This window comes from Undibacterium sp. YM2 (assembly GCF_009937975.1).
Taxonomy (GTDB): Bacteria; Pseudomonadota; Gammaproteobacteria; order Burkholderiales; family Burkholderiaceae_D; genus Undibacterium.
Window position 1 is genome coordinate 6151726 of sequence record NZ_AP018441.1, and the last position, 57671, is coordinate 6209396.

51 protein-coding genes (1 of these 51 running past the window's edge) are annotated in these 57671 nt (G+C 51.6%); 21 read left to right on the forward strand and 30 right to left on the reverse strand.

Features of this window, described 5'->3' with window-relative positions:
- The first annotated feature begins 192 nt into the window (after positions 1–192).
- The 5 genes from UNDYM_RS28315 (at position 193) to UNDYM_RS28335 (ending at position 8265) form a co-directional block, all read left to right on the forward strand.
- A complete protein-coding gene (locus UNDYM_RS28315; RefSeq protein ID WP_162044141.1) occupies positions 193–1950 on the forward strand; it encodes an allantoate amidohydrolase in 1758 nt (585 codons plus the stop codon).
- 645 nt (positions 1951–2595) lie between these two features.
- Positions 2596–3984 (forward strand): nucleobase:cation symporter-2 family protein, encoded by a 1389-nt coding sequence (locus UNDYM_RS28320; RefSeq protein WP_162044142.1) that lies wholly within the window; start codon positions 2596–2598, stop codon positions 3982–3984.
- 24 nt (positions 3985–4008) lie between these two features.
- Positions 4009–5370, forward strand: coding sequence for an 8-oxoguanine deaminase (locus UNDYM_RS28325; protein ID WP_162044143.1), 1362 nt, complete (start codon positions 4009–4011; stop codon positions 5368–5370).
- A 413-nt stretch (positions 5371–5783) separates the two neighbouring features.
- Positions 5784–6833 carry a hypothetical protein gene (locus UNDYM_RS28330; RefSeq protein WP_162044144.1) on the forward strand — a complete coding sequence of 350 codons (1050 nt, stop codon included), beginning with the start codon at positions 5784–5786 and terminating at the stop codon, positions 6831–6833.
- 79 nt (positions 6834–6912) lie between these two features.
- Positions 6913–8265, forward strand: coding sequence for a hypothetical protein (locus UNDYM_RS28335; protein WP_162044145.1), 1353 nt, complete (start codon positions 6913–6915; stop codon positions 8263–8265).
- A 76-nt stretch (positions 8266–8341) separates the two neighbouring features.
- On the opposite strand, the gene UNDYM_RS28340 is transcribed toward UNDYM_RS28335, so the two are convergent.
- The 11 genes from UNDYM_RS28340 to UNDYM_RS28390 form a co-directional block, all read right to left on the reverse strand.
- The gene (locus tag UNDYM_RS28340) at positions 8342–9175 is read right to left on the reverse strand and encodes a hypothetical protein (RefSeq protein ID WP_162044146.1); all 834 of its coding nucleotides are present in this window, start codon (positions 9173–9175) and stop codon (positions 8342–8344) included.
- Positions 9176–9466: 291 nt separating this feature from the next.
- Positions 9467–9643 carry a hypothetical protein gene (locus UNDYM_RS28345; RefSeq protein WP_162044147.1) on the reverse strand — a complete coding sequence of 59 codons (177 nt, stop codon included), beginning with the start codon at positions 9641–9643 and terminating at the stop codon, positions 9467–9469.
- 2 nt (positions 9644–9645) lie between these two features.
- The gene (locus tag UNDYM_RS28350) at positions 9646–12180 is read right to left on the reverse strand and encodes a bpX6 domain-containing protein (protein WP_162044148.1); all 2535 of its coding nucleotides are present in this window, start codon (positions 12178–12180) and stop codon (positions 9646–9648) included.
- Complete coding sequence (locus UNDYM_RS28355; protein WP_162044149.1) at positions 12177–14105, reverse strand: hypothetical protein; 1929 nt, start codon at positions 14103–14105, stop codon at positions 12177–12179. The genes UNDYM_RS28350 and UNDYM_RS28355 overlap by 4 nt, the downstream gene beginning before the upstream one ends.
- On the reverse strand, positions 14102–14518 hold the full coding sequence (locus tag UNDYM_RS28360) for a hypothetical protein (RefSeq protein WP_162044150.1): 417 nt from the start codon (positions 14516–14518) through the stop codon (positions 14102–14104). The genes UNDYM_RS28355 and UNDYM_RS28360 overlap by 4 nt, the downstream gene beginning before the upstream one ends.
- Positions 14518–15672 carry an AAA family ATPase gene (locus UNDYM_RS28365; RefSeq protein ID WP_162044151.1) on the reverse strand — a complete coding sequence of 385 codons (1155 nt, stop codon included), beginning with the start codon at positions 15670–15672 and terminating at the stop codon, positions 14518–14520. The genes UNDYM_RS28360 and UNDYM_RS28365 overlap by 1 nt, the downstream gene beginning before the upstream one ends.
- 107 nt (positions 15673–15779) lie before the next feature.
- Positions 15780–16604 (reverse strand): LytTR family DNA-binding domain-containing protein, encoded by an 825-nt coding sequence (locus UNDYM_RS28370; RefSeq protein ID WP_162044152.1) that lies wholly within the window; start codon positions 16602–16604, stop codon positions 15780–15782.
- A gap of 48 nt (positions 16605–16652) precedes the next feature.
- Entirely contained in the window at positions 16653–17537 is an 885-nt protein-coding gene (locus tag UNDYM_RS28375) for a sensor histidine kinase (RefSeq protein WP_162044153.1), read from the reverse strand.
- A gap of 35 nt (positions 17538–17572) precedes the next feature.
- Positions 17573–17830 carry a hypothetical protein gene (locus tag UNDYM_RS28380; RefSeq protein WP_162044154.1) on the reverse strand — a complete coding sequence of 86 codons (258 nt, stop codon included), beginning with the start codon at positions 17828–17830 and terminating at the stop codon, positions 17573–17575.
- 259 nt (positions 17831–18089) lie between these two features.
- On the reverse strand, positions 18090–18545 hold the full coding sequence (locus UNDYM_RS28385) for an ATP phosphoribosyltransferase regulatory subunit (RefSeq protein ID WP_162044155.1): 456 nt from the start codon (positions 18543–18545) through the stop codon (positions 18090–18092).
- Entirely contained in the window at positions 18546–18725 is a 180-nt protein-coding gene (locus UNDYM_RS28390) for a hypothetical protein (RefSeq protein WP_162044156.1), read from the reverse strand.
- Positions 18726–19530: 805 nt separating this feature from the next.
- Between UNDYM_RS28390 and UNDYM_RS28395 the strand changes: the two genes are divergently transcribed.
- Together UNDYM_RS28395 and UNDYM_RS28400 are read left to right on the forward strand one after the other, a co-directional pair.
- Positions 19531–21774: a M9 family metallopeptidase gene (locus UNDYM_RS28395; protein ID WP_232063625.1), complete on the forward strand. Its 2244-nt coding sequence runs from the start codon at positions 19531–19533 to the stop codon at positions 21772–21774.
- Positions 21775–21995: 221 nt separating this feature from the next.
- On the forward strand, positions 21996–22370 hold the full coding sequence (locus tag UNDYM_RS28400) for a VOC family protein (RefSeq protein WP_162044157.1): 375 nt from the start codon (positions 21996–21998) through the stop codon (positions 22368–22370).
- Positions 22371–22382: 12 nt separating this feature from the next.
- On the opposite strand, the gene pyk is transcribed toward UNDYM_RS28400, so the two are convergent.
- From pyk to gcl, 5 genes are all read right to left on the reverse strand, one after another.
- The gene (gene pyk, locus UNDYM_RS28405) at positions 22383–23807 is read right to left on the reverse strand and encodes a pyruvate kinase (protein WP_162044158.1); all 1425 of its coding nucleotides are present in this window, start codon (positions 23805–23807) and stop codon (positions 22383–22385) included.
- An 85-nt stretch (positions 23808–23892) separates the two neighbouring features.
- On the reverse strand, positions 23893–25161 hold the full coding sequence (locus tag UNDYM_RS28410) for a glycerate kinase (protein ID WP_162044159.1): 1269 nt from the start codon (positions 25159–25161) through the stop codon (positions 23893–23895).
- A 296-nt stretch (positions 25162–25457) separates the two neighbouring features.
- Positions 25458–26345 carry a 2-hydroxy-3-oxopropionate reductase gene (glxR, locus tag UNDYM_RS28415; protein WP_162044160.1) on the reverse strand — a complete coding sequence of 296 codons (888 nt, stop codon included), beginning with the start codon at positions 26343–26345 and terminating at the stop codon, positions 25458–25460.
- Positions 26346–26535: 190 nt separating this feature from the next.
- Entirely contained in the window at positions 26536–27315 is a 780-nt protein-coding gene (hyi, locus tag UNDYM_RS28420) for a hydroxypyruvate isomerase (protein ID WP_162044161.1), read from the reverse strand.
- Positions 27316–27423: 108 nt separating this feature from the next.
- The gene (gene gcl, locus UNDYM_RS28425; RefSeq protein WP_162044162.1) at positions 27424–29199 is read right to left on the reverse strand and encodes a glyoxylate carboligase; all 1776 of its coding nucleotides are present in this window, start codon (positions 29197–29199) and stop codon (positions 27424–27426) included.
- Between the two features lie 281 nt (positions 29200–29480).
- Between gcl and UNDYM_RS28430 the strand changes: the two genes are divergently transcribed.
- The 5 genes from UNDYM_RS28430 (at position 29481) to UNDYM_RS28450 (ending at position 34280) form a co-directional block, all read left to right on the forward strand.
- Positions 29481–30389, forward strand: coding sequence for a LysR family transcriptional regulator (locus UNDYM_RS28430; protein WP_162044163.1), 909 nt, complete (start codon positions 29481–29483; stop codon positions 30387–30389).
- A gap of 182 nt (positions 30390–30571) precedes the next feature.
- Complete coding sequence (locus UNDYM_RS28435) at positions 30572–31894, forward strand: NCS2 family permease (protein ID WP_174245005.1); 1323 nt, start codon at positions 30572–30574, stop codon at positions 31892–31894.
- Positions 31895–32049: 155 nt separating this feature from the next.
- The gene (locus UNDYM_RS28440; RefSeq protein ID WP_162044164.1) at positions 32050–32517 is read left to right on the forward strand and encodes a GNAT family N-acetyltransferase; all 468 of its coding nucleotides are present in this window, start codon (positions 32050–32052) and stop codon (positions 32515–32517) included.
- A 34-nt stretch (positions 32518–32551) separates the two neighbouring features.
- Positions 32552–32872, forward strand: coding sequence for a hypothetical protein (locus UNDYM_RS28445; RefSeq protein WP_162044165.1), 321 nt, complete (start codon positions 32552–32554; stop codon positions 32870–32872).
- Between the two features lie 7 nt (positions 32873–32879).
- Complete coding sequence (locus UNDYM_RS28450) at positions 32880–34280, forward strand: hypothetical protein (protein WP_162044166.1); 1401 nt, start codon at positions 32880–32882, stop codon at positions 34278–34280.
- On the opposite strand, the gene UNDYM_RS28455 is transcribed toward UNDYM_RS28450, so the two are convergent.
- Positions 34277–35392, reverse strand: a complete 1116-nt coding sequence (locus tag UNDYM_RS28455; protein ID WP_162044167.1) for a hypothetical protein — start codon at positions 35390–35392, stop codon at positions 34277–34279. The genes UNDYM_RS28450 and UNDYM_RS28455 overlap by 4 nt on opposite strands.
- A gap of 89 nt (positions 35393–35481) precedes the next feature.
- Positions 35482–36405, reverse strand: a complete 924-nt coding sequence (locus tag UNDYM_RS28460; RefSeq protein ID WP_162044168.1) for a LysR family transcriptional regulator — start codon at positions 36403–36405, stop codon at positions 35482–35484.
- A 167-nt stretch (positions 36406–36572) separates the two neighbouring features.
- On the opposite strand from UNDYM_RS28460, the gene UNDYM_RS28465 reads away from it, so the two are divergent.
- From UNDYM_RS28465 to UNDYM_RS28475, 3 genes are all read left to right on the forward strand, one after another.
- Positions 36573–37571: an NAD-dependent epimerase/dehydratase family protein gene (locus UNDYM_RS28465; RefSeq protein ID WP_162044169.1), complete on the forward strand. Its 999-nt coding sequence runs from the start codon at positions 36573–36575 to the stop codon at positions 37569–37571.
- Between the two features lie 113 nt (positions 37572–37684).
- Positions 37685–38200, forward strand: coding sequence for a flavodoxin family protein (locus UNDYM_RS28470; protein ID WP_162044170.1), 516 nt, complete (start codon positions 37685–37687; stop codon positions 38198–38200).
- Positions 38190–38993 (forward strand): arylamine N-acetyltransferase, encoded by an 804-nt coding sequence (locus UNDYM_RS28475; protein ID WP_162044171.1) that lies wholly within the window; start codon positions 38190–38192, stop codon positions 38991–38993. The genes UNDYM_RS28470 and UNDYM_RS28475 overlap by 11 nt, the downstream gene beginning before the upstream one ends.
- A gap of 130 nt (positions 38994–39123) precedes the next feature.
- Here UNDYM_RS28475 and UNDYM_RS28480 read toward each other — a convergent pair whose 3' ends face one another.
- From UNDYM_RS28480 to UNDYM_RS28490, 3 genes are all read right to left on the reverse strand, one after another.
- Positions 39124–39336: a hypothetical protein gene (locus UNDYM_RS28480; protein ID WP_162044172.1), complete on the reverse strand. Its 213-nt coding sequence runs from the start codon at positions 39334–39336 to the stop codon at positions 39124–39126.
- Positions 39337–39461: 125 nt separating this feature from the next.
- Positions 39462–40847: an ATP-dependent RNA helicase DbpA gene (gene dbpA, locus UNDYM_RS28485; protein ID WP_162044173.1), complete on the reverse strand. Its 1386-nt coding sequence runs from the start codon at positions 40845–40847 to the stop codon at positions 39462–39464.
- 143 nt (positions 40848–40990) lie between these two features.
- Positions 40991–42631, reverse strand: coding sequence for a DUF4214 domain-containing protein (locus tag UNDYM_RS28490; RefSeq protein ID WP_162044174.1), 1641 nt, complete (start codon positions 42629–42631; stop codon positions 40991–40993).
- A 192-nt stretch (positions 42632–42823) separates the two neighbouring features.
- On the opposite strand from UNDYM_RS28490, the gene UNDYM_RS28495 reads away from it, so the two are divergent.
- The 3 genes from UNDYM_RS28495 to UNDYM_RS28505 all read left to right on the forward strand — a co-directional run bounded on the left by UNDYM_RS28495 (position 42824) and on the right by UNDYM_RS28505 (position 44635).
- The gene (locus UNDYM_RS28495; RefSeq protein ID WP_162044175.1) at positions 42824–43345 is read left to right on the forward strand and encodes an SRPBCC family protein; all 522 of its coding nucleotides are present in this window, start codon (positions 42824–42826) and stop codon (positions 43343–43345) included.
- 41 nt (positions 43346–43386) lie between these two features.
- Positions 43387–43677 carry a hypothetical protein gene (locus UNDYM_RS28500; RefSeq protein WP_162044176.1) on the forward strand — a complete coding sequence of 97 codons (291 nt, stop codon included), beginning with the start codon at positions 43387–43389 and terminating at the stop codon, positions 43675–43677.
- A gap of 82 nt (positions 43678–43759) precedes the next feature.
- Positions 43760–44635, forward strand: a complete 876-nt coding sequence (locus tag UNDYM_RS28505) for a GyrI-like domain-containing protein (RefSeq protein ID WP_232063626.1) — start codon at positions 43760–43762, stop codon at positions 44633–44635.
- A gap of 5 nt (positions 44636–44640) precedes the next feature.
- Here UNDYM_RS28505 and UNDYM_RS28510 read toward each other — a convergent pair whose 3' ends face one another.
- The 3 genes from UNDYM_RS28510 to UNDYM_RS28520 are packed head-to-tail and all read right to left on the reverse strand — an operon-like array spanning position 44641 to position 46791.
- Positions 44641–45210, reverse strand: coding sequence for a flavin reductase family protein (locus tag UNDYM_RS28510; protein WP_162044178.1), 570 nt, complete (start codon positions 45208–45210; stop codon positions 44641–44643).
- A 20-nt stretch (positions 45211–45230) separates the two neighbouring features.
- The gene (locus UNDYM_RS28515; RefSeq protein WP_162044179.1) at positions 45231–46220 is read right to left on the reverse strand and encodes a pyridoxamine 5'-phosphate oxidase family protein; all 990 of its coding nucleotides are present in this window, start codon (positions 46218–46220) and stop codon (positions 45231–45233) included.
- Between the two features lie 37 nt (positions 46221–46257).
- Positions 46258–46791 (reverse strand): carboxymuconolactone decarboxylase family protein, encoded by a 534-nt coding sequence (locus tag UNDYM_RS28520; protein ID WP_162044180.1) that lies wholly within the window; start codon positions 46789–46791, stop codon positions 46258–46260.
- Positions 46792–47119: 328 nt separating this feature from the next.
- Here UNDYM_RS28520 and UNDYM_RS28525 point away from each other — a divergent pair, with 328 nt between their 5' ends.
- A complete protein-coding gene (locus UNDYM_RS28525) occupies positions 47120–49255 on the forward strand; it encodes a S46 family peptidase (protein ID WP_162044181.1) in 2136 nt (711 codons plus the stop codon).
- 57 nt (positions 49256–49312) lie between these two features.
- Here the strand turns inward: UNDYM_RS28525 and UNDYM_RS28530 are convergent, their stop codons facing one another.
- Together UNDYM_RS28530 and UNDYM_RS28535 are read right to left on the reverse strand one after the other, a co-directional pair.
- The gene (locus tag UNDYM_RS28530; protein WP_162044183.1) at positions 49313–49726 is read right to left on the reverse strand and encodes a GFA family protein; all 414 of its coding nucleotides are present in this window, start codon (positions 49724–49726) and stop codon (positions 49313–49315) included.
- Positions 49727–49752: 26 nt separating this feature from the next.
- Positions 49753–52545: an EAL domain-containing protein gene (locus UNDYM_RS28535; protein ID WP_162044184.1), complete on the reverse strand. Its 2793-nt coding sequence runs from the start codon at positions 52543–52545 to the stop codon at positions 49753–49755.
- Between the two features lie 263 nt (positions 52546–52808).
- Between UNDYM_RS28535 and UNDYM_RS28540 the strand changes: the two genes are divergently transcribed.
- Both UNDYM_RS28540 and UNDYM_RS28545 read left to right on the forward strand, forming a co-directional pair.
- Positions 52809–53006, forward strand: coding sequence for a DUF1737 domain-containing protein (locus UNDYM_RS28540; RefSeq protein ID WP_162044186.1), 198 nt, complete (start codon positions 52809–52811; stop codon positions 53004–53006).
- Positions 53007–53034: 28 nt separating this feature from the next.
- Positions 53035–53835, forward strand: a complete 801-nt coding sequence (locus UNDYM_RS28545) for a CPBP family intramembrane glutamic endopeptidase (RefSeq protein ID WP_162044187.1) — start codon at positions 53035–53037, stop codon at positions 53833–53835.
- Between the two features lie 56 nt (positions 53836–53891).
- On the opposite strand, the gene UNDYM_RS28550 is transcribed toward UNDYM_RS28545, so the two are convergent.
- The 4 genes from UNDYM_RS28550 to UNDYM_RS28565 form a co-directional block, all read right to left on the reverse strand.
- The gene (locus UNDYM_RS28550; protein ID WP_162044188.1) at positions 53892–54986 is read right to left on the reverse strand and encodes a DUF342 domain-containing protein; all 1095 of its coding nucleotides are present in this window, start codon (positions 54984–54986) and stop codon (positions 53892–53894) included.
- A 119-nt stretch (positions 54987–55105) separates the two neighbouring features.
- Positions 55106–55588: an SRPBCC family protein gene (locus UNDYM_RS28555; RefSeq protein WP_162044190.1), complete on the reverse strand. Its 483-nt coding sequence runs from the start codon at positions 55586–55588 to the stop codon at positions 55106–55108.
- An 82-nt stretch (positions 55589–55670) separates the two neighbouring features.
- Positions 55671–56036 (reverse strand): response regulator, encoded by a 366-nt coding sequence (locus tag UNDYM_RS28560; RefSeq protein ID WP_162044192.1) that lies wholly within the window; start codon positions 56034–56036, stop codon positions 55671–55673.
- Position 56037: 1 nt separating this feature from the next.
- A protein-coding gene (locus tag UNDYM_RS28565) for a response regulator (RefSeq protein ID WP_162044193.1) crosses the window boundary here: on the reverse strand, positions 56038–57671 show its 3' portion. Its footprint extends 1552 nt past the window's final position; only the last 1634 of its 3186 coding nucleotides appear in the window; its start codon lies beyond the right edge, outside the window; it ends in the stop codon at positions 56038–56040.

Consider the following 57671-nt stretch of genomic DNA (forward strand, 5'->3'; position numbering starts at 1 on the left):
GATGACTTGAAATGCGCTATCAGCCAAATCTTATACTGCCAGCAGTCTATCAATATACTATCGAAGATATACAGATCATGAAGACAGCAGCACATTGCAGGCAGGTTTAGGCTTTAAGCTTCATCATCATGCCGGGATGATACCGGTCACATTAATGAATACGCACAATAACAGGCAAATGCCTGAGCAATCATGACGACAACTCTGGACCACCTGAACCACTGTAGCCCGCAAGACTTTGTGCACATCCTGCACGGTATCTATGAGCATTCGCCCTGGATACCCGAGCGGGCAGCGGCCAGCCGCCCCTTTGCCAGCATCACGGCACTCAAGCTGGCCTTGCAAACCGTAGTCAGCCAGGCGACAGAGGCAGAGCAACTGGGCCTGATCCGTGCCCATCCCGAGCTGGCAGGCAAGGCCGCCATCGCGGGCGAACTGACCCGTGAATCGACTGGTGAGCAAGCCAAGGCAGGCCTGACCAATTGCAGCCCCGAAGAATTCGCGATCCTGCATAAACTCAATGCCGACTACAACAGCAAGTTTGGCTTCCCCTTCATCCTTGCTGTCAAAGGGCCAGATGGCAAGGGTTTTACGCGGGAAGCCATCATCGCCACCTTTCAGCGCCGCTTTAAAAACCAGCGCGCAGACGAATTGGCAGAATGCCTGCGCCAGATAGGTCGCATCGCTGAGCTGCGCCTGAATGATTTGCTCGAACACACCCTGCAATTTGGCAACACCATCATGCAATGGTCAGAAACCCTGGCCGCCTGGAGCGATGATGAAGATGGCCTGACCTGCGCCTACATGACACCCGCGCACCAAAAAACCGCAGAGCAACTGGCGGCCTGGATGCGTGAAGCGGGCATGCATGTGCATATCGACGCAGTCGGCAATGTCGTTGGCCGCTACCTGTCTGATGCGACCGATGCCAAGACCCTGCTGACTGGCTCCCACTATGACACCGTTTGCAATGGCGGCAAATACGATGGCCGTGAAGGCATCCTGTTACCCATCGCCATCGTCAAGCACCTGAACGAAAAAAATGAAAAACTGCCCTTCAATTTCGAGATCATCGGTTTTTCTGAAGAAGAAGGTGTGCGCTTCAAAAGCACTTTCCTGGGCAGTAACGCCATCATCGGCCAGTTTGACCTGGCCTTGCTGGACAAGACAGATGCTGACGGCATCAGCATGCGTGAGGCACTGACTGCCGCCGGGCATGATGTCAAACAAATCGCGGCCATCGCGCGTGACCCTGCACAGATACTGGGCTATGTAGAAGTGCATATAGAGCAAGGGCCGGTCTTGCTGGGCCGTGACCTACCGGTGGGCATAGTTACTTCCATCGCTGGCAGTTGCCGCTATCAGGTGCAACTCAAAGGGGTCGCCAGCCATGCTGGCACCACACCGATGAGCATGCGCAAGGATGCAGCGGCCGCTGCTGCAGAAATCATTTTGTATGTAGAACAGCGCTGTGCCAATGGCACGTCCCTGGTAGGGACAGTTGGCCAGTTACAGGTGCCGCATGGTTCGGTCAATGTGATACCCGGCTCCTGCAATCTGTCGCTCGATATCCGCGCTGCTGACGATGCCACCCGTGACGCTGCGGTGAATGACATCCTCGCAAAGATAGAAGCCATCTGCCAGCGCCGCAATATTGAAGTGAATGTAGTCAAAGCCGTATCCGCCCCGGCAGCGCCTTGTGCCCCATGGCTGATGCAGCAACTGGCAGCAGCAACACAAAGAGCAGGTTTGCCCGCTTTTGAATTGCCATCAGGTGCAGGCCATGATGCCATGGCAATAGCCAAAATGACCGATGTGGCCATGCTGTTCACCCGCTGCGGCAACGGCGGCATCAGCCACAACCCATTGGAAACCATGAGCGCCGACGACGCAGAAGTCTCGGCCCAAATCTTGCTCGATTTTTTAAGGAATTTTAAGAGTAGGGATTAAGACCTAAGAGCTCACCACAGAGACACAGAGGGGGCACAGAGGGACACAGAGGGACACAGAGGAAGGGCAGATTTATTTGTGTATTTTCTCAATAAATGTTCTAAAGATTTTCTCTGTGCCCCTCTGTGTCTCCGTGCCTCTGTGTTGAGAGGTCTAGTTTTTCAGTTCAACAAACCAGGATTTCTGGCGCCACTTTCAGTATTGCCTGCATCAGCTTCGCAATGAAGACCTGATGCAGGACCAAGACTGAGCTTGAGCCTGCTGCCATGTTTGCGCTTGATAACGCTGCATGGTTTGAGGCGACGCAAGAATATGTCTTCACCGGCATTTTTTTACGACGCAGATCAATCCTGACGAGATATCTTCTTCCAGTTCATGGAGGTTGCATTTCGTCAGGCAGCAGTAAAAAGCGCAGTCGGACACTATGTTTCGGCTGTATTTGTAGCCGCTCTTCGTGACGACATCATCGTCATGAAGGCAAACCAGGAGTCTTGCACATGATGCATTTCCCCCTCATTTCGATTACCAGTCGCTTTAGTCTTTAGCATTCCAGTATGTGCAATTTCAGCCATCACTGAGAATAAGTTCCGTCAGAGAACCCAGCAGTGATGTGTCACAACCAAACCATCAAGCAAGGAAGAGACGATGCAAACAGCGATACACCCGGTAGATGAAAAGCTACCAGCAGCAAAATTATTCACTCTGGGCATACAGCACGTGCTGGTGATGTATGCCGGGGCGATAGCCGTGCCTCTCATCATCGGCGGTGCCCTGCACCTACCCAAAGACCAGATAGCTTTCCTCATCAATGCCGATTTATTCTGTTGCGGCCTGGTGACCCTGATACAAGCCCTGGGTATCTGGAAGTTTGGCATACGCATGCCTGTCATGATGGGCGTCACCTTTGCGGCAGTAGGCCCCATGGTGGCAATGGCGGGTAACCCCAGCCTGGGCATACTCAGTATCTATGGGGCGGTCATCGCCTCCGGTATTTTTGGTCTCATCATTACTCCCTTCATGAGCCGGGCTGTCAGGTTTTTCCCGCCTGTGGTCACCGGCACCATCATCACCGTCATAGGCATTACTCTCATGCGCGTGGGTATCAACTGGGCAGCGGGCGGGCAACCGATGATCTTTGATGCGGCCAGCAAATCCATGCAGCCCAATCCCAATTATGGTGCACCTGAAAACCTGGCGATCGCCTTCTTTGTGCTGGTCTCCATCATGCTCATGACACGTTATTTGCGCGGCTTTTTGGGTAATATCTCGGTCTTGCTGGGCATGGTGCTGGGTTTTGTCGTCTCGCTGGCATTGGGCAAGGTCAGTTTTGATGGCCTGGGTGAAGCAGGCTGGTTTGCCTTCATCATGCCCTTCCAGTATGGCATGCCGACCTTTGACCTGGGTGCCATCATAGGTATGTGCCTGGTCATGATAGTCACCATGGTGGAATCAACGGGCATGTTCCTCGCCCTGTCTGAACTTACCGGCAAGCGCATCAGCAATGAAGAACTGGCGAATGGTTTGCGGGCTGACAGCCTTGGCACAGTCATAGGCGGTGTCTTTAATACCTTCCCTTACACCTCGTTTTCACAAAACATAGGCCTGGTGGGTGTCACTGGAGTGCGCAGCCGTTACGTCTGTGCGGCTGCAGGTGTGATCCTGGTGGCGTTTGGCATGTTCCCCAAAATGGCGCATGTGGCGGCATCGATACCCGTGTATGTACTTGGCGGTGCAGGCATAGTCATGTTTGGCATGGTGGCGGCCACCGGTATCAAGATACTCGGCAATGCGGGTCTTAATCACCAGCGTCATAACCTGTTCATCGTTGCCGTCAGCATAGGGGCGGGCATGATCCCTCTGGTGGCACCGCAGTTCTTTTCACACTTGCCACACTGGCTGGGCACGATAGTCGATAGCGGCATCTTGCTGGCCACCATTGCGGCAGTGACGCTCAATCTGTTTTTCAACGGTCAGGGTGCTGAGTCTGAAGCCAAGGCATTTGCCATGGCTGCGGCCCACAGCTCCGACCATTAATTTTTATTTGCTATTTTATTTTTTATGACCAGCAGCTTACTTATCAAAAATGCCCGCGTTGTCGTCACCATGGACGACACGCGCCGTGAAATCAGCAATGGTGCGGTATACATCATCGACAATGTCATCGCGCAGGTGGGTACAAGTGCAGACTTGCCACAAACTGCGGATGAAGTCATTGATGCGGCTGATCATGTTGTCATGCCCGGCCTCATCAATACCCATCACCATATGTATCAAAGCCTGACGCGTGTCATACCCGCGGCACAAAATGGTGAGCTGTTCAACTGGCTGACCAATCTCTACCCTATCTGGGCCAACCTGACACCAGAAATGGCGCAGGTATCGACTCAGGCCGCCATGGCAGAGCTGATCCTGTCTGGTTGCACCACCAGCAGCGACCATCTCTATATCTATCCAAATGGCTGCCAGCTTGATCACAGCCTGCAGGCAGCGCAAGAGATAGGCATGCGCTTTCATGCGGCGCGTGGCTCCATGAGTGTGGGCCAGTCAAAAGGCGGCCTGCCGCCAGACCGTGTGGTGGAGGACGAGGCCAGCATACTGCGCGACACCCAGCGCCTGATAGAGACTTATCACGACAGCAGCCGCCACGCCATGCAACGCATCGTCGTTGCGCCGTGTTCACCATTTTCTGTCTCACGCGATCTCATGCGTGAATCAGCAACACTGGCACGCAGCTATGGCGTCTCGCTGCATACCCACCTGGCAGAAAATGCCAATGACATCGCCTACAGCCGTGAGAAATTCAATATGACTCCGGCAGAATATGCCGAAGACTGCGGCTGGGTAGGCCATGATGTCTGGCATGCGCACTGCGTGCAACTCGATGATGATGGCATCTACATGTTCGCCCGCACTGGCACTGGCATTGCCCATTGCCCCTGCTCGAATATGCGCCTGGCGTCTGGCATCGCACCCATACGCAAGATGCTTGATGCCGGTGTCAATGTAGGTCTCGGTGTCGATGGCTGTGCTTCGAATGATTCCGGCCACATGCTGGGCGAAGTCAGGCAAGCCATGCTCCTGCAGCGCGTGGGTTTCGGCCCCGATGCCATGACAGCCAGACAGGCGCTGGAAGTCGCTACCTTGGGTGGTGCCAAGGTACTCAACCGCGACGACATAGGTGCACTTAAACCCGGCATGTCGGCAGACATTGTCATGTTCAGCCTGAAGCAAATAGGTTATGCCGGTGCCTGGCATGACCCGGTTGCAGCCCTGGTATTTTGCACACCATCGGATGTGGCTTACAGCATCATCAATGGTCGTGTCGTGGTGCGTGATGGTCAAATAACTTCTATAGATTTACCAGTAGTGATGGAAAGACATAATCGTCTTGCCCATCAATTGGCTGAGGCCGCACGTTGAACTGATCTTGCTCTCTCCAGATGCTGACAGTGGTATAAAAAGTACCGCTGTCAGCATACAATTTTCGTGTATCCAGAACTTGGTGGTATGCTTGAGTCATTGACTTTGATAACTCATGCATGAAAAAACAGATTCCATTAAATCCAGCTGAAATTACAGAGCTGCAAAAACAGTTTTTCCATTCCCTGAAGCTGGGAACAGGCAGGGCGATGTTGCTGATGAAAGCGCATCCGCAAATAGATTTCTCTGCACATATACTCGCTGCCACTGTCAATAACCTCGCCTATGACAGACAATGTGAAGGCAGCAGGGCCGTATATCTGTACAGCCTGATCTGGCGGTCACGGCAAAAAGATGAGCTGATTCGTACTATCATCAAAAAATTCAGCGTCAAAAAAAGCAATGACTATGGCATGGATCAGTTAAGCGATCTCGTCCTGTATTTCCATCAGGCTGGCATAGCCGGAGCGAAAGAGGCTTTGTTAAACAGGTTTGAAAAAACTTTCAGCAATGGCTATGAGCTGTATGCTAGAGATGTGTTGCTGGAAATTGAAGGTATGGCAGGCCTGATCATGGCTGCTGAAAAAGTGGGACAACTCCCAGAACATGAAAGAGCAGATTACGAAGACCGCTGGCGCATCGATGATTTTCAAGAGATGAACAAGTCTGTCGATGTCTATGCAGAATTGGCCAAGGCCGCAGAGAAAAATCCAGCGATCAAAAATTATCTTGATCTGATCTTGTCTGCTGAACCCAGGGAAAAATACAGACGTAGTAAAACTATCCCTTATACAGTGGCAGAAATTGAAAAAATGATTGATGAAGCAGGTCGCTTTCCCCGCTTCTGGGCCTCGCACATTTCAGGAATGACACAGGCAGATATAGAACAAGTCGCCAGGAATTTTCTTGCTGAAAAAGACGGTAACAGAAAATACAAATACCTCCCCTTTTTTTATCAAACAAAATTCCCTTTTGATTACGGGTTCCTGCTGAAGTTGGCAAGCGGCAGGAACGTGAAGAAAAATCGCCGCATAATGCATGCAGTGAATGCCCTCAGTCATTTCAAAGGCGATGATATCCGTGCACTTGCATTAAAAAGATTTGCCAGTGAAAAGACACCCTGGGATTACCTGAAACTGCTGATCAATAATTATCAAGCAGGTGATGCGAAAATTTTACTTGAGATCATACAACGTTCAGACAATGTTCATCACATACATAACCTGGTAGCAGGTATCGTTGACGTTTTTGACGCGAATCCGGATAAGGAATGCAAGGCACCACTGGAAGCGATGTATTACAACATGAATTGTGCAATACATAGATGGAATGTGATAGATCTGTTAAATGGAAATGGGGTCTTGTCTGAGGAAATCGTGGAAGAACTTGCTTATGACACCGATGAGGACTTACGAAAATTATCCCGTAGCATAAAACGTTCTCGCTCCAAAATGAAGAGTTAACGATGCTGATTTATGAGTATTTTATGACTTTAAGATTTTGAAAAAAGTTTACTTAAACCAGAACAAAATTTAATCCTGCATGGTGAAAAATAATTTTCCAGATTTATCTGAAATTACAGAGCTGCAAAAACAGTTTTTCCATTCCCTGAACCTGGGAACAGGTAGAGCGATGTTGCTCATGAAGGCGTATCCGCAGCTGGATTTTTCCAGAGAACTCATTGCCGCATCCGTCAGAAATCTCGCAAATGATGCTCCATCTGAAGGCAGCAGAGCTGATTATTTGTATCCATTGATCAGACGGGCCAAGAACAGGGCCTTGATAGAAAAAGCCTTGCTGCAAAAACTTAAAAATAAAAAATCTGGAGCATGCAATCTGGATCAATTATGCGGTCTCGCCCTGCATTTCTATCAGGATGGGAATCTTGATGCCAGAGAAATTTTTCTTGAACGCTTCGACAAATCTTTTCATGACGATTATGAGTTTTGTGGGGAAGAACAAATTTTGAAGATGGATGGATTACAAGGCTTGTTCAAGCTGGCTGACAAGATAGGCAGACTTCCTGAAGATGAATGGCCATGGTATGAGTATCGCTGGAATATAGATGATTTTCAAAAGGCCAATCCTGCGCTGAATGTATTTACAGAATTCGAGAAGGCAGCTAAAGAGAATACCTACATCCAGAATTATTTCAAATTAATATCTTCAATTACACCCTTCAAGCGTATTCGCAGAAAAATACCTTCAGCTTATACAGTGAAAGATATAGAAGAGCTTGTCAATCGTCCAAGCAAGCGCGTCGGGTTTAATCGCGACCGTACGCTCAGGATGAAGCAGCAGGAGATAATTGCCGTTGCCAGAAATTTTCTCGACGAAAAAGACAAAATCAGAAAATTCAGATACCTGCGATTTTTTTATGCGACCAGATTTCCTTTTGATTATGCGCCTTTGCTAAAAATTGCGAGCGGTAAAAAAAATCATCAGACTATGGCAGTGAATAATGCAGTGCTCGCGCTTAGCCATTTTTCTGGTGCTGACATACGTGCCCTGGCTTTGAAGAAAATACAGGAAGAGCGTATCCCTTGTGAGTACCTGCATCTGCTCGTCAGTAACTATCAGGCCGGAGATGCTGAAATGTTGGTGGAAATAATAGGGCGAGCAAAGAATTTTGATGAAGTGCATTTGCTGATACAAGGCATCATCGCCATATTCAAGGCCAATCCCGTGGCTGATAGCAAGGCACCACTGGAAGCGATGTATTACAACATGAATTGTGGAATACACAGACGGGACTTGGTAGGACTATTGAACGACAATCAAGTGCTGTCCGATGAAATTCTGGAGGAACTGCCCTATGACTCGGATGAGGATGTGCGAAAATTATGTCGAAAAATAAAACGCCAGCGCAGCAGTGCTGCTGCCGTGATGAATTAAGCTCGGCTGATCGCCGTCTGGTTCACATGCATGGAAATGCATGTGAACTCTCGGTCAGCTTGCTAACTCAAGCTGTTCAAGCTGCGATAGCAGCTCTGAGTATATTTTTTTCCTGTTCCGTAAAATCGAGTGTCGTCAGATCATCATTGAGCAGGACGATATGTGGTGAGCCAGTGAGCCTGACTGCCAGTGCCATATCTTCCTGATGCGGCAGGAACAGAGGACTTTCTTTTTTGCGCATGATATGACGGAGTTTTTTCTTCACGCCATCTATATCGCTTTCAAAAAATACCGTGCGTTGGTTTTGTATGTCTTTAACTTTGACCATCACCGGCAGCAAGCCCGGTTTTGTTTGTATCAGGCGATTAAAGAGATGGCTTAACCAGGCCGCGTACAGGCAACCGAAAGTCATGAAACCAAACAGCAGGGCAAAAGTCAGTATCATGAAAAAACGGTTGGTGATATGTTCGGTCGCCATGGTCGTTGTGATCATGCCGGGATTGGATCTGGACCTGACGGCTTCGGTGGACATCGACGGTTGAAAACTGACAAACCAGAAGCTGTGTTTGATCTCTTTTGCTATGGAGTCTTGCGGGGTTGGCAGGTAGCGGATTTTGACATCGCAGTCGATAAAGATGACTTTGCGGCTCTTGCAGCTACCGTGGATTTCTGCGCGTTCATCCACGACAGGGTCTTTGGATACTTTGTAGTCATACAGAAAATCCGGCACCGTCATATAGACGAGGCCGACCAGGAAAAGCAGCCCGGCCAGAGAAAGGCCTATCAGGCTTAAAACCCCCTGTTTTCCGGTAGTGAGTATTTGCATGCGTCGCTTGGGAAAGGCAGCGTTGATGGATGCAAGCTGTGCTTCCGTACCAGTACCGCGTGTTTGAAATTGTGTCTGGGACATGTCTGGTTTTCCTGGCAGTATAAAAGATACTTCTGTATGTATCTTTGACAAGCTGGCAGTATCTGAAAACCAGACAAACGGGGGTAAGATTATTTCAATTTTTTACACTCAGATTATCAGCCTGAAATTGTGACTATCATTCGGCAGCCCCCTTGTTTGCCTGTGGGCAAATGGAAAAGTGTCAGTGTGATCAAGCTGCTCCTGAAAAGGTCGGTTTTTGCCCGAATGTTTTTTGAGGCAATGGAGAAAATTAGCCAGACACCGGTCGCATGCAAGAAAATTTTTCCATTGTTAACTGACCGTCATTGCTCTGACCAGGCCGTTTGAACGGTTGATTTCCACCAGCCGCCCTGCGCGATCAAACAGCATGATGTAATCACGCTGCACATGTACCCCAGGATGATCAGCAGAGGGCAAGGCCAGCTTTAACAGGGTTTTCCCCTGTGCCAGTTGCCTTATCTCCCACATGGTCATCCCTCATTTCTTGATGCAACAAAAATCATGCCCTCTTCGAGGTGAACTTCAGGGGCTTGTGCTGCGGCACCTGTATTCACTTCGAAAGAAGCAACCATGCTGGACTTGGCCAGCAGTACGGCATTGCCGGTTTCATTGCTTTTCAAATAGAGCCTGGCGGGCTCGTCAGCATTCTCGACCGGCAGGATGCGCCAAACATCTGAGTCTGGCAGGGCCCAGGAATCACGCTGGTTGAGGCGGCGGCTGGGCAGCAGGTAGCGCCATTGCTCTATACCGTCGTGTGCACCTATCAACAGGGTTTGTGCCTGGGCGCTTTCTGAATAGGCAAAAATTTGTCCTGGCAGGTCAGCAATTTGCCAGACTACCTGCAATTTATCGACGCTGGTGTCGATGGCCAGCAGGCGGTTATGCATGACTACATTCCAGTGTATGCCATCATAACGGCGTGACCAGAATGAGACTGGCAGGGTCAGCCAGTCAGCAACGCTGCGGCTGGCTAGGTCTATGCGGCTGATGCGCATGGTGTTATCCCTTTTCGCCAGCACCAGTGCCCTTTGACCATTGTCTGACAAGACCAGATGATGTGCCGGTACGGGATAGTGCGCCAGTTGCTTGCCGACCTGGTTGACTATACTGACACCACTCTCACCCAGGGCCAGCAGGTAATGCGCATCTGGCAGGCGACAGGCATCATGGATGCGCATGAGACCACGCTCTTCAAACAACATTTCAAGCGGAGTCGATCTGGCATTGAAAGGCGCGAGATACACATCATGAGGCAGATTCAGTGCAGGCAAATCAGTGCGCATGACGGCGGCATCGGCAAATTCAATCAGGCGGGTGATATCCTGCTTCTGTAATTGGTTCAGGCCTGCCGAACGCTCCACCAGTACATGACGCAATACTTCTGCTGCAAGCCTGGTGCTGGCAGGCGAACGCCGCTTCAGTGTCAGCAATTCCTGCGCCAGCCGGGCGCGCAGTTGTGCTCCCGGTTCACCGGCCATATTCAATATATGTCTGATGCTGGCTTCACTCTGTTTCAAGTCCGAGACTTGTAGCGACAACTTCCTCGTCAATGCGCGTACGCCCAGTATGCCACCCGCACGCTCAGCCTGGGATAGCCAGGACAAGGCTTGCTCACGTTCTTCTTCCAGTGGCCAGAGAATTTCAGCGGCATCCGCCAGGTCACCCCTCGTTGCTACTGCGTGTGCCCAATGCTTGCGTAAGTCCCGGCCTTCTGTCGCGTGCTTCTTTTCCAGTAAATGCACTGCTTCTGCAAAGCTGTTGAACAGGCGTGCAAGCTTTGCTGCCCGTAAAAAGTCACCAGCCAGCCACCATAGCCTTACCCTGATTTCCGGTGATAATTCCAGGGTATCGGCCAGTTCAGCGGCTTGCTTTATCCGGTCTTTGCTTTCCAGATAATTGACCGCTTCTGTGCCTGATTTCAGCAATTCTGCCAGGACAAATACTGCTTCATCGATTTTTCCTTCACGGTCCAGGCGTTCAAAAGTACGGCGATACAATTGCCGCAAATGCTCTTGCACATCGCTGGCAACGTGGATGCTTGATCCCAGTCCGCTACTATTGCTGATGCTGAGATTGTCGCGCCTTCTGGGTGTGCCAAATGCCTGGCGGGTATTCTTTTTTTGCAAGGAATCCAGGGGCACAGCGTGGCGCAATGCCTCGTTCAAATCGCCACGTTCAAACATCTCCATCATTTCGCGCAGGAATCTGGCCTGGCGTTCGCCCAGCAATTTTGACATCCTGGTCATATTCGCAATTTTTGCGGCAAAATTGGCGAGTTTTTGCGCCAGAGGGGAGAGCTTTTCCGGAGCACCTGAGTTACCCCATGCGTGTTCTTTGGCCGGTCTGCGAAAATCAATCAGATTGCTGAGCCAGCTGGCCATCAAACCCAGGGCGCCAAGCGCAACAGGCCCTGCTCTTTGCGACCAGGATTTTTTCTGAGCAGCGTCATCAGGCAGCTTGCCTCCTTCAATGAGCGCTGCAGTTTCATCAAGAAAGGCTTTTTGTTTGTCACTAGCTTGCGGAATGGCGTCGCCCAGTATGTCACGTATATCTTTGCCTGGCGCAGGTTCATCTATTCCGGATATTCCTCCCGCTGTGGGGAACTTCAAGGGCTTGCGCAAGCTGATTGCACTCAGGTCCAGCCATGCCGATGGATCAATTCTGTCAGACTGTGTCAGTCTTGCAGTCAGAATTTGAGCACCGGCTACCAGGCAGAAGCTATTACCGGAAATGGCCGCCAATTCGTCCTCGTGCAAAGGCGCACTGCTCAAGATGCCATTGATTTCTGCTATGGCCAGGCCATCCAGCCCGGCGCAATGCAGGTATTTTTTTTCAGGGAATTCAAGAAAATACCCTTTGAGCACCTGGTACAGGCGTGAACCTGGACGCCAGTGGTGCAGGATGCGTGACCGTGCCTGGTTCTCACCGATGAGCTCAGGGTCGAACCAGATGCCGCGCAATTCGCGCATACCATCAAACAAGGGGCGTCGTACAGTTGGCATCATGCTGACACTCCATCTGCAGTGACTTTAAGTAACAGGGCTTCTTCATCCAGCCCTCTTACCTTGATATCCAGGGTATTTTGCAAGATCCAGGCCAGGCGGCTGCTGACAGAATCCATGCTGATTTTCGCGATGGGTTCTGCTGATCGGTGAATTTCTATCTGTTTTGCCTGCCCTATGAATTGTATGCTGTGCTTGTCTGCACTCAATACGACCAGGCCAAATTCGTCTTCCCCGTATTGCCGCCTGTTGGTAACGCCCAGGACTTTTACAGAAGCAGGGACAGATTTTTTTATATATGACTTTGATGTACCTATCCACCATTCATGCTCACCGATTTGCAATGCCAGCAGCCCGTGCTCAAAATTATTGACATGAGTCCAGGATATTTCATTGCCAAAGAAAATAGCCTGGCCTGCATGGGAAATGTTTGCAACAGCCAGAGGCGCATTTTCGTGTGCATGCCAGCGGAAAATTTTTGTACTAGCATTTTCAGTGACTGCGTATAACAGGCGCTGTCCAAAAAAGTCCGAACCTATGACATTGCTGGCAATAGGTTTAAAGTGTGGTTCTGACGGTTCCGGCCTTGCGCTTGTTGGTTTGCCTGTCGGCTGTGGCAATTCCAGACTTGATTCCCAGCAAACCAGGTGCTGATCTATGTCCTGCACGATGACCCTGGCCAGGCTGCGTGCGTTTTTTCTGACTTCCATGAAGTAAGCCGGCAGCCAGCGCGTACCACCGGTCGGTGCCCTGAAATACTTCATTTCTGGTCTTTGCACGACTACTTTTTTACAAGAAAAATGCTGGCTGGGGAAACCATGAAAACTCAGGTCCGTTCCATCGGCTGAAATATAAGCGAGATTTTTTCCCATCACCGCTGCAGCCAGGATACTGCCTTTTGTTGGCTGCCTGATCGTGCGGAATTTGCCTGGCGCAGCTCGCACGGATTGAGGTACGTTGTAGATGATAATGTTGCCATCCAGTTGTGGTACTGCCAGCCAATAGCCTTTGCTGGCAAAGCGTGGTGCCTGCTTCAGTGAAGGACGGTTTTTTGTATTGCGCACATGGGCCAGGCCATCGATACGTTTGAATTGCTCACGCAAGATGCGTATCGCGACATCTTCCGCAGGCAAATCAAGTATGACATCGCGCTGATTGCTGCGCTGGTTTAATTGCAGGTGCAGACGGCGGTTCTGCTCAGCACTGAATAAATCAACATGGCTGGTAATCAGACTGGTAGCGCGCTGCAGGCGTGCGGTGTGCGTCCCGGCAATTTGCCAGCAGTCACAGGTGTTCTTGTCCTGCTGTTTTAGCAGGGTATCCCAGCTATCCAGCTCAACCGTCGTGGCGTTGCGCAAGCTCTTGCTGTTCAGCAGGGCTTTCATTGCCTCGCGTCCCTGGGTTTCATGCAAGACACCTGGTTGTTGCAATATCCCCCACTTGAAATGGGCACCCGCTTCTTCTGCGCGACGCGATAGCAGGATAAACAGCACGATATGGGCCAGGCGCGGTTCGCCCAATTGCATGGGGCCTGCATCAAACAGGGCGATGCACAATTGCGAACGCAAACGGATGTCTGGCTCTGTGCCCAAAAACAAGAGTTCGTTGCTGGCAGCGCGCCGGATGAATTCATCCGGCTCGGCCTCGGCGTACAGCCACTCTGTCATGAGCAGGCGGTCATAGTTCCCACGTTGCACGATATTGCCTATGCCTACGGGTTCATCATTGGTCCTGTGGGATGCAAATTTCAGGCGGCCAACCAGAGGGTCAAGCCGCAGCAGCATCTGCCCTATGGCATCTGTCAATTCGGGCGGGAACAGGGTCAGCCAGTCACGCCAGGCTTCCAGTGCCTGTGGTAGTGCTCGCGGTGCTGACTGTGCTAATGACTGCGGTACAGGCTGTGTTATTGGCAAACTTTGTGACGTCATTCCAGCTCCTGCAGCAACCAGAGCAATAGATCTGCGGACAGATAAGCAGAGTCAGCGAGCGGGATGATTTGTTCCGGCTCATTCAACAAGAGCAAGGCTTGCGTACCCAGCCGCCGTGCCAGTGCGGCCTGCACCAGATCACAGGAGAGAGCCGGACCAGTATGGGTAGGCAACCAGAGATCACGCGCCTGCGGATGGGGGGCGCAATATTGCATGCCATTCAGCCATGGCAAAAGCTCAGGTGGCCCCATGAGTATCAGCAAGTCACGGCTGGCGACCACGGACAGATGGCTCAGCTCGTCGGCTGCCAAAGTCTGCAGTTTATGCAGCAATTGCCTGGCAATACCGGCGCTGGCAATCAGGCCCGCCGGTGAGGGTGCATGCTCATTGGCCCGCCATTCCAATACGGTCATCAGTCTGTTTCCAGGGCGGCGATCAGTTGCGTGCGGCGTTCTTCCAGCTCGGCTGGCAAATCTGCTTTGACAAAATTGGCATCAATCTCGCGCAACAGGGCTTCTGCTGATTTCTGGAAGTCTTCGCTTTCAGTGTTCGTCAGTAAACTGTCTGCCGTTTCTGCCAGTCGTGTTATTCGGGCCAGCGGTTGTTGTACAGCTTCTTCCACTACGGCCTGTAACAGGGGATGACGGGCCTGCGCCAGCAAGTCGCGCAATACTTCGCGGGCATTGCGCTGGCCAGCTGCGGTGGGAATCACATACACCAGTGGCCATAAGTCTGCCCTGCTCGCGACCTGACGGCCAGCCAGCACGGTTGCAGCGGCGATCAATTGTTGCGCCTTGACGATGCGGCGGTCGGATAATAAGACATTTGCTTGGCGCAATTGGCGTATTGCCTGGGCCAGGTCGCCGCGCACCTCTGCCATATTTACCAGCGGCACTGCACGGTTCAAAATATCCAGGCTGGCCAGGTCTGCCCTGGCTGCCACGGGACGGTGATTGACTTGCCAGCCACCTTCCAGCAAATCTTCCAGGCGCGGGTCTGGTACCGGCTCTACAAATACATGCAGCAAGAAACGGTCGGCAAAAGCTGCCAGGCCCTCATCTTCAGGCAAGCCATTGGCTGCGCCTACACAAATACGCAAGGGGCATTTGACGCGTGTATGGCCGCGCTTGAACTGGCGCTCATTGAGCACACCCAACAGTGTGTTAAGGATGGCAGTTGAACCAAGAAAAACTTCATCCAGAAAAGCAATCTCCGCTTCTGGCAGCATGCCTGCGATATCGGTTTCTACCGTGCCTTCCCGCAGTTTTGTCAGGTTAACAGGGCCAAACAATTCTGAAGGTTCAGTAAAACGGCCCAGCAGGTATTCAAAATACTGCCCGCCCAGACTTTGTGCAACCCGTCGTACAACGGCACTCTTTGCCGTACCTGGTGGCCCAACTACGAGCAAATGTTCTTGTGCCACCGCCCCCAGTATCATGAGTTCTGCAAGTTGGTCGCGGTCTATCAAACCCGTAGTGGCTTCGCGGATGGCATCTCTGATGCGTGACGAAGCCTCCTGCGTTGCTTCACGTATTCTTTCCTTCAGACTTGCTGTTGACTCTTGCATGGATGGATCTACTTTGCTAAGGGATTGGCTAACGCCAGGGATGACAGATTATAAACCTTGGAGTGCTGGCGCTTTGACCGCCAGGTACGCGCTGACGGAGTACCAGCCTACATTTGCTGGAACAAATGCGTGTGATTGCGACTGACTTCGAGTTTTTCTGCATGACCTTTCAGTCCTATCAACTGGCGGCCACGGAAATCACGGGTGACTTCGGCAATCGCAGAAACGCGCACCAGGGTAGAGCGGTGTATGCGCCAGAATTCTTTGGGATCAAGTTCGTCTTCGAGTTCTTTCAGTGATTTGCGTATCAGGTATTCTGCCTGCTCCGTCTGCACCAGCGTATATTTTTCATCAGAGCGGAAAAATAAAACCTCTTTGGTGCTGACCATGCGCAGGCTGCTGCCTACGCTGGCCTGTATCCAGCGCAGGTATTCACGCTTCTGGCTTTGCTGTTGCATTAATTGCGTCAGCATTTGTTCCACCTGTCTGGCCTGGTCGCTGGCGGCGTTGGTGGCATTGATGGTATTGGCGGGTGCGTTTTTTTCCTGCTGGCGCTGTTTTAATCTCTCCTGCAGGCGCTGGCAAGTACTTGCCAGCCTGTCGGCTTCTACCGGTTTCAACAGATAGTCCATGGCACCGCGCTCGAAAGCCTGTATCGCATATTCATCATAGGCAGTGACAAACACCACCAGTGCCTGCTTGGCCAAAATGCTGGCGGCTTCTATGCCGTTCTTGCCCGGCATGCGTATATCGAGAAAGATAATATCGGGGTGCAGTTCTTCTGCCTGTTCTATCGCGACTATGCCATTCGCAGCTTCAGCAATGATGGACAAGTCTGGCCATGCTTGTTGCAGGCGTGCGCGCAGTTGATCGCGCATCGGGCTTTCATCATCGACTATCATTGCCGTTGCTGCAGTTGCTAGTGCTGGCATGCTGTTCCCTGATACGTGATTGTGGAATAAGCAATAAGAATAATGTTCTTATTGTTTTGTGTCTATAGGCACCAGTATGCCAACCACTGCACCACCAGCCTGAGGTGCTTCAATGACCAGCTGTGCCTTGCCTGAATACAGCACTTTCAGACGTTCACGTATATTCGTCAGGCCCATGCCGTCATCTGCATGCATATCAAAACCCATGCCATTGTCGCTGACTTCGACCAGCAATTGCCCATCGACTTTCTTTGCCGTGATGCGGATATGCCCGCCTGTGGTCTTGGGTTCCAGGCCATGCTTGATGGAATTCTCCACCAGGGTTTGTATCATCATCGATGGGAAGGGTAAAAATTCCAGCTCGGATGGCAAGTCTATATCGTAAGTCAAACGCTCTTGCATGCGTGCCTGCATGATATTCAGGTAGGCACGGCACATGTCCATTTGCAGGCCCAGCTTGCCATTGCCCTTGTCACGCATTTGCGGCATGGCCGAGCGCAGGTATTTGATCAGGTGCTGATGCACCACAGTTGCCTGTGCCGGATTGGTTTCTATGAGCTGGCCTATCAGTGCCAGGGTATTGAACAAGAAATGCGGCTCTATCTGTGCCTGCAGTGCTGCCATTTCTGCTTCCAGCAAGCGGCGTTCCAGTGCTTCAACATCGGCACGGGTTGCAGCAGCAGTGGCGGCGATCTCTGCACTACGCTTGCCACCTGCCAGGCTCTTGATAATGAAAGAGGCGAATACCAGCGCGGGCATCAGGCCACCCAGGCCCAGGGCGCCACCTACTATTATGGCGACCAGCGAGATGCCGAGTAAAGATGACCAGGGCACTACTGCCAGCCAGTCAAAGAACTTCCACCAGACCACGGTCACCGTGTCGGTGATATCCATGATCAGGTCGAGTACCTTGTTATCGTCGCGATGTTTCATACCGTTTCCATTCGCCGCCAGTTTTGCCAGGCCGCTTATTCAGTTTGTGGGTTGCTTGCTGTCTTGTCTTTATCAGCAAATATCTTGGCAATGATAGCGCCAAACACCAGGCCATTTGCCAGTGATGATAAGTGCAGTATGCCGCCAGTGATCAAAGTCAGCAAAGCAGTCAGCAAGAGCTTCTTCCATGATGCCTGCAATATCCAGTCAAGAGCATGGCGGCCTGCATAGACCAGCGTGTCTGCCAGGTTTTTGGCAAAGTCCAGAACGGGGTTGTGGTTTGTGTTGTTCATGTTATCGCTCCTGTTAGTTGTTGTTTCAACGGTGACCAAAGTGTTTTCTGTTTGAGTATGCATTTTTCTCTCCTGTCAGCCGGATGATTTTCTTCATCCATGGACGCAGAATAGCAGGCACTTTTACAAGGCCGTAGCCGGTTGCGACTAACAGTAACTTGACAGGGTTCAACGGTTATTTATGGAGATGAATGGGACAAGAAACTTGAAAGAAGCTCGCCGCATCAATGCTCGGCAAGCTTCCTTTTTAGGGTGGATTTTATGTATTACACAACATCAGCCTGTCAAAACCCAGGCCAAAACCTATGCCCTGCTGATAGCTGCCACCGCCTACAACTTGCTTCTGTGCGCCTAGCGCAGGCACAGATATTTCAAAACCAGCTTCAGTGTAATAATCCAGTCCACGTTTGACTGAGCTAGCGACTTCATAAGCACCGGTTTTCAAAGCCACCATCTGTTCAGCCATGGCCAGCAACTCTGCACGACAGGCAGGATTGTCAGGATTGATGATTTCCACACCAAACTGGAAAAATTCGCGGTAGCGTCCTTCCTGTGGTTTTTCATAGCGCCAGCAACGTTCGAAATACCAGAGCTTCAGATTTTTCTTTTGCTTGAAGTGTTTGTCGGCGAGCAGCTGTACCGTAGCCGTAGCCTCGGGACGCAGGCACAGTTGCCTACCCTTTTTATCCGGGAAGACATACATCTGCGAGAGCACTTAAGTACCTGCCTTGTTGACATAGATATTCGCCGGCTCCAGCGATGGCAACATGATTTCGTTAAAACCATTAGCTTCAGCGATACCGATCAGGGCGTTAAGGAGACGGCGTCTTTCCCTGACTTCATCACCCACTAAAATTCTGACACCACGACTTTGTTCTTCTATTTTTAATTCCATATTTCACTCCATCACTGCATTGCAACATAGCTGCAGGGCGAGAGCGCTAAGCCCTGCTGGCTGCAGAAATAAAAAAGCCCTCTGTGCAGGCTGAGAGGGCTTTCTTGGTGATGGGGCTTAACATTCATCCAGGCAATAGCTCTCCCAGCCAGCGATGTGACTGATGTTGCGCTGCATGCAAAACGGATGTGGAAAAGGTATTCATGTTTTGAGCATAGAGTTGCTTGCAGGCTATGTCAACAGCGGCGATGAACAAAAAACAAAAAAAATTTTGCGACTTAAGAAAATTCAATCTTGTTACGTCTAATTACAACTTTTCAAAACATTATTCTTTCCATTTAATCATTCAAAACTTAAAATTCCGCCCTGCTTAACAAATGCCCAATTTTCTGGCTTTGTTAAAAATGATCTAGATATTTATAAAATATATTACTAATATATTTCAACCAAGTCATAAGCAAATTTAGTAAATGCGATTTGGTTAATGCAGTATCCGGCGCTATTGAATAGGGAGTTGACGGATATTGCTAAGAACGTGTTTACGATCTTACTGTGCGAACGTGATCGGGGCTCATGCGCTGCTCTTCAACCCGCTGACGCCCGCTCGCTACAGATCGTGAACACGTTCTAAAGGGAAGCAGAAGCAGCGGCATGCAGATGCATGTCTGCTGCTTCTACATATATGGGGCTGGTAAAGACCTTCTTCGAATTATTCGGGCGACGACAGCTTGCAAGCTGACGGATGAAAAAGCCTGAAGGGGATGGTATTGCCCAAAACTCTACAATCATCAGGGAGACGTATTACATGTTATATCCACATAAAATAGCAAGCATGGCGGGGCTGTTGGCCCTTAGCTTCACAGGTCTGGTTCAGATGGTGCATGCGGCGGATGCCGAAGACCATACACGTCTGAAGCAAGCGCCTATGCCGCATCAAAGGCAAAGTTTGCCGCCAACGGCAGAACAAAAGAAATTCAATCTGCCACCAACCAATGCGACACGCCTGGACTTGGGCATCGTCAACAAGCAAAAAAATCTGATGGCACCACCACCATCAGATGATTGCAAAAACATGGCGACGCTGGCGAATTACAGCGGCGATGCACTGGCGACTTACATCGTCAACCTGCCCAGCTATGAATGCCATTATGGTCTGTTTTCATTGAATGCGTCTGATGCAGCGAAGGTGTATTCTCCAGCCAATTTCACTGCTGTCATCAATCGCTTTGCGCAAGAAGCGACCAACTACAATGCCACCAATATGGCATTGGTCAACCTCATCATTTACCTGCGCGCCGGTTATTACCTGGCAGGCAGCAATACCATACCTGCACCATCAGCAAATTACCTGACCAGCATGCGTGGGCCCATCAAGCAACTGGTCGACGGCAATCAACTGTTCAAGACCAACAACGCTGGCCCAAGCACCGCAGCTGAGACCTTGAAACTGGTGACCAACCTGCATGATGAAGCTTACTACCTGAGCAGCGTCAAAAACATCATCACACGTTACACGAATACTTCATCCAATCCGGCGGCAACAGATGCCTTGAAGTCTTCCACTGTTGCTGACGCTTACACGGCTGCATTGACCATTCTGTTCTACGGCCACTCACGTCCTGATGCCTTGCCAATCTTGCGTAACGATATATCCTACGCAAATGCACTGAACAATTTTGTTGTCAACAACAAGGCGGCATTGCTGGGCACCAGCCTGGAGTATCAACTCAGTGATACCGAGAATGAAGCCTTCCGCTTTATGCAGTATGCCAACCTGCAGCCTACGGTCAAACCCATGGTCAAGTACCAGCTCAGCCATTCCAGTATGACAGGTAATGACAGCATGCTGTGGCTGAATGCCGCGTCAGCAGTCAAGTACTATGACAATGCAAATTGTGCGGAATACGGTACTTGTAATTACGAGACTACGCTGGCCAATACCATCCTCAAAAACAATTATACGTGCAGCCCCAGTCTGAAAATTCGTGCCCAGGACATGACCACGGCACAGTTGCAGGACTCATGCACCATGCTGGCAACCGAGGAAAATTATTTCCATACCATGCTGCAAAGCAAGCGTCAGCCAGTAGCCGGTGACAACAACACCGCGCTCGAAGTAGTCGTGTTTGATGACTATACCAACTACAGCAAATATGCTTCCATACTGTACGGTATCGACACCAATAATGGCGGCATGTATCTGGAAGGTGACCCAAGCTCGACCACCAATCAAGCGCGCTTCATTGCGCATGAAGCATCCTGGTTGCGCCCGACTTTCCAGGTCTGGAATCTGCAACATGAATACGTCCATTACCTTGATGGCCGCTTCGACATGAAAGGTGATTTTGGTGCAGGCACTGCCAAGCCTACCGTCTGGTGGATAGAGGGCATAGCCGAATACCTGTCACTGAAAAACAATAACCAGAAAGCCATAGACGTAGCAAAAAACGGCACCTACAAGTTGAGCCAGATTTTTGGCAACACTTATTCCATGGCTGACTATGTAACACGCGCCTATAGCTGGGGTTACATGGCCACCCGCTTCATGATGGAAAAACACCGCAGTGATGTAGATGCAGTCGTCGCCAAGTTCCGCGTTGGTGATTATGATGGCTACCAAACCTATATGGCCAATATAGGCACACGTTACGACAATGAGTTCACAGCCTGGGTTGCTGCCGCAACTACAGCAGGTGAGCCACCATTGCCAGTCGATAACAGCCTGCCTGATTGCCCTGCTGGTAGCTATCTGGCCAAAAACTGCGTGAAGCGTAATTTTGCTTCCAGCACCCAGACCTACACCTACATCATGGTTCCAGCCGGCGCAAAAAACCTGAAGCTGACAACCAGTGGCGGTACCGGTGATGTAGATCTGTATGTATCCATGGATAAATATCCAAGTACAGGTATCTACGACTACGGTTCAGTCAAGAGCGGCAATGATGAAAGCGTGACCATCGCCAACCCGGTTGCCAACCGCTGGTATTACATCATGCTCAACGCCAGACAGAGTTTCTCCGGCGTGAGTGTGTCAGCGACTTACGACTGATAGCAATCAACTGAAATTACGTAAACAAGGCCTGTAAACACAGATAAGCCACCTATAAATAAGCAATTGAGTGTTGGGGCAGACATGCAAAATGTCTGTCCCTTTTTTATTTGCCAGAAGGTGCAAAAGTACGCCAGGCCAAAATCCTGCTTTTTTGCTATTCTTTATATATGCCTGAACTCGCTCAGGTACACGGAATAAACAAGTCACAGGAGATCAAGATGCATAAAAGTCGATTGGCATGTTTTGTGATTGATTGCCAGGTGGATGATATTGAGCCTGGAACCAATTTCTGGGCCGGGGCCTTGGGTTATCCGGCGGGAGATGCGGATGAGAAATACGCGGTACTGGATGCCACCCCTACCGGCCCGAAAATGCTGGTGCAAAAAGTTGAACACCCTAGCCGCATTCATCTCGATATAGAAACCGACAATAAGGAAGCTGAAGTCCAGCGCCTGGAAAAACTCGGTGCCAAGGTCGTCAAAGTCATGGAGCGCTGGGTCGTCATGGAGGCGCCAACGGGACACCGGTTTTGTGTCGTCAATCCTCAGCGTCCCGATTTTCATACAGCCAGTGATGTCAATGTCTGGGATTGAAGTGTTTATTTGCTAGGGCTGCGGCCAGATTTCGGCAATCCGCAATAGATTGGTGGAGCCGGGCTGGCCAAAAGGTACGCCAGCGGTAATCGCGATCTGTTCACCGACTTGTGCCAGGCCTTCCTGCCAGGCGGTGTTGCAGGCAGTGGCGACCAGCATGTTTTCATCCGGTACAGCATCGCTGACGGTGGAATGCACACCCCAGACCAGGGCCAGACGACGTGCCGTGGCGGGTTTGGGAGTGATACTCAGTATCGGTGCCATCGGCCTTTCGCGCGCGGCGCGCAGGCTGGTGTGGCCGGAACTGGTATAAGTGACCGTGGCAACCGCGCCGACTATTTGCGTGACTTCACGCAGCGCAGCGCAAATGGCATCGCCCTTATTGTTTTGCGGTGTCTCATGCTGGGCCGCAATCATGTTTTTGTACAGCGGATCACGTTCCACTTCGCTGATAATGCGGTTCATGATCTCCACCGCAGCGACCGGGTAGGCACCACTGGCAGATTCTGCCGACAACATGACCGCATCGGCTCCATCATAAATCGCACTGGCGACATCCGAAGCTTCGGCGCGTGTGGGCACTGGTGCGGCGATCATGGATTCCAGCATCTGGGTCGCAATGACGATGGGTTTGCCATGGCTGCGGCAAACGCGCAAGATGCGTTTTTGTACACCGGGCACGCGTTCTGGCGGCAACTCCACACCAAGATCACCACGTGCCACCATGATGGCATCTGAGACGGCAACGATTTCTTCCAGCCTGTCCAGCGCTGCCGGTTTTTCGAGTTTGGATAATACTCCTGCACGCCCTGCTACCAGTGCCTTTGCTTCCACCACGTCTTCCGGCCTTTGTACAAAAGACAGGGCGATCCAGTCTGCGCCCATGTCGAGCGCAAATGAGAGGTCGCGCCGGTCTTTGTCTGTCAGCGCCGGGATGGGTAATACCGCATCTGGCACATTCACGCCCTTGCGGTCAGACAGACTGCCACCGACTATCACGCGTGTGCGTATGCTGTGGCCATCACTGTCGAGGACTTGCAGGCGCAGCTTGCCATCGTCCAGCAGTAGCGATTGGCCCGCAGTGATGACGGCAAACAATTCGGGGTGAGGCAGGCAGACGCGCTTGACGTCGCCAGGAGTAATGTCACTATCAAGTATAAATTCTTGCCCCGCAGTCAGTATCACTCTGCCATTGCTGAACTGGCCTACCCGTAGTTTGGGCCCTTGCAGATCGGCCAGTATGGCGATAGGGCGGCCCAGTTCAGTTTCGATTTCACGCACGATATTGCAACGCAACTGGTGGTCAGCATGGCTACCGTGGCTGAAGTTGAAACGGAATACATCGGCACCGGTTTCAAACAATGCCTTGATGACTTCTTTGCTATTGCTGGCAGGGCCCAGGGTCGCGACAATTTTGGCTTTGCGGCTGCGTTTCATGGCTTGCTTTCATTTGTTATAGACGACAGCCGTCGCGGCGCGCTGCGCCGTGGTGCTTGCTGCCTTTGAATGTTGAGAGAGTGCCTTACAAAATCAGTATGGCTCTGAAGTCGTTGACATTGGTGCGCGTAGGGCCACTGACGACCAGATCATCGAGTGCGCTGAAAAAACCATAGCCATCATTGTTTTCCAGCAGGCTGCGCGCACGTAACTGTTTTGCTGCGGCGCGTGCGATGGAGTCTGGTGCATACAGTGCTCCGGCATTGTCTTCCGAGCCATCTATGCCGTCGGTATCACAGGCGATGGCATGGATATCTTTATGGCCATCAAGTGCCACCGCCAGGCTCAGCAAAAATTCTGCATTGCGGCCACCACGTCCTTTACCACGCACGGTGACGGTGGTTTCACCGCCTGAAATCAATACGCAAGGCTTCTGGAATGGCTGGCCATGCTTTGCCACCTGCCTTGCCAGTGCCGCATGTACCAGGGCGACATCACGGGCTTCGCCCTCTATACCGTCTGACAAGATATACGGTGTGATACCTGCCGCACGTGCTGTCGCTGCTGCGGCTTCCAATGCCTCCTGAGCCGTGGCAATTACATGATGGCTGTGGCCTTGAAAACGTACATCATCAGGTTTGGGTGTTTCACCCTTGCCGCTTTCCAGATGCTGCAATATTTCTGCTGGAATAGCGATGTCGTATTTGCGCAAGATCGCCAGCGCTTCTGCGCAAATCGTGGCATCGGGCAAAGTAGGGCCGCTGGCGATGATGCCGGGTTCATCACCAGGTACATCCGATATCAGCAGGGTCACTACCCGTGCCGGGGCACAGGCCAGTGCCAAGCGCCCACCCTTGATGGCCGACAAATGTTTGCGTACGCAATTCATTTCAGAAATTGCTGCACCGCTTTTCAGCAAGGCCTTGTTGATGGCTTGCTTCTGTTCGAGACTGATACCGTCTGCAGGCAAGGCCAGCAAGGCCGAGCCTCCGCCAGAGATCAGGCAAAGCACCAGGTCATCCTTGCCCAGCCCTTGCACCATGTCCAGTATGCGCGCTGCAGCCTGTTTGCCTGCTTCGTCGGGCACAGGGTGAGCGGCTTCGACCACTTCTATCTTGCGGCAGTCTGCCCCGTGGCCGTAGCGGGTAACGACCAGACCTGAGAGTTCACCCTGCCAGTGATCTTCCACTACCTTGGCCATAGCTGCTGCGCCTTTACCGGCACCGATGACCAGCGTCCTGCCTATTGCTGGTGGTGTTGGCAGGAAGGCGGGCAGGCACTTCTCTGCGCTGACGGCGGCAACGGCGCTGGTGTAGAGGTCGAGCAAGAACTGGCGTGGGGCTAGGGTAATCATTTGGGGCTTTCTTAAAAACGGGTGGTGCTTAAAAAACTTGAAGCTTCATTCCCTCCCCTTCAAGGGGAGGGTTAGGGTGGGGATGGATTTCGGTTGATCAACAGCGTCGTAGGTTGGGCTACGGTTTACCAGCCCAACACTGGGCCTTTGATTAATACGTACGTCATTGAACCGTCGAGTGTTGGGCTGATGAAGCGTAGCCCAACCTACACTTTCAAATCCAAGTATGCCTTCAAACGCCTTATCGCCAGGTGAATTTTTTTCGTGCATCCACTACTGTTGACGGCTAACTAATATCAAGCCTTGGCAATTTCATGATTCGACATGATCTCTATCGCCCTGCACAGGGCCGAGTGATCGAGACCGCGCATGCCATTCGCCGAGCAGGCATTCATCAATTCCTGCGCGGTTGCGGTATTTGGCAAGGATACACCCAGGGCTTTTGCCCCTTGCAAAGCCAGGTTCAAGTCTTTTTGATGCAGTTCTATCCTGAAGCCGGGGTTGAAAGTGCGCTTGACCATGCGTTCGCCATGCACTTCCAGTATGCGCGATGCAGCAAAACCACCCATCAGTGCCTGCCTGACCCTGGCGGGATCAGCGCCAGCCTTGGATGCAAACAGCAGAGCTTCAGCCACGGCCTGTATGTTCAGCGCAACGATGATCTGGTTCGCGACCTTGGTGGTCTGGCCATCGCCATTGCCACCGACCAGGGTGATGTTCTTGCCCATCAATTCGAACAGGGGTTTGACCTTGTCAAATGCAGCTTCAGAACCACCAACCATGATGGTCAGGCTTGCAGCCTTGGCACCGACTTCACCGCCGGACACAGGTGCATCGAGGTAGTCACATTTCAGGGCATTGATTCTTTTTGCGAAGTCCTTGGTGGCAATCGGTGAGATAGAACTCATGTCTACCACGATCTTGCCAGCGTCGAGTCCTGCAGCAACACCGTTTTCACCAAACAGCGCAGCTTCCACATGTGGCGTATCCGGGACCATGATGATGATGATGTCCGCCCGCTTGGCGACTTCTTCGCCCGATGTACAGACGGTGGCACCGCGCTCTATCAATTCAAACGGCGGGTTCTTGATGTCGTGCAAATACAGCTTGTGGCCACCCGCCTGCAAATGCCCGGCCATAGGTGCACCCATGATACCCAAACCTATAAATCCAATTTTAGCCATGATAGTTCCTGATAATGTAGTAGTTGTTCATCTAAGACCTCTCAACACAGAGGCACAGAGGCACAGAGACACCGAGGAAAAGCAAAGAGAAAAATCTTGTTGATACATATGACTTAGGAAGAATTTGTCTTTCTCCTGCCTTTCTCTGTGTCTCTGTGCCTCTGTGCCTCTGTGGTTAATGGTCTTTCTCTTAGAGTCCGTGCGATTTGATCCAGCCCAGTCCAGCGGCAGTGCCGTTCTGCGGTTTGTATTCGCAGCCCACCCAGCCTTGATAGCCCATGTCGGCCAGTGCGGCGAAGATGGTGTGGTAATTGATTTCACCTGTGCCGGGTTCAAAGCGACCTGGGTTGTCGGCTAGCTGTATATGTTTGATCAGAGCCAGATTATTCTTGATGGTATTGATCAGTTCACCTTCCATACGCTGCATGTGATAGATGTCGTACTGGACAAAGATATTGTCTGAACCGGTGGCACGTATCAGGTCCAGTGCCTGCTGGGTGCCGGATAAAAAGAAGCCAGGTATGTCGTAAGTATTGATGGCTTCGATGAGCAGGCTGATATTTGCGGCCTTCAGTTTGTCAGCCGCATAGCGCAGGTTAGCGACCAGGGTTTGCTCTGCTTCCTGTGTACTGAAATTCGCCGGACGTATGCCGACCAGGCAATTCAGTTGAGTGACATTCAAGGCTTTTGCGTAAGCGATGGCGATATCCACACCCTGACGAAATTCATCGACGCGGTCTGGGTGGCAAGCAATACCACGTTCTCCTGCTTCCCAGTTACCTGCGGGCAGGTTGTGCAATACCAGTTGCAGATTATTTTCCTGCAGTTTTTCTGCGATCTGTTTTACTTCGAAAGCATAGGGGAATAAAAATTCCACCGCCTTGAAACCTGCCTGCGCGGCAGCGGCAAAGCGGTCGAGGAATGCATGTTCGGTAAACAACATGCTGAGATTGGCGGCCAGTCTGGTCATCGCATATCCTTGTAAATGAGTGACCGTAAGCCTCCCGCAGCCAGGCTACGGGAGTTCACGGGGTGCCAGACGGGGAGGTCCGGCACCTGAAAATTTTTCGCTAATTGTTTAATCGAGCAGGGCGATAGCCGTTGGAGCATGGCCATCTTCCGTCGCCAGCTCTTCAAATTCATTGATATTGCTGATCTCGGTACCCATGGCGATATTGGTCACGCGCTCGAGGATGATTTCAACGACTACGGGCACGCGGAATTCCTGCATCCAGCGCTGGGCCTGGGCAAAGGCGTCAGCAATGGCGCTAGGCTCAGTCACACGTATGGCCTTGCAACCCAGGCCTTCGACCACGGCAATGTGATCAACTCCATAGCCATTCAGTTCTGGTGCATTGATGTTTTCAAATGCCAGTTGCACGCAATAATCCATGTCAAAACCGCGCTGCGACTGGCGTATCAAACCCAGGTAAGAATTGTTGACGACCACATGCAGGTAAGGCAGCTTGAATTGGGCACCGACGGCCAGTTCTTCTATCATGAACTGGAAATCATAGTCACCGGAGATGGCAACCACCTGCCGTTGCGGGTCAGCCGCGCAGACACCGAGTGCTGCCGGTATGGTCCAGCCTAGCGGGCCAGCCTGGCCGCAGTTGATCCAGTGACGTGGGTAATACACATGCAGGAATTGCGCAGCAGCGATTTGCGACAGGCCTATGGTGCTGACATAGCAGGTTTCGCGGCCAAAGGCCTTGTTCATTTCTTCATACACGCGCTGCGGTTTCACCGGCACATTATCGAAATGCGTGCGGCGTAACATCGTGCGTTTGCGTTGCTGGCAATCGGCTACCCAGACAGATCTGTCTTTGAGTTTGCCTGCGGCTTTCCATTCTTTGGCAACTTCGATGAAAAGTTTTAATGCCGCACCTGCATCAGAGACGATGCCAAAGTCCGGGCCAAACACACGGCCAATTTGCGTGGGTTCTATATCGATGTGGACAAACTTCCTGTCCTTGGTAAACACATCGATGGAACCCGTATGCCGGTTGGCCCAGCGATTACCTATGCCCAGCGCAAAGTCAGATGCCAGCATGGTGGCATTGCCATAACGGTGGCTGGTTTGCAGGCCAACCATGCCAACCATCAGCGGGTGGTCATCTGCTATTGCACCCCAGGCCATCAGGGTAGGTATGACAGGTACGCCAGTCAGTTCAGCAAATTCCACCAGCAAGGCTGAGGCATTGGCATTGACGATGCCGCCACCAGCGGTGATCAGCGGGCGCTCTGCATCATTGAGCATGGCCAGCGCCTTTTCTATCTGGGCGCGGGTGGCCTTGGGCTTGTACACTTCCAGCGGCTGGTAAGTGTCAGGATCAAATTCTATCTCGGCCATCTGTACATCAAATGGCAGGTCAATCAGTACCGGGCCAGGGCGGCCAGAACGCATGATATGAAAAGCTTGCTGGAATACCATGGGCACGAGAGCCGGTTCACGCACCGTGACCGCCCACTTGGTAACAGGCTTGGCAATGGATTCGATATCCACAGCCTGGAAGTCTTCCTTGTACAACCTTGCCCTTGGTGCCTGGCCAGTAATACAGAGTATGGGTATGGAATCCGCCTGGGCAGAATACAGGCCGGTAATCATATCCGTACCCGCCGGTCCGGAGGTGCCTATACAGACACCGATATTGCCAGCCTGGGCGCGGGTATAGCCTTCGGCCATGTGAGAAGCTCCCTCAACATGGCGCGCCAGTATGTGTTTGATGGTGCCTTGCTTCTTCAAAGCCGCATAAAACGGGTTGATCGCCGCACCCGGCACCCCAAACACCTGGTGCACGCCTTCTTTTTCCAACACATAAGCCGCCGCTTGCGCAGCCGTCATCTTTGCCATTTTGCTCTCCAGTTTTGCTATTAGTCGTGTGTATGCAGATGTTGAAACACATGCTAAAGGCAAAAACCCAGTCTGATAAGACGACAAATTCTCGCTGTATTCGATACCTGAAGTATGGAATAATGACTCTTCAAAGATTTTCTCAGTGTCCCCTCTGTGGTGTAGCAGGGAATTCATGCGGCATGCCGCATGCCTGCGGAACGAAGACTTCTTGCAAGAAGTCTTTTCTTCCTCTGTGCCTCTGTGGTGAGGGGTTTTTGGCAATCAACCCGCAATAGATCATGGACAAACTCACCCAAATCGAAGCCTTCGTCGATGTCGTCGAAAAAGGCAGCCTGGCCCGCGCCGCGCTGGGCCAGAACATCACCCCGGTCATGCTGGGCCGCCGTATCGACGCGCTGGAAAAGCGCCTGGGCGTGAAGCTCATGCACCGCAGCACCCGTCATCTGACGCTGACAGAGCAGGGCACGGTTTATCTCGATCATTGTCGCAAACTGCTGGCAGACCTGGGTTATGCCGATCAACTGGTATCCGAGGGGCGGCACAAGGCCACCGGCCATCTCATCGTCTCAGCTCCTGCCGCATTCGGGCGCAAGCATGTGGCACCGCATGCGCCGCAATTCGTCAAGGCCAACCCTGCCGTACAGATTTCCTTCAACCTGACTGACAGGGTGGTCGATCTGATACGTGAGGGTTATGACCTGGGCATACGCATAGGCGGCAATATCGATCCCAATTTTGTTGCGGTGAAGCTGGCCAGCAACCGTCGTGTGGTGTGTGGTACGCCAGCTTATTTTGAGCGGCATGGCATACCGTGTACGCTGGAAGATCTGGCCCAGCACAATTGCCTTGCCTTCAACTTGCAGGGCGGGCAACAGCGCGGCTGGTATTTCCAGCAAAACGGCAAGCCTGTGACCATCAAGGTGGCTGGCAATCTCGATTGCAATGATGGTGAATTGCTACATCGCTGGGCTTGTGAAGACCTGGGCCTGGCCTGGCGTTCTTCCTGGGAGATACAGTCACAACTGATTTCGGGCGAGTTGATTACCGTGCTCGATGACTATGCCTTGCCACAATACGACATCGTCGCTGTGTACCCGCAACAACGGCATTTACCGGTGAAGACGCGCTTTTTCATAGACACGCTGAAAGCGATTTACGCACAGCCAGATTATTGGTTAAAGAATTAATAAAAACTTCCACATATTCAAATTCAAATAGCATCTATAGATATTCCTCAGCTTTGATATGGAAAAAATTAGGATATCGTCCTTTCACAAATTCTAATTATTCAATTGGTATATCCAAAATTGAGGAGACAAACGTGTTAACTTCCGAGCAAATTCCGGCTGCACAAGATAGCAACAGGCCTGTGAGTCACAGCCCTGCGCAGCTTTCCTTTCTCGACAAATTTTTCAAGTTAAGAGAAAACGGTACCGATGTACGTACAGAATTACTGGCAGGTCTGACGACTTTCCTGACCATGGCGTATATCATTTTCGTCAATCCCTCTATCCTGGGTGATGCAGGCATGCCCAAGGACTCGGTGTTTGTCGCCACCTGTCTGGCCGCCGCAATCGGTACCATGATCATGGGCCTGTATGCCAACTACCCTATGGCACTGGCACCGGGCATGGGCTTGAATGCCTACTTCACTTATGCCGTCGTCAAGGGCATGGGCATACCGTGGGAGGCGGCTCTCGGTGCGGTATTCATCTCAGGTTGTTTGTTTGTGGCAGTCAGTGTGTTTCGTCTGCGCGAGATGATCGTCAATGGCATACCGCATTCCATACGCACCGCCATTACAGTGGGTATAGGCTTGTTCCTGGGTCTGATCGCACTGAAAAATTCCGGCATAGTAGTTGCCAATCCAGCCACCATGGTGGGTATTGGCGACTTGCATAAGCCACAGCCTATTCTGGCGATACTGGGATTTTTCCTCATCGTGGCGCTGGACCGTTACCGTATCAAAGGTTCTATCCTGATCGGCATTCTGACAGTGACGGTATTGAGTTTCTTCTTTGCCGGTAATACCTTCAACGGTGTGGTTTCCATGCCGCCTTCGCTTGATCCTACCCTGTTCAAGCTGGATATCATGGGGGCGCTTTCCGTTGGTATCCTGAATGTCGTACTGGTATTTTTTCTGGTGGAATTGTTTGATGCAACAGGTACTCTGATGGGTGTTGCCAGCCGTGCCGGTTTGCTGGTCAACGGCAAGATGGAAAGACTGAACAAGGCACTGCTGGCGGATAGTACGGCCATCGTCGCAGGTTCTTTTTTGGGTACTTCCAGTACGACAGCTTACATAGAAAGCGCGGCCGGTGTGGAAGCCGGAGGCCGTACAGGTTTGACAGCCGTGGCTGTTGGCCTGCTGTTCCTGGCCTGTTTGTTTATTGCACCGCTGGCCAGCGTCGTTCCATTCTGTGCTACTGCTCCAGCCCTGTTCTATGTGTCTTGCCTGATGTTGCGTGAACTGGTTGAAATCGACTGGACAGACACGACCGAAAGCGTGCCTGCCGCCATCACTGCTTTGCTCATGCCTTTCACTTATTCGATTGCAACCGGTGTCGCATTTGGTTTTATTGCATTTGCTGTCCTGAAACTCTTGAGCGGGCGAGCCAAAGAAGTCAAGATCATCGTCTGGGCGATAGCAGCAATATTCCTGTTCAAATTCGTTTATCTTGGTGCAGGTTGAAGCAAGTATAAAAACGAAGCTACTGTTGAAAACAGCGCAGGAAACTGCGCTGTTTTTTTTGCGATATTTTTATGAAATGCAGAACCAAATAATATTTGCTGCATACTCCATCATATTCTGACAGGAAGATCAGGAATAAATTAGCTGGAGTAAACATGGTAATCGTAAGAAGTGCGGGTGAAGCAGATAATCTGCATATACGCAAGCTGGTGCAGGCATCACTGGCCAGTTTCAATCTCGTGGTTGAGTTTGATGGCCTCGATGCCGCCATAGGTTCAGCGGGTTTGCCTGCCAGTAAAAATCTCATCGAACTGGTTGCCGAATTGGATCAGCAGGTTTGCGGCTGCATCGCCTTGGAAGCCCTTGGATCGGTAAATGCGCAAGAAGCAAAAGTGTTTGGCTTTCATGTTGATCACCACTATCGTGGTAAGGGCATAGGGCGCAGCTTGTTGACAGCATTGATGTCGCAAGCGAAACAAAGGGGCTTGAAAACCCTGTATCTCGATACCTGGGACAACATGCACAGCGCCATCCGTCTTTATGAGTCTCTGGGCTGGATGCCAGCCCCTGACCCCGCGCCTGAATCAGGGGCAAACCGATCCTATGTTTTTACCATCAGTTGAGTTAGCATGTGCAGATTATGCGATGAGGTGAAACATGAGCGATGCACAGGCCGAATATGACAAACTGACCAAAAAGCTGACAGCGATAGCCTCAGCAGAACCTGGCCAGATGTTTGGCAAGGCATGTCTCAAAATCAATGGCAAAGCCTTTGTTGCCCTGCATAAAGAGACGGTCGTATTCAAATTGACAGGGGATGAACATGCAAAGGCGATTGCACTGGCAGATGCTGTCTTGTGGGACCCCTCAGGTAAAGGCCGCCCGATGAAAGAATGGGTGGCACTGACCGCAACGCATGGCAAGAAATTTCCCACACTGGCACAGGCTGCGCTTGAGTATGTGCAGTCCCAGACCTGAAGTGACAATGAAAAAATCTCTAGCTCCATTTTTGTTACTTGCCGCTGGTCTGCTCTGTGATAATGGGTATGCCAGTGAGACACGCTGGGTGCACGGTTCCTGGGTCAATGTGCGTGTAAAACCTGAAGCGAATGCTGAGGTATTGACGCATCTGGTGGCAAATACGCAGGTGCAAATGGATGCTGCTGCGTCCAGCGCGAAATTCTGCGCCATCACCTGGGGTGAAGGGCAACATGGTTTTATTGCCTGCAATTTATTGGGTGACAAGGCTTTGCGGCTGGAAGACTTTGTCGATAGCTATCATCGTAGCAGTGATAGCACGAATTACTTCCCTACACGTGCTTTCTGGATGGCGCCCAGCTTCAGACGTTTGCAAGATGCGGGCTCCTACTTCCAGGAAACCATGCTGAGTCCACAGCAAAAAGCGCTGGAAACGGTAGACAGTAATTTTGTGTGGGAAAAACGACCGGCGCTCAAGCGCTACCCTATCCCTGAATTTGAAGCCATGAAGCACCGAATGATGACCGGTATCATCGAGCCAGCTTCGCCTTATTTCCAAGCTCCGGCTCCATGGGAAGAATTACTGAAGCTGGCAAAGTCTGAGGAATTACCCGGCAAAAAGACCACAGAGGCTACTGCCCGTTTGCATTCATCCCTGTTCTATCCCGGCGTGCTGGTCATGTTGCGGCAACTGGATTTACCTGCGGTAGCACCCTCGTACTTCAAATCACTGGATGAACTGGGCAGGCCTTCTGCGGGCCCTGAAGAAATCTCCAGACAATATCAGATACCGTATGCGATCAAGCCTCTGAGTGGCCCGTATTGGGATAACTATGAGCCTGCAGGCATCAATGTCATAGGCTGGTGGGACCTGGGCAAGGTCGAGGTGTTTCTGCAAAGACCTGTTATCAAAAACATGTTGATGCTGAATGGCCACATCAAACCGGCAAGCTCGGATTTGAAATATAGTCTGGGTGTGGATAGTTGCCAACAGGGTTTTCGTTTCATCGGACCTGGCGAACAAGCTGAACCTGTAAAAAGCCTGGCGCAAAGAAGGCTGGAAAGTTTGCAAACCAAGGCCAAAGATGAAGCGATCCTGCATTTTTATTCTCGCAAGGAGCTACCGTCATTGAATGGTCCTGCGAAAGTAACGACACAAGCACCAGTCAAACTGCAATACGATAGCAAGGCAAAATCGAATACACATGAGCATTTTTCTCAGGCCAGCATCACTAGCATAGATATTGACAATGATGGCGTTGCCGATTTTGTGATTGCTGAAGCCTGGCACCGCGGCATCATGCTCGATAGTGCCGTCCATCAGCCCGCTTACAGAGTGATATTCGTCAATGCGGGCGGGCGCTGGTATCTATTTGACACAGACCAGTTTCTTGTTTGTGGTTGTTAGCTTCTCATAAATTTCATGCGCTCATCGGATCCGTTCCAAAGCATTCCATGCATAAAGGTGTCACGTACATCAGATGTAGTGAGAGGAAATTGAGCAATTTGTGTATGCGCCATTTCATATAATTTTTCTTGCCATATACGATGCTCAAGTTCATTTTTTAATAGTGAACCATTTAGCGAGTCTTGATCAAAATAGTCCTCCAAGTTAATGGGTGGGGCACTATTGGATTTTAAGCGAGCATGAATATTTGCAGTGCAAATTTCAACAATTAACCCTGTGATATCTTTTTTTAGTAATTTCTCGATCACCGAAATTTTTTTCTTTGCACCGAAGTCGCTCTTTTTAATCTGCTTATTAAAAGTTGGTTGGAAATGTCTTATCAATCCCGCTTCGACTAAGGATACAATTTCACGACGGGACAGTTGAATATTTGTCATTCTGTCCATGTGTGCTCTTTCGTCTTCAGCACTTGACTCTGGTTCAACATTTAAATCTCCGCCTGTACTGAGATAAGTACGCGCGTGCTCAAATCGATATAAAAGTAATAGAATTTCGGCGTCAGGATAGTAGGCATGTGTCTCTGCCAAGATACGTTGTAAAGTTGAATGATTTAGTAAACGATGAATTGCGCTACGATTTTTTTTCTGACCTATTCCTTGACCGATGTATAAAACATCTAAATCCCGCTCTTCCACTGGAAATTTGAATTCCGACGTTGAGATAATTGTGTTGGATGATATGAGTGAACTTTGCTTTTCAGTATCGATACGTATGTATGTACCAGATTGTGGAATTGTTATGTCTAATTCCAACGCATCATTAAATTCTTGAGGAATTTCCCATTTAAATGGAACTTTTTCTAAACTACTTGTACGTTGGACTATAAAATTTCCGCACAGATTTTTCCCAACACGTTTAAGATAATTTGGATCTACAGATATTCTTTTTCTGATTGCTATCAGGTAAATATTGCAGTCTTGAAGGATTTTTAGGAGTTCAGGCTTGGATTTGGCGTCATATAATTCAGCTGGGGTTATCGCTGTAGGAAGACTGGAATAGAAATGAATCCCTCCTTCAAATACAAATAATCTTTTTGTAGTGTGAGTAGTCATGCGTAGTTAGTTGGATTAGAAACTTAATCAATAGGATGTACAAAGTAAAGAGTTCTTGATCGCTTTTCTCTTTAGTGAATATTATTACCTCAAAACTTGTGCTGTAACAAACCCTCGGCCAAAAAATCAAACACGGTCCTGATACGCTTGCTGGACTTGAGTTCGCGGTGCGTGGTCAGCCACACGGGCAAGGATGGCAGTTCCTGTTCTACCAGCACCTGTTCCAGGTCAGGATTTCGCTCAGCCAGCCATTGCATGGCTATACCTATCCCCAGGCCTTGCTGTATCGCCTGCCAGTTGACCAGGTGGTTATCGCAACGGAAGTCGAAGAAGCTGCGGTCTATCTGTATGCCCGCCGCGCGAAAGCCAGCGATAAACTGGTCAGACTGATCCAGCCCCAGCCAACGGAATTTTTGCATCAAGGCCAGTGTGGCCGCCTGGTTTCTTGATGGCAGTGCAGGCAGGCCTGCCAGATAATCCTTGTGACCATACATGCCTATGGGCCAGTCTGTCAGGTGACGGGCAATCAGGGCAGACTGTGCTGGCCTGATCATGCGTATGGCGATATCTGCTTCACGTTCGAGTAAATTGCTGACCTGGTTACTGGCGACGAGTTCTATCTGGATTTCCGGATGCAACTGCGCCAACTCGCGCAGCAGCGCTGGCAAGACAAAGCCGGACACCATTTCGCTGGCGGTGATCCTGACTGTACCGCGCAAGCCATTATCCTGGGTCGCTGCCGCCATACCCAGTGAGCGCGCTGCCGCCATCATGTAACGGGCAGGCTCGACCAGGTTTTCACCAGTCCTGGTCAATTTCAGACCACGCGCCACCCTTTCAAACAAGGCCGCACCCATGCTGCCCTCCAGCTCAGCGATCTGGCGCGATAGCGTGGGCTGGCTCAGCCCCAGAACTTCAGCCGCACGCGTCAGCGAACCTTGTTCTACGACCGCGACAAAGCTGCGTATCAGATTCCAGTCAGTCTGGCTTGGGTCGAAAGTGAGCTTGGACATGTGATTCCATCATGGGGACAGGTCAAAAGATACGCAAAAATTTGCAAGTCAAAGTATTCAATTTTGAATAGGACTTATGTATTTATGTCGATTGTAAATACATCCTGCCAGATTGAAAATGCCTGCATTACTTATTTTTTCTGCCTAGCCCACCACCGGAGCTCCTCATGAATCTTGCATCCAAAGCAAACAATGCTCAATCACCCTCAGTACTGGTACTTGGTGCGAAAGGCCGCCTGGGGCAGGCTGCGGTGGAGGCCTTTGCCGCAGCAGGCTGGCGCGTGATTGCCCAGGCGCGCTCAGCCAGTCATGACAGGCCGGGTAGCAATATTGAATACCTGCAATGTGATGTACTCGACACCGCAAGCATACTGGCTGCCGTACCCAGGGCGGATGTGGTGGTGCATGCGGTGAATCCCGACTATACCCGCTGGGACAGCCTGTTGCCACCAAGCACAGATGCCGTCATACGCATTGCTACCGCCACCCAGGCTTTGCTGATGGTGCCTGGCAATGTGTATAACTTTGGGGCTGATTTGCCTCCGGTGCTGGCAGAAGACACGCCCTTTGTCGCCAACACTCCCAGGGCGGCGCAACGCATAGCCATGGAAGAAAGCCTGGCTGCTGCCACCCAGCAGGGCTTACGCTGTGTGATTTTACGCGCCGGTGATTTCATTGGCGGTACGGGCACCTGGCTGGACATGGCGATCACCAAGTCGCTCGCCAAAGGCGTGATCACCCACATGGGGCCAGATGATTTGCCGCATGCCTGGGTTTACCTGCCCGATCTGGCCAGGATATTCGTGCGCGTTGCTGAACAGCGTGACCGTTTGCCTGCTTTTGAGGTCATGCATTACCCTGGCATTACTGCCAGCGGCAAGGACGTGCATGCCGCACTGGAGCAATTGAGTGGCCGCCCGCTCAAAGCCAAAGCCATGCCCTGGATGCTGATGCAGGCCATAGGCCTGTTCTCTCCCATGCTGCGCGCCGCGATCAAAATGCGCTACCTGTGGCAGCGTCCGCATCATTTGCAAGGTGAAAAACTTGAGCATTTACTTGGCAAGATATCGACCAGCAGTCTGCAGCATGCCCTGCGTAGCTATGTGAAGAAACCGCAAGCAGGCAAAGACTTCTTGCTGGAGGCTGGTACAGGCAAGCGAAGCTGATTTTGACGGGTGCATGCAGCATGTTTGCTTATTTCTTGCGGAGGCCTGCTCTGCAAGAATTGCCATAGCGGAGTATATTCAGCTTTCTTTCTTGTTGATTGTGTATCGCAACCATGTCTGAAACGCGCACCATCATTATCGTTGGCAGCTCCAGAAGCACAGGTAATACTGCTGAACTCGCCAGCTCTGTTGCCAGCAAACTCAAAGCCAGTGTCATCGATCTTAATCAATACCGGATCGCTCCTTTTGATTATGAATTCAAGAACCGCGACGATGATTTCCTGACGCTGATGAAGCAGGTGCTCAGCTTCGACCGCATCATACTTGCCACGCCGATGTACTGGTATTCTCCCAGCGCCATCATGAAAACCTTCATGGACAGGATTTCTGACTTGCTGAAAGTCGAAAAAGACCTGGGGCGGCAATTACGCACAAAGAAGGCTGCGTTGCTGGGCACGGGTTACGATGCCATACCCGCCGCCTGCTTTGAGCAAGTGTTCCAGCATACTTTTGACTATCTCGGCATGGGATATGAAGGCATGTTATATGCAAGCTGTCAGGACGATTTCATTCACGCCGAGCACGCGCTTGCAATAGAAAAATTCACGGAGGCACTGCATGCTGAATGAAGCACAGCTGGAAGCTTATCTGCACAGGCTCGCTTACCGTGGGCCACGCAATGCTAATCTGGCGACACTGACAGCCCTGCATCAGGCGCATCTGCAAAAGATCGCTTTTGAAAACCTTGATATCAGCCTTGGCAACAAGCTGGATTTATCGACGGATGCCTTGCTGGATAAATTATTGCGGCAGGGGCGCGGTGGTTTTTGTTATGAACTGAACCAGGCTTTTGCACTACTGCTGGAAACCCTGGGTTTTGGCGTCAGCCGCTTGTCTGCACGCGTCCATAATGGCAAGGACTACGGGCCGGACTTTGACCACATGCTCTTGTTGGTGCATGTAAATGGACAGGATTATCTGGCTGATGTCGGTTTTGGCGAATGCTTTCGTACACCGTTGCAATTAGGTGGTGAAGGCGTACATGAAGTGGGCTTGCAATATTATCTGCTTGCGGATGGTGATGCGCATTATGTGCTCATGCAGGCGAAGGATGCTAGTGTCGGGCATGCACAGTACCGTTTCAGTTTACAGGCGCATGCGATCAGCGATTTTTTTGCAATGTGTGAGTATCAGCAGACTTCGCCCTTATCGCATTTCACGCAAAAATCGATTTGTTCCATTGCGACTTTGGCGGGGCGTGTCAGTATGTCGAATAACAAATGCATCATCACGGATGGGGATGGGCGGCATGTGCATACTATCCATGATGAGGATGAATACAGGGCCTTGTTGCTCAAGTATTTTGGGATGAAGTTGGCGGGGGATGTGGATGTTGGGAGGTTGTTGGTGAGACAGGCATAGGCAGTAATTTCTCAAATCTGATTTATCGTGTTTGCACTACTTAACCCTATTATTTATCGCAATCTTGGCTACGTCATTCCTGCGTGCTTTTGGCAGATCGTGAAGTTAATTAGTTTCAGATTTGTGTTTCTTACGTATCTGATATTTCAAATACCTGCACACGTAATTTAAGATTGCAGGCCGGTGGTAGACCGGCGGCTACACACCTTTTTGCTTCGCCAAAAAGGTGTGCCAAAAAGGCGACCCAGGCGTAGCCGCCCCTACGGGGTTCCCGTTTGTGCGGTACAAAAAATGGGAAGATCCGAAACTCGCTCCGCTCAAACAGCGGCTCTTCTTTTTCCATTTTCTGTACCGCACAAACGGCGTCTACACATGGGAACTGCAGAAAGTCAAAATCAACTGCAACTGCAACCACCACCCCAACAGCATCTTCAATCCAATCGCTGTTGATATTTCATGACGCCACAATCAATCAACAATCCGCATCCTGAACTGCCTGCCCTTGATATTGGTACGGCTCAGCCTGTCCACCGTCTTTTCTGCAACTTGCCTGTCAATGGCAACGTAGGTGACAAATTCCGAGACATTGATTTTTCCTACCTGTTCTTTTTTCAAACCCAGGTCAGCCGTCAGCGCGCCGAGTAAGTCGCCGGGGCGGAGTTTGTCTTTTTTGCCGCCCATGATGCAGATGGTCATCATCGGGGCTTGCAGGTCTCTTTCCGGGCCCGCTTCAATTGCGTGGATATCGCCCCAAATGACGGATTCGCCCTGATATTCTTCGATCAGTTTGACCCACTTCTTTTCACCGGGTGTAGCCAGGCTCAGGGCCAGGCCTTTTTCGCCAGCGCGGCCTGTGCGGCCTATGCGGTGGATGTGGACTTCGGTGTCTTTGGATACATCGACATTGATGACGGCACCCAGGGTTTGTATGTCGAGACCGCGGGCGGCGACGTCGGTGGCGACGAGGACTGAGCAACTTTGATTGGCGAAACGTATCAGGACCTCGTCGCGGTCGCGCTGTTCAAGGTCGCCATGCAGGGCCAGGGCGCTGATGCCCTGGGCGTGCAATTCTTCTGTCAGTTCGCGGCAGTGTATCTTGGTGTTGCAAAAGGCAATCGTGGATGTCGGCTGGTAATGATGCAGCAGCGTGGCGACAGCGGTATTGCGCCCTTCTGGCGTGACCAGGTAAAACATTTGCTCAATGTGATTGGCGGCATGCTGGGATTCAACCTTGATCTCCACCGGGTCGCGCAGCAGTTGTTCGCTGGCCTGGCGTATATCATCGGGATAAGTTGCCGAGAACAACAGGGTTTGCCTGCGCGTGGGCGTGGCGGCGACGATGTCGTAGATATCATCATAAAAGCCCATGTCGACCATGCGGTCGGCTTCATCGAGCACCAGGGTTTGTACGGCTTTGAGGTTGACCGTTCCACGGCTGATATGGTCGATCAGGCGGCCAGGTGTGCCGACCACGATGTGCGCTCCATATTCAAGTGAAGCAATCTGCGGACGCATGGCCGTGCCACCGCACAGGGTGACGATCTTGACGTTCGGCATGGTCCTGGCCAGGCGGCGCAACTCATTGGCAACCTGGTCCGCCAGTTCACGCGTCGGGCAAATCACCAGGCCCTGGACGGCAAAATAAGTGGGATTGAGTTTGGCCAGCATGCCTATGCCAAAGGCAGCGGTCTTGCCGCTACCTGTCTTGGCCTGGGCGATCAGGTCTTGCTGTTGCAGGATGATGGGCAGGCTGGCTGCCTGTATGGCTGTCATTTCCTTGTAGCCCAGGCTGTCCAGGTTGGCAAGCATGGGAGCGGATAGCGGCAGGGTGTTGAAGGCGGTGGATTCTGACATGGGATGTATTTTGTATGAAGACGACGACAGCAGGCCGCTCTTTCATGAGCAGCCCGGCGGATATGTCGTCATTGTAGGGTAAGCTGCCGCCAGCGTGGCGGGCTTTGAGGTATGAAAGACTGAAAGTGGCTATTACTGCGTGTTTATGCAGGCCAGACCAGGTATTCAATGCCATTTTGTATAGAACCTATGACCAGAGCCTGGTTTTCGGCGCTTTCACAAAAGCTGGCGAGGGCACCGGCGGCAGTGATTTTATTGGTATTGAGCTGGTCCAGCCAGTAATTGAAACCAGCCTGATCTGGAGTGCGGTGCAAGACATTCTGGTAGAAATTGGTGACCAGCACGGTATTCGTGGGTTTAGTGCCATACAGTTTCTGGAATTCAGCCGACAACATGAAGCCCGCTGCTACCGTCGTCAGGCTGGAACCCTGGTCCATATCATTGATCCAGTAACCCAGGCCTTTCAAGTCTGGCTTGCGGTCAAAGGCCGCCTGGTAAAGGCGGTAAGCCTGCCCGGCAATGCCATTGATATCCAGGGCGATGTTTTCATCGGTGAAATGCAGGCGTTCTACGTTGACCAGGGTATCCGTGCCTTCATTGCCACTCTTGGCAGCGACTACCGCGGTGCCCCCTTTGACGCTGACACTGTAATTTGTGTGCAACCCGTTGTAGATGGCGGTATCGAGGCCCAGGTCACCATCGATTGCATCATTGCCGCCATTACCGGTAAAGCTGTTGTTGAGCTTGTTGCCATACAAAGTGTCATTGCCAGCACCACCTATCGCATTCTCTATATAGGCACCATAGGCGATGCCGAGATTTTGCCTGCCATCGTAAGTTGGTACCGTGCCACCGGTATAGCCAGGCGGATTGGGCGCGGACACCATGCGTATGTCAGAATAACTGCCGGGGCTGAGGTCAATCATGCATCCCAGAGTAAAGTTGGCGACAGAAATCGTGTCATTGCCACCAGCATCCCAGATGGTTTTCAGGAAAGGGGTATTCGGGTCGAAGGTATATGCATCGTCACCGGTCCTGTAACTGTTATTGGCACCATAGGCATATTGCATGGCAGCGATATCCAGTACCATCGGTGTTTCTGGCACGATGTACTTGAAACTGAACGAGGGCTTGCCCGAGGCATCATAAGTAATGGTCCTGAACATGTCATTGGCTTGTTCCGTGTAAGACATGACGGAATATTGTGTCGTATCAAAGGCGGTGGGCAAGACCACGTCGCCCTCGAAAGGATGCTTGAGCCCGAGCGCATGACCAAGCTCATGTATCAATGATGAATAATTGAATGAACCCACGCTCCAGTTGGTATTGGTTTTATTGCCATTGCCAGACAGCCAGATGTCCCCGCCAGAAGGGCTGACACTGCTTGGCCTGTAAGCCCAGCCCCAGGCCTTGTCGCCTGTTGATGTAGTATCCGCGAATGAAGTCCAGGCAACGCGGATATTTCCTGCGCTGGTATTGTTGTCGGCAACCTGTACAAACTGTATGTCAGCGACATTGGCCCAGGCCTGCATGGCAGCCTTGGTGGCGTTTTGCTGTTCCAGGCTGAGCGCCATGTGGCTGGCACCCGGCTCATTGTCCGGGGTGTAGCTGCTGGAACTGTTGCGTCCATAAAAATAGGATTCACCCGCAGTCCACGGGAAGCTATAGGTAACAACTGCGCCATTCAAACCACCCCATTTAATACCATGGAGCAGCGCATCAAGCAAAGTGACGCCGGATAGCGTGAAGTTGGTGGTCTGGCCTGCATCGCTGGGTGATGGCATAGGATTCTGGATAAATTAATGGAGAATAGTCTTAGTATAGCCAGTTTGTTGCCTGAAACACAGCAATCACAGGCACATGAGTTCGCTTTGATAGTAACTTTTGTAAGTAAAATATACTGGGGACTGCATGCATTGCTGGTAAATAGGTCTCAGGCAAATTAAGCTGTTAGCTCAACATTCAGGAGACATCTCATGATCATTGCCATTGTAGTGCTTTTGTTCGCTGCCTTCTTATTGTATGTCGTCAGCCTGCCGGATCATTTTCGTGTCGAGCGATCTCTCGCATTCCAGGCCAGGCCTGAACAGATTTTCCCTCTGATTAATGATTTCCATGAATGGGAAGCCTGGTCTCCCTGGGAAAAAGCCGACCCGGCTGTGCAGCGCACCTATAGCGGTGCTGCACAGGGGCAGGGAGCGGTTTATGCGTGGAAGGGGAACAAAGACCTGGGCGAAGGCAAGATGGAAATCCTGGAAACCCGGCCTCATGACTACCTGCGCCTGCAAATCAACTTCTACAAACCATTTGCTGCGCAAAACACTATTGAGTTCCGCCTTGAAGAAAAAGATGGCAGCACGGTCGTCAGCCATGCCATGTTTGGTCCCAGCAACTTCATGTCCAAACTCATGAGTCTGTTTTTCAGCATGGATAAAATGGTGGGTGGCAAATTTGATGAGGGTCTGCATAGCATCAAAAATATCGTCGAAAAAAACTGAACAGACTTATCGTAAGCGCAGCAATTTTGAAAGGACAGCACATGGCAAGACAGCGAAAATTCTATACCTGGTTATGCCAGCATAGTCTTGCCAGTTTTTTGTTGCTGACCCTGAGCTTCGTGGTATTCGGCAAGCTGTCTTTCGACATCGTCCACCTGTTCAGTGCCAATGCTGAGTATCTGCTCGATAATGGCTGGATAGGTCTGGTCGAAGGTGGCTTGCAGCAATTGCTCGAACTTATCTTGTCAGCCTGCGCTGCCATGGCTGCCTACATGCTGTTCAAACTCTGTGAACAGGCTTTGCTGGAACGCCTGCGCCACCGGCATGACTGACGCAGCAAAACAGAATTGAGCAAGAACTATCATGCAGCATCGCTGGAGGCTGTTTATTCTGCAGTCTGTCAGGGAGAAATCATTGAGTGAATCCAATTACCAACAGCGCATGCTGCGTGTGTTGCAGTACATCGATAGCCATCTGGATGAAGACTTGTCGGTGGAGCGTTTAAGTGCAGTTGCGGCTTTCTCAAAATTTCATTTTCACCGGCAGTTTTCTGAATATTTTGGTCTGGCGGCATTTCGTTATGTGCAGCTATTGAGACTTAAAAAAGCCATGTATGAACTGGCATTTCGTAGCCATAAACAGGTGATTCATATCGCCCTGGATAATGGCTATGAAAGCAGTGAAGCTTTTTCCCGCGCTTTTAAAAAAAGCCTGGGACTGAGCCCGGCACAATTCAGGAAACAGCCTCAGTGGGACAACTGGCAAGACAGCAATTCAACCTTGATCCAATTGAGAGAACAGCATATGCCCATGACTTATCAACACAGCGATGTACGCATCGTTACCTTCCCTGAAACCCGTATCGCCGTGCTGGAACACCGCGGCGCGCCCGGCTTGCTGCCCAACAGCATCCAGCGCTTCATTGCCTGGCGCAAGCTTAATAAACTGCCGCCCAGCGTCAGTGGGACATTTAATCTTATCTATGACGACCCTGAGCAAACACCCGCTGCCGATTTTCGCTTTGACCTGGCAGCAGCAGTCACTGCGCCAGTAGCACAGAATGAACATGGCATCGTCAACAAGACTATCCCCGCCGGTGAATGTGCGGTAATAAGGCACACCGGCAGTGATGCTGAACTGGGAAACGTCGTGCGCTTTTTGTATAACAGCTGGCTGCCACAAAGCGAGCGCAATTTGCGCGACTTTCCCCTGTTCTTCCAGCGCATCAGCTTCTTCCCTGACGTGCCTGAACACCTGATGGTGACGGACATCTTCCTGCCTTTGCAATAATAGCTTTACAGGTCAAGCACCAGTTCACCTGCTTGTGCCCGCGAGACACAGATGCAGATGCGGTCTTTTTGCTCTGCTTCTGTCAACACAGCATCCCTGTGCAGTGCTTGTCCACCCAGCAGTTTCACGGCGCAAGTGCCGCAATTGCCGGTTTCGCATTCTGCCTGGGCTGCTACACCATGGGCGCGCACAGCTTGCAGAATAGTCTGGTCAGCGCGGACATGGATGACTTTTTTACTGCGCGCCAGCTCCACCCGTATCTCTTCGTCATGGTTTGATTTTTGTACCGCAAATCTTTCATAGCGCACTCTTTGCGGATCTATGCCCAAAGCTGTAGCTGCACTCAGCGCAGCAGCGATCATGCTGGCTGGGCCGCAGATATAAAACAGGCTGTCCTGGCCTGCTTCTTTCATGATGTTGTGTATATCCATGCGCTGCTGCTGATCTGCCGCATACAGATGCAATGAGGCACCCAGCTGCATTCGCAACTCTGCACGATAGGCCATCGCATTGAGCCTGCGGCCTGCATAGTGCAAAGTGTATGGCCGCCCCTGCGCTGACAATTGTGCAGCCATGGGTTTGATGGCGGTGATGCCTATACCCCGGCGATCAGCACGGCGGGTGCCGCATGCGCATGCAATGCAAAGTCATTACGTGGCAAATCACAATGCAGGTGCATGCCCAGCGCATAAAGATCGTGGACAGCCATGGAACCACCACGGCCCTCTGGTTCGGCCAGCACGGCAATTTCGTAACAGTCGGCTTGTCCACCAGCAGAACTGATGGAGTATTGACGTGTAGCCGCCTGGCCGTCTGCCAGCAAGACGGGTACCCGCAAATGTGCGCCTGCGCTCACCGCAGGCAAATCCTTGCCTGCAGGGGCACGCAATTCATAGGCGCGCATGCGCGGGCTGAGTTGGCGCAAGCCTGTGATGACCAGTTCCAGTGGGCCATTACCAAGGCTGCTGGGTTTTGCAGGTGCAGTCTTTTGTGTTAACTGTTCTTCCAGTTGGTGCTTCTCAGCCAGCAGCTTCGCCAGCATGCCCTGCACTTCCTTTTCGCTAAACCTGGGCGTGATATGTTGCGGGCAATTCCATTCCACGGCTTCTACCGTGATGACAATGGCACGCTCGACACGGGCGCGGTAGCCAGGCATTTCCAGCCTGGCGATCAGGCGTACATCATCCTCTTCATGAACGATTTTGGCATGGCCCCATATCTTCATGCGGCGGCGCCTGGCGTAGTCCATGAGTATCAAGGATACCCTGTCGCTGGCAAACAGATTGCCTACGCTCAGGTATTGCGCATTACCAGAAAAATCTGCATAAGCGATGGTCTTGTTATCGATGATTTTAAGAAAACCGGCTGGGCCACCACGGTGCTGCACATAGGGCCAGCCGTTTTCTGAAATCGTCGCCTGGTAAAAGCTGTCGCGGGCAGCGATGAATTCCATGTCCTGTGCCAGCAGGGAATCACGTTTTTCTTCCACCAGTTCAAATCCACGATTGGCTTCGCGGCTGCCATACAGGCTTTGTGCCGCTTTGACGCTGGGGGTAAAACTGATATCGGCAAATGCGCGTGACATGATGATCTCCTCGCTGTGACGGGACAGATTTCTGGACTTAGAGGCTGACTTTAGGGAAGTCGATTTCCAGACGAGTGGCCTTGCCCAGGATATTCGTCAGGATATTCATGCCGACATGGGTGATGACTTCGATAATGTCGGCATCGCCGTAACCGTGGTCGCGCATTTCCAGAATTTCTGTCGTGCTCACTTCACCTGCATGTTCGACCAGTGAGCGGGCAAATTTCACGGCAACCGCGGCTTTCGCGTCCTGGCTGCTGCCTGCACGGTTGGCAGCCATTTCTTCATTGTTCAGGCCAGTGCCACGGCCTATGGCAGTATGGGCAGAGACGCAATATTCACAGGAATTTTTTTGCGCGACTGCCAGGGCAATACGCTCGCGGGTTTGCGAGTCCAGGCTGCCTTCACCGGCAATGCCATGCAAGCCCAGAAAGGCGCGCAAGGCAGCAGGGGAATTGGCAAAGGCTTTCAAAAAATTCGGAACCATGCCCAGTTTTGTTTGTATCGCTTCCAGCAGGGCCAGTTGTTCAGCATTGGCAGTTTCTTTGGTGACGAGATTGATGCGGCTCATGATATTTCCATTCAATTGAAGTTGAGGTTGAGGTAACGGTATTGATATGCAATTGCATGGATCACAGTTTGTACGTTTCACGGAAATATAGGAATAGCCTAAATCCTGAATTAATTATTCCGGTAGATGGAATAATTTCAGCTTTGCTACATTCCCCCGGAGAAATATAGGAACTATTTCAGCTAAGATATGTCTGTATTTGCGCCTAATTGCCTGCATTTCATGGCAATTAGTCAATTCGCTATGAATCAATGCGCCATAAATCAATTTGCTATAAATCTATTTGCAAATCATGCGCGTGACCTAAGAATTTAATTTGGAGTGTATTTTGTTTAAAACCCTTGCTCTTCCGCTGGCCCTGGCTGGTGTTGTTTCCTCTGCTTATGCTGACGAAGGTCAGTGGCAACCCTACCAGTTGCCACAACTAAAATCTGAACTGAAGCGCATAGGCATCAATGTGCCTGCAGAAAAACTGGCGGATTTGCAAAAACACCCGATGTCAGCGATGGTATCGCTCGGCGGTTGCTCGGCTTCTTTTGTATCGAACACTGGCCTGGTGGTAACCAATCATCATTGCGCTTATGGTGCCGTACAAAGAAATTCGACAGCAGAAAAAAATTATATTGCAAATGGTTTTCTGGCCAAGACACTGGCAGATGAATTGCCCGCAGGCCCCGATGCGCGCATGTATATCACTGAAAAAGTCGAAAATGTCACTGAGCAGATCAACAAGGGGCTGACCGCCGCCATGTCTGGCCGCGCCAGGGCTGAGCATGTGGAAAACCGTATCAAGGCGCTGATTGCTGAATGTGAGCAAGACAAGGCTTACCGTTGCTCGGTACCGAGTTTCCATCGTGGTCTTGAGTATTACCGCATACGCCAGATCATGATACGTGACGTGCGCCTAGTGTATGCACCCTCAGACAAGATAGGCAATTTTGGTGGCGAGGTCGATAATTTTGAATGGCCGCGTCATACCGGTGACTACGCCTTCCTGCGCGCCTATGTAGGCAGGGATGGCCGCCCTGCCGACCTGTCTGCCGACAATGTGCCGTATCAGTCTAAAGATTTTCTCGTCGTATCTGCCCAGGGCTTGAAGAATGGTGACCCTATCTTGCTGGCAGGTTACCCGGGCCGCACCAGCCGCTACAAATTACCAGCAGAAATACGCTATGCCCGTGATGTCAGCTACCCTGCCAAAGTGACAGAAACCAAAGCTGATCTCGCCGTCATTGCCGCTGCAACTTCAGGCAATGCTGGTGCCAGTGTACGTTATGCCAGCGTAGCCAAAGGCCTCAATAATGGTTTGAAGAAAACAGAGGGTTTGCTGGAAGGTTTTGCACGCAAGGACATCGCTGCCATCAAGGATGGCCAGGATGCAGAATTCCGCCGCTGGTATGCACAGCATGGTAGCGACAAGAATTTGTTGAAAGAGCTTGATACCGTCATCGCTGCCGACATGGCGATGTCAGAAGAAGAATTTGCCTGGTCGGTTGCCAGCACCAGTGAAATGCTGAAGAGTGCACGCACCCTGTATCGTCTCGCGGTGGAAAGCACAAAACCGGATGCAGAACGCCAGCCCGGTTACCAGCAGCGCGACATGAATATCATCGCTGGCAAACTCAGCCGCCTGGAACAATCCTATCTGCAAAATGTCGATCAGGCCAGGTTCACTGCAGCGCTGCAAAGATATAGTAAATTGCCAGCAGCATCCCATCCAAAGGGTCTGGATGTATTGTTGCCGACACCAGAAAGCGTCGCCAGCCTGTATCAGCAAAGCGGCCTGGGTGAAACCTCCAAACGCCTGGCCTGGATGGGCAAGGACCGCAAGGCTTTTGAACAATCCGACGATGCTTTCGTACGCCTGGCCGTGAAACTGCATGACACTGCCATGTCACTCGAAGAGCGCCGCAAAGAACTGGATGGCAATCTGGAACGTATCATTCCACAATACATGCAGGCAGTCATAGAATGGAAAAAATCCCAGGGCAAGCCAGTTTATCCTGATGCCAATTCCACCCTGCGCGTGACCTACGGCACAGTCGCACCTTACTCACCGCGTGACGGCGTCATCAAAGGCCCGTTCACGACAGTCGAAGGCATAGTAGAAAAACACACGGGCAAAGCACCCTTCAATATGCAGGAAAATTTATTGACTGCCGTGAAGGAAAAACGTTACGGCGTATTCAAGGACAATGTCCTGCAAACCGTGCCTGTCAATTTCCTGTCCAGTGCTGATACAACCGGTGGCAATTCTGGCTCTGCTGTCTTGAATAAAAATGGTGAACTGGTGGGTTTGAATTTCGATTCGACCTATGAATCGATTACCAAGGACTGGTACTTCGACACCGCCATTACCCGTGCCATCCATGTCGACATCCGTTACATGTTATGGGTCATGAAAGAAGTTGACCATGCTGACAATCTGTTGAAGGAAATGACGATCAGGTATCCGGCGAAATAAGTGGTTTGATTCATGTGAAAAGCGTGCCCCTGAAATGGGGCACGCTTTTTTTATCTTTCAGGGTTTGCGCGGTGTCTGCTCAAAATGCCGGCTACTATCCGCTGTGCTCAGCCAAGGCAGTTTATTCTCACAATAAATATCCATGCGCGGTGACAGGCTTTCATGCTGATTGACTGTGCCCAGATACAGCATACTCAAGCCTGCATAAGTTTCCTGATTCGAGTTATACAGCGGCGTGCCGCAGTCAGTACAAAAATGGCGCTGGGTACGCGATGTGACGGTATAGCTTTTCAGCAGTTCCTGACCCTGGGTGAATACCAGTTCAGCTTCCTTGACGACGACATAAGATGATAATGCTGCGCCCGTCATACGGCGGCACAGGCCGCAATGGCAGGCCACGATTTGCAATGCGGGGGCCGGGTAGTGATAGGCAATTTTTCCGCAACTGCATTGGCCGCTGATGGTTTGCATGGTGTCTCCATTCAATATTTATTCACTCAGGCACCTTCCCACTCCAGGCCCTTGCCATGTCCCCAGATCAGCGGGGCGACATAGCTGTCGGCCCAGGCCTCGACCTGGCCCGCTGGCATGGGGCGAGCGACGCCGTAACCTTGTGCCAGTTCGCAACCCAGGCGCATGAGGGCTACACCATGTTCGGCACTTTCCACACCTTCTGCAATCACGCCACGGTTAAAGGCGCGTGCCAGGCCGATGACGGCGCTGATGACGGCCAGGTCGTCCTTGTCTTCCAGCATATCACGGACAAAACTCTGGTCGATTTTCAGGGTATCGGCGGGCAGGCGTTTCAGGTAAGACAGCGAAGAATAACCGGTGCCAAAATCATCAAGTGCAAAGCTGACGCCGATTTGCTGACAGGCCAGCATGACTTCGCGTACATGCTGTATATCCTTGATGGCGGCGGATTCGAGTATTTCTATTTCCAGGCGTTCTGGGGCGACATCCGGAAAGGCTGCCAGCACCGCACGCAGGCGCTCGACAAAATCCTTGCACTGGAAATGGCGCGCCGCGATATTCACGCTGATGACCCAGTCCACATGCTGATGTGTCCATGCGCGCAATTGCTCCATGGCCTGTTGCAAGACAAAATCACCAACATCGATGATCAGGTCAGTATGTTCTATCAGCGGCAAGAAATTCAAAGGCCCAACGATGCCCTGCTCAGGATGTTGCCAGCGCAACAGCGCTTCCATGCCGATGATGCGGCCCTGGCGCATATTCACCTTGGGCTGGAAATACAAGCGCATCTCGCCTTGTTGCAAAGCCTGGCGCACGCGGGCGCGCTGGTTGTGGTGGGTGCGCAATTGCTGGTCTTGCTCGGCGTCGAATAAATGAAATTGATTGCGTCCGTTCAGCTTGGCCTGGTACATGGCCTGGTCGGCACAACGCAACAGGGTATCGGCATTCACATCATCACGCGGATAAATTGCCACGCCTATACTGGCCGACAGGCTGATGCCTTGCTGTTCTATTTCGTAAGGTTGCGCCAGTACTGCCAGCAATAATGCCAGGTTCAGTTCCACACCAGCGATGTCACGCTGGTTTTGCAGCAGTACGACAAACTCGTCACCACCCAGGCGGGCCACATGATGTTCGCTGCCTGCATTGTCTTCCAGGCGGCGTGCGACCTGCTGCAATAATTTGTTGGCAAATTCCTGGCCATGGCTTTCATTGATGGCCTGGAAGTGGTCAAGGTCGAGCAGGCAAACTGCCAGCCAGGTTTCCTGGTCGTGGGCAGTTTGTATCGCCGTGCTGAAGCGTTCTGCCAGCGCCGCACGGTTTTCCAGGCCGGTCAGGATATCGTGCCCTGCCTGCCAGTTCAGTTGTTGCATCAACTGGCGTTTTTCACTGACATCGCGGAATACCAGCACACAGCCTGTGACCGTGCCGTCTCTTTGCCTGATCGGCGCTGCCGTGTAATCAACTTCAAACTGCTGACCGCTGCGTGCGGTCAACAATTGATTATTCGCTTGCAGGATTTCGCTGCTCTGGCAAATCTGCTGCAAAAATTCTCTCAGCTTGTCGCGCTGCTGTACATCGCTTAAAGCAAACACATCGGCCAGTTCATGCGCCTGTGCTTCCTTGCGGTTCCACCCACAAATTTGCTGCGCAACCTTGTTCAGCATCAGTATGCGTCCATCGACATCCGTACTGATGACGGCGTCACCGATAGATGCCAGGGTAGTTTCCACTCTTTCATTTGCCGCCGCCAGCGTGGCCTGTGCCTGGTTGCGTTCACTGATGTCGATCAGGGCACCTATGCTGCCTGTGGCTTCGCCATCAACATTGGTGAAACTGGCCTGGTAATAAATTACATCCAGTATCTGACCGGCAGCCTGTATCTGGATTTCCCTGACCAGCTTGCCATGTTCATTTTGCAGGGATGGCGCGGCGTCATTGCCCAGTGCCAGCACAGGCATGGGGCGGCCCACGACATCGGCAGCATTCAGGGCAAACAATTCTTCCCAGGCGCGGTTGATGCGCTGACAGATACCGTACTGGTCCTGAAAAAATATAGGTATGGGCAAGGCATGCAGCAATTGCCAGGTGAAATGCAATTGCTCGCTATTGGCGCGCTGGCTGCGTTGCAGGGTCGTGAGCAGGGTCTGTACCTCGTTGGCCATGCCATTGAAGGTGGTTGCCAGTGCACGCGCTTCTGCCGTGCCGGTGACCGACATGCGTATCGAATGCTGGCCTTTCTTGAATTTGTCCGTAGCATCTGCCAGCCTGCGCAGGGTGTTGACATTCGAGCGCAGGATCAGGCCCAGCAAAAAATATATAGTGAAAATAATGGCCAGTGAAATCTTGCCCTGGCTCATGACTTTTTGCCAGATGTGGCTATTTTCACTGGCGATGCTGGTTTCCAGGCTCAGCGTACCGATGTCGCCATTTGCCAGTCTGACTTCCCGGGCCATGCTTTCTGCATGCAGGGACAACAGGCGGTTAAACCAGGCTGGTGAGCTTGCCGCAGGTGCGATCTGGTCCTGGCCCTGAATTTGTTTCTGTACCTGCCCTTGTTTATATTGCCAGGTGATACGCCACAGTACCGGGCTGGATTCTACTTCCTGTGCCAGGAGCTGGCGTATGGACTCAGTATCGCTACGTTCAGACAAGCTGCTCAGTGCAGGGATCAGGAAGTGGCTGCTATGCCTCAGTTCTGTCGCTATTCTTTGTCTGGCATCGGCGACTTCGCTGTTGATCATCAGGTAGTAGCGCAGGGCGCTGACGGCGATGATCAGGAAAAAAAGGGGCAGGAATAAACGGGTATACACTCCTCGCTGTTGCCATCGCTGTAAAAATTTTTGTAATGTTTGCACAAATTCAACAAATTTCAGTGAAGTAAACCAGTTTGAGTGAGGAGGCTTGCAGAAAGCTAATTGTGAGTAATTGTAACCTGAAGATTAATATTGCCGTATTGAAAAAAGTGATACATGGCAAATATGTGTTGCCACTTTTTTGCGCAGACCCGGCCAGGCAGGCGTCATCGAATATAATGTGCCTCACCTATGATCCCGCAGTTTGGAGTGCACTCTTCATGAAACTCTACCGTTACCTGACCGGCCCGGACGACAAGAACTTTTGCCTGCGTGTCACAGCGGCCCTGAACCAGGGCTGGACCCTGTATGGCGGCCCTACGCTGAGTTTTAATGGTCAGCAAACCATCGCCGGGCAAGCCATCATCAAGGAAGTGGATGGTGAATTTTCACAAGATATGGACCTGTCCAGCCTCTAGGTGCAGCCCGGATTTATACGCTACAGCAATGAATCAAAAACATGAGAATTTTCCGACTGCCCTGGAAGCCTTCTTCCTGATCGTTTTCTTGCTCGGAGCCGAGGTCTTGCTGAATATGCTGGTACACGACAGCATGTTCTTCACGGGTGTCAGCATGGAAGAAGTCGATGGTGTCATTATGGTATTGGCGAATGCCATACTGTTTACGGCGGTGCTGCATTACAAGGGCATGAGCTATAGCGAGCTATTCCATTCCGCCGCAGCGGTCACGCCTGCCCGTCTCTGCCTGATCATGGTGCCGGTCATGCTGTTGATACCGGGGCTGGAATTGTCATTGAGTTTCATCGGCGGCATGCTGGAGGAATGGCAACCTGTGCCAGCTGGCCAGCAAAGAATATTCGATGAGATGATGAGCAATGGTGTGCATTCCATCATCATTGCCTGCCTGGTTGCGCCTGTGCTGGAAGAAATGCTGTTCCGTGGCCTGGTCTTGCGCAGTTTTTTGCAGCAATATTCGCGCAAGCTGGCTTTTCTGGCTTCAGCGCTGCTGTTTGGCATGGCCCACATGAATATCTATCAATTCCTGTGTGCTTCGCTGCTGGGCCTGGTCTGTGCCTGGCTGTATGATAAGACGCGCTCCTTGTGGCCGGGCATCGCTTTGCATGCGGGTTCGAATGGTGTCGCCCTCTATGCCTACAGATGGACAGCGGCGCGCGGCATCAGCGGCAGCTGGCATCCATCGACAGCACTTTGTATTACGGCCCTGGTTTCCACCAGCATAGGTATTTATCTGTTAAGGCGCATGCTGGTGGTGAAAGACCTGGGCTAGAGCTTGCTGTGCAGATAAGCAAGATCGACAAAATACCGGGGCCGGTGGTGTGAAAATCAGACTGGCTGCATTTCACGCTTCAGACGGCGTGGTACTTCCCAGTCGAGTTCGGTTTCACGCTTTTTTTCCAGCGCATCGATATGCTTGAGTTTTTTGCCTTCGACAAACTGGCCGGATAACAGCAGGCGCGGTTTGCTGGCAGCAGAGACGAAACCGTGCGTGGCCCAGCGTGAGCGCGGCAGGCTGGTGGCAGCCAGGATGCCATAATCGGCACCGCAACTGATACCTTTTTCAGCAACCAGGGATTCGCCAGACTTGATGTATTTGGCGGCATAGACGCTGCCCTTGGTGGCGATCCAGCGGCCACTATGGATTTCACCGCGCAGGCTGCTGACTTCGCCAGTGGCGCGCAGATAACCCCAGGTACTGATATCGCCCTGGCTGTGGATGCTGGCCACATCAAGGTTGCCCTGGCAGATCAGATTCGCCGCAAACAAGGCACCCTCAACCTGGATATCGGTTTCACTGAACAACTCACCCTGGCAATTGCAATCGCCAGCAACGTGGATGGCTGCTGCCGACAAATGGCCGCCAACAAACTGGATTTCACCAACTTCCAGCACGTCATCCAGCTGTACATTGCCGTGGCAATCGAGGTCGGCACAGGCGACATAACCGAGCGCCTGGATATCGCCAAAACCGCCAAAGGCATCATGATGGTCATAGCGCTTCAAGATGGCAGGGTGCACCAGAATGTCCATATAGCTGCTGCCATCGGCGGCTGGTTTGCGCTGGTCGAGTTCCAGCATGCGTGCCATCCAGTCGGCGCTGCAACCGGTTTTGATGAGGTATTCAACATCGATATTGCCACCGGCATCCAGCGCATGGCCCACATACAGGGATTGCACGCGGATATCACCCGTGACCGTCAGCTTGCCGAGGCAAAACACCTCTTCTGCCTCTAAATCGCCATCAATCAGGCAATCACCGCCAACGATGAACTGGGTGGTGATCACGGCATCACCCTGGATATGCACGTCACCAGTGCTGGCAAATTGCTTGCGTTTCAAACGTGTGGTTTGTACCGGGGCAGGCAAGTCCAGAGCAGCCAGGACTGGCTTCTTTGTTGCAGTAGTAGTGCGCTTGGTCATGGGAACCTTGGAATAGTTGATAGATGGGCTAAATCAGGAATGGGATGAATGAGACGAATGAGATTATAGAGCCGCATTATCCCTGAAATGCTGGTGACTCAGCAATCCATCACATGTTGTCAGGACGGCAGGGCATCCAGCCGTCCGCTTTCTGCCAGTTCGCGGATGATCCGTACAGTTTCGACGTCAGCTTCCTGATAGGCCGATTTGCGGTATTCGTTATACATTTTCGCTTCAGCATCTTCTGCTTCAGCATTGCCACTGTCATAGGCGAAACGGACAAACAGCGCATCTGGCTGTGGTTCTTCTATGCTCATGCGTAATGAAGATTGCGGGATGTCTTTTTGCGCCGCGACATCATAATGCACATGCTCAAGATGGACGAGGCTGACGTGGTCGGTGATTTCCAGCGTACCATATTTCAGGGTACGCGTCATGCTGGCTTCATTGCGGTCCATGATGCTGGCGTCATCGAGATAAGAGACAAACAACCTTGGCATTTCTGCCCGCAAGACCAGGCCACGCCATAATTGTTCGCGGCTGATGACCTCGACGGCGGGATTGCCGAGGTCATTGATTTCGACTAAATGTTCAAATTTCATGGAGCACCTTTATTCTGATGCCGCCAGTTTACTCCAGCTTGCTCTTGCCTGCTCTTGCTTTCCCCAGTCTGCGAATCTTGATTCAGGTCTTGAGTATGGAATCAACCAGAGATAAAAATGCCTGGTAGCGTATAGGTTTTGCCATATAGGCATCACATCCGGCGGCGCGGAAGCGGTCTTCATCACCGCTCATGGCAAAGGCAGTCAGTGCGACTATCTTGATATGGGCAGTCGCTGCGGCAGCCTTGAGCTGCCGGGTGGCAGTCATCCCGTCTATGCCTGGCAATTGCATGTCCATCAGTATCAGGTCGGGCAGTTCTATTCTGGCAATTTGCAAACCGGCTTCGGCATCCACCGCCTGTAGCACTTCATGACCGGCATTCTGCAACAGGAATGCCGCCAGCTTCATATTGACCGGGTTATCTTCAATGATCAGTACACGCGCCATCTCACTTACCCCTGCCTGCCATGGCCCGCCTTACTTCACCAATGAAGCGACCGTGATTGAATTCAGATTTTTCCATGACTTTTTTGACATCACCATTCAGTCGTGTCCTGTCGTCTGCCGTAATTTGCTTGGCAGTCAGGACAATAATCGGAATACTTGCGGTGACTGTATCACTTTTCAGTGCTTCCACCACATCAAAACCATTAATTTCAGGCATCATCAAGTCCAGTACGATCAGGTCAGGCTTATGTTCCCTTGCCATGTTGATGCCTTCCTGCCCGCTCAAGGCCGCCAGGGTTTTATAGCCAAAAGTATCCAGTTGCGCAGTGACCAGTTTCACTGCCTTGGGATCATCATCAACGACCAGGGCAGTTTTTTGTATTGCCGACGGGTCATTGCAAAATCCCAGCACACTCAGGGCGGTGGTCAGGTTTTCCCTTGCTATCGGTTTTTGCATGACATGGGCTGCTCCCAGAGACAGACCACGGCCACGGTCAGCCACGATGGAGATGATGACCACAGGGGTAGAGGCAAATAGCGGATGTTGTTTGAAATGCTCAAGAAATTCCCAGCCATCCATGCCTGGCAATAAAATATCCAGGGTAATCAGGTCGGGATGCTCTTTGCCTGCCATCGCCAGTGCAGCTTCTGCGGTACTGGCACGGACGATGCGAAAGCCTTCGCTTTCCAGCTGTACCCGCAAGACTTCTGCGGCCTGATCATCATCTTCTATGATCAGTGCCAGCAACTCCCCATTGGCGTGGTGATGGCTGCTGTCGCTAGTTTTTTCGGCAACATGGGCATGAGAATTCCCGGTGACGCCGCTGTCGGTATTGCTGGCCGTCCTGAGCTTGCCGGGCAGGTTGGCGGTACGCCAGGGTAGCAACACAGTGAAGGTGGAACCCTTGTCAGTGATGCTGTTCAGGCTGACACTGCCCTCATGCAGCTCTGCCATGCGTTTGACCATGGCCAGCCCGAGGCCGGTGCCCTGATGCTTGCGTGACAGGCTATTGTCTATCTGGGTAAAGGGCTTGAAGAGCTCAGCCTGAGCTTCTTCGGGTATGCCTATGCCGCTGTCAGAAACCATGATTTCCAGGTAGTGTTCAAAGCGCCCTCCGGTGACCTGGTAGCCGTCGATCTTGCGGGCTGAGATATGCACGCGGCCACCCGCCGGTGTGAATTTGACGGCATTTGACAAAAGGTTATAAATGATTTGCTTGACCTTGACTTCATCAAGCCAGATGTCACCGAGGTTTTCCTGGATTTTGGCCGACACCTGCAAGTTTTGCAGGCTGGCCTGTTCGCGCACTACCTGCATGCTTGATTGCACCAAAGCGTTGATATTGGTGGGTTCCAGGTTGATCTGCATCTTGCCTGCTTCTATCTTGGACAGGTCAAGGATGTCATTGATCAGCGCCAGCAAGTGCTTTCCGCTATTGAAAATATCGACCGAGGCGTCTTTCTGCTGGCTCGATAAACTGCCCATCAGGCCATCCTTGAGTATCTCGGAAAAACCGACGATAGCATTCAGTGGTGTGCGCAATTCATGGGACATATTGGCCAGGAATTCAGATTTCATGCGGCTGGCCTGTTCCAGTTGCTGATTCTTGGCGGCGATTTCTTCACTGCTGCTGC

What these genes read in the sequence shown, in the direction of transcription:
- UNDYM_RS28315 (WP_162044141.1), top strand. Translation starts at nt 193, where the DNA reads ATGACGACAACTCTGGACCACCTGAACCACTGTAGCCCGCAAGACTTT.
- UNDYM_RS28320 (WP_162044142.1), top strand. Translation starts at nt 2,596, where the DNA reads ATGCAAACAGCGATACACCCGGTAGATGAAAAGCTACCAGCAGCAAAA.
- UNDYM_RS28325 (WP_162044143.1), top strand. Translation starts at nt 4,009, where the DNA reads ATGACCAGCAGCTTACTTATCAAAAATGCCCGCGTTGTCGTCACCATG.
- UNDYM_RS28330 (WP_162044144.1), top strand. Translation starts at nt 5,784, where the DNA reads ATGGATCAGTTAAGCGATCTCGTCCTGTATTTCCATCAGGCTGGCATA.
- UNDYM_RS28335 (WP_162044145.1), top strand. Translation starts at nt 6,913, where the DNA reads ATGGTGAAAAATAATTTTCCAGATTTATCTGAAATTACAGAGCTGCAA.
- UNDYM_RS28340 (WP_162044146.1), bottom strand. Translation starts at nt 9,175, where the DNA reads ATGTCCCAGACACAATTTCAAACACGCGGTACTGGTACGGAAGCACAG.
- UNDYM_RS28345 (WP_162044147.1), bottom strand. Translation starts at nt 9,643, where the DNA reads ATGTGGGAGATAAGGCAACTGGCACAGGGGAAAACCCTGTTAAAGCTG.
- UNDYM_RS28350 (WP_162044148.1), bottom strand. Translation starts at nt 12,180, where the DNA reads ATGATGCCAACTGTACGACGCCCCTTGTTTGATGGTATGCGCGAATTG.
- UNDYM_RS28355 (WP_162044149.1), bottom strand. Translation starts at nt 14,105, where the DNA reads ATGACGTCACAAAGTTTGCCAATAACACAGCCTGTACCGCAGTCATTA.
- UNDYM_RS28360 (WP_162044150.1), bottom strand. Translation starts at nt 14,518, where the DNA reads ATGACCGTATTGGAATGGCGGGCCAATGAGCATGCACCCTCACCGGCG.
- UNDYM_RS28365 (WP_162044151.1), bottom strand. Translation starts at nt 15,672, where the DNA reads ATGCAAGAGTCAACAGCAAGTCTGAAGGAAAGAATACGTGAAGCAACG.
- UNDYM_RS28370 (WP_162044152.1), bottom strand. Translation starts at nt 16,604, where the DNA reads ATGCCAGCACTAGCAACTGCAGCAACGGCAATGATAGTCGATGATGAA.
- UNDYM_RS28375 (WP_162044153.1), bottom strand. Translation starts at nt 17,537, where the DNA reads ATGAAACATCGCGACGATAACAAGGTACTCGACCTGATCATGGATATC.
- UNDYM_RS28380 (WP_162044154.1), bottom strand. Translation starts at nt 17,830, where the DNA reads ATGAACAACACAAACCACAACCCCGTTCTGGACTTTGCCAAAAACCTG.
- UNDYM_RS28390 (WP_162044156.1), bottom strand. Translation starts at nt 18,725, where the DNA reads ATGGAATTAAAAATAGAAGAACAAAGTCGTGGTGTCAGAATTTTAGTG.
- UNDYM_RS28395 (WP_232063625.1), top strand. Translation starts at nt 19,531, where the DNA reads ATGTTATATCCACATAAAATAGCAAGCATGGCGGGGCTGTTGGCCCTT.
- UNDYM_RS28400 (WP_162044157.1), top strand. Translation starts at nt 21,996, where the DNA reads ATGCATAAAAGTCGATTGGCATGTTTTGTGATTGATTGCCAGGTGGAT.
- pyk (WP_162044158.1), bottom strand. Translation starts at nt 23,807, where the DNA reads ATGAAACGCAGCCGCAAAGCCAAAATTGTCGCGACCCTGGGCCCTGCC.
- UNDYM_RS28410 (WP_162044159.1), bottom strand. Translation starts at nt 25,161, where the DNA reads ATGATTACCCTAGCCCCACGCCAGTTCTTGCTCGACCTCTACACCAGC.
- glxR (WP_162044160.1), bottom strand. Translation starts at nt 26,345, where the DNA reads ATGGCTAAAATTGGATTTATAGGTTTGGGTATCATGGGTGCACCTATG.
- hyi (WP_162044161.1), bottom strand. Translation starts at nt 27,315, where the DNA reads ATGACCAGACTGGCCGCCAATCTCAGCATGTTGTTTACCGAACATGCA.
- gcl (WP_162044162.1), bottom strand. Translation starts at nt 29,199, where the DNA reads ATGGCAAAGATGACGGCTGCGCAAGCGGCGGCTTATGTGTTGGAAAAA.
- UNDYM_RS28430 (WP_162044163.1), top strand. Translation starts at nt 29,481, where the DNA reads ATGGACAAACTCACCCAAATCGAAGCCTTCGTCGATGTCGTCGAAAAA.
- UNDYM_RS28440 (WP_162044164.1), top strand. Translation starts at nt 32,050, where the DNA reads ATGGTAATCGTAAGAAGTGCGGGTGAAGCAGATAATCTGCATATACGC.
- UNDYM_RS28445 (WP_162044165.1), top strand. Translation starts at nt 32,552, where the DNA reads ATGAGCGATGCACAGGCCGAATATGACAAACTGACCAAAAAGCTGACA.
- UNDYM_RS28450 (WP_162044166.1), top strand. Translation starts at nt 32,880, where the DNA reads ATGAAAAAATCTCTAGCTCCATTTTTGTTACTTGCCGCTGGTCTGCTC.
- UNDYM_RS28455 (WP_162044167.1), bottom strand. Translation starts at nt 35,392, where the DNA reads ATGACTACTCACACTACAAAAAGATTATTTGTATTTGAAGGAGGGATT.
- UNDYM_RS28460 (WP_162044168.1), bottom strand. Translation starts at nt 36,405, where the DNA reads ATGTCCAAGCTCACTTTCGACCCAAGCCAGACTGACTGGAATCTGATA.
- UNDYM_RS28465 (WP_162044169.1), top strand. Translation starts at nt 36,573, where the DNA reads ATGAATCTTGCATCCAAAGCAAACAATGCTCAATCACCCTCAGTACTG.
- UNDYM_RS28470 (WP_162044170.1), top strand. Translation starts at nt 37,685, where the DNA reads ATGTCTGAAACGCGCACCATCATTATCGTTGGCAGCTCCAGAAGCACA.
- UNDYM_RS28475 (WP_162044171.1), top strand. Translation starts at nt 38,190, where the DNA reads ATGCTGAATGAAGCACAGCTGGAAGCTTATCTGCACAGGCTCGCTTAC.
- UNDYM_RS28480 (WP_162044172.1), bottom strand. Translation starts at nt 39,336, where the DNA reads ATGGAAAAAGAAGAGCCGCTGTTTGAGCGGAGCGAGTTTCGGATCTTC.
- dbpA (WP_162044173.1), bottom strand. Translation starts at nt 40,847, where the DNA reads ATGTCAGAATCCACCGCCTTCAACACCCTGCCGCTATCCGCTCCCATG.
- UNDYM_RS28490 (WP_162044174.1), bottom strand. Translation starts at nt 42,631, where the DNA reads ATGCCATCACCCAGCGATGCAGGCCAGACCACCAACTTCACGCTATCC.
- UNDYM_RS28495 (WP_162044175.1), top strand. Translation starts at nt 42,824, where the DNA reads ATGATCATTGCCATTGTAGTGCTTTTGTTCGCTGCCTTCTTATTGTAT.
- UNDYM_RS28500 (WP_162044176.1), top strand. Translation starts at nt 43,387, where the DNA reads ATGGCAAGACAGCGAAAATTCTATACCTGGTTATGCCAGCATAGTCTT.
- UNDYM_RS28510 (WP_162044178.1), bottom strand. Translation starts at nt 45,210, where the DNA reads ATGGCTGCACAATTGTCAGCGCAGGGGCGGCCATACACTTTGCACTAT.
- UNDYM_RS28515 (WP_162044179.1), bottom strand. Translation starts at nt 46,220, where the DNA reads ATGTCACGCGCATTTGCCGATATCAGTTTTACCCCCAGCGTCAAAGCG.
- UNDYM_RS28520 (WP_162044180.1), bottom strand. Translation starts at nt 46,791, where the DNA reads ATGAGCCGCATCAATCTCGTCACCAAAGAAACTGCCAATGCTGAACAA.
- UNDYM_RS28530 (WP_162044183.1), bottom strand. Translation starts at nt 49,726, where the DNA reads ATGCAAACCATCAGCGGCCAATGCAGTTGCGGAAAAATTGCCTATCAC.
- UNDYM_RS28540 (WP_162044186.1), top strand. Translation starts at nt 52,809, where the DNA reads ATGAAACTCTACCGTTACCTGACCGGCCCGGACGACAAGAACTTTTGC.
- UNDYM_RS28545 (WP_162044187.1), top strand. Translation starts at nt 53,035, where the DNA reads ATGAATCAAAAACATGAGAATTTTCCGACTGCCCTGGAAGCCTTCTTC.
- UNDYM_RS28550 (WP_162044188.1), bottom strand. Translation starts at nt 54,986, where the DNA reads ATGACCAAGCGCACTACTACTGCAACAAAGAAGCCAGTCCTGGCTGCT.
- UNDYM_RS28555 (WP_162044190.1), bottom strand. Translation starts at nt 55,588, where the DNA reads ATGAAATTTGAACATTTAGTCGAAATCAATGACCTCGGCAATCCCGCC.
- UNDYM_RS28560 (WP_162044192.1), bottom strand. Translation starts at nt 56,036, where the DNA reads ATGGCGCGTGTACTGATCATTGAAGATAACCCGGTCAATATGAAGCTG.